Source organism: Solwaraspora sp. WMMA2101, from assembly GCF_049179175.1.
GTDB lineage: Bacteria > Actinomycetota > Actinomycetes > Mycobacteriales > Micromonosporaceae > Micromonospora_E.
The window spans coordinates 1,091,670-1,147,883 of sequence record NZ_JBMHMA010000006.1; the positions used below are offsets into that span (position 1 = coordinate 1,091,670).

Below are 56,214 nucleotides of genomic sequence, written 5' to 3' on the forward strand. Positions count from 1 at the left end.
GGCACACCGCACGGTTCCTGCGCTGGCGCCCGGACCGCGATCCCGCCTCGTGCCGCTACGACCAGCTCGTCCGGCCGGTACGCTTCGACGTCGACCGGGTGCTCGCCGGCGACCCCACCGGTCGACGGTGACCAGGCGCGGCGGCCTCCTGCGCCCGCGACCGCCCTCGCCCCGGCGCGGCCGCCGGCTGACCGTCGCCGCCGCCGTACTGGCCGTGGTCATGGCCGGGCTCACCGGCTGCACCACGAGCGACGGCCCCGGCGCGGCACCGCCGGAGGGGTCGGGCCACCCGGATGCCGGCGCCACGACCGGGCTGCCCTGGCGGCCCTGCCCCGAGGTTGCCGGCCAGTGGTCCGGCGAGGTCGGCGACGACCTGCGCTACGACTGCGCCACGCTCGACGTACCGGTCGACTGGGCCCTCGGCCCGGCCGCCGGAACCCTGCCACTCGCGCTGCTGCGGGTGCGTTCCGCCGCGCAGCGGGACCGGATCGGCACGCTCGTGGTCAACCCCGGTGGCCCGGGCGTCTCCGGGGTCGACGCCGCCGCGCGGCTGGCCCTGGGCGAACGGTCCGGCGGCCTGCCGGACGCGGTGCTGCGCCGCTTCGACGTGGTCGGTTTCGACCCGCGCGGGGTGGCCCGCTCCGCCGGTGTGGACTGTGGGGCCGACGCGGACTGGGACGCTGTCTTCGGTGCCGACCCGGACCCCGACGACGACGCCGCCTTCGCCGCCGCCGCCGAGGTGAACCGGCGGATCGCGGCCGACTGCGCGGCCCGCCACGGCGACCGGCTCGCCGCCTTCTCCACCCATCAGACCGCCCGGGACCTCGATGCGGTCCGGGCCGCTGTCGGCGACGAACGACTCACCTACCTCGGCTACTCGTACGGCAGCCTGCTGGGAGCCACCTACGCCCACCTGTTCCCCGAGCGGGTCCGTGCCCTGGTCCTCGACGGCGCGATCGATCCGCAGCAGGATCCGGTGGCCGGCTCGCTGGGCCAGGCCGCCGGTTTCGAACGTGCCTTCGACGCGTTCGTCCGGTGGTGCGCCGCCACCCCGGCATCCTGCCCGATCAGCACCGACCCCGCCGGCACGCTCGACGACGCCGTCGACCGGGCCAGTACGAAACCGGTGGCGTCGGCCGACGGACGGACGGCGACCCCCGGATGGATCTTCTACGCCGTGGTCGCCTCGCTCTACGACGACAGCGGCTGGCCACGGCTGGCCCGTGCCGTGGCCGCGCTGCGCGACGGCGACCCGGCACCGGTGTTCGCCCTGGCCGACGCCTACACCGGCCGGGACGCCGACGGCGGCTACGACAACCTGTTCGCCGCCAACCTGGCGATCAACTGCGCCGACGCCGAGATGCCGCTGCGCCCGGCGCAGATCCGCGCGCTGCAGCAGCAGTGGCGCCAGGAACACCCCAGGTTCGGCCCGGCGCTGGCGGTCGGCCTGCTGGCCTGCGCGCAGTGGCCGACCGCCGCCGACCCGTATCCGGTCGGCGCGGCGGCCGGTGCCCCACCGATCCTGGTGGTCGGCACCACCGGCGATCCGGCCACCCCGTACGAGCAGGCCCCCCGCCTCGCCGAGCTACTGGGCACCGGAGTGCTGGTGACCTGGGAGGGCGACGGGCACACCGCGTACCCGCACGCACCGTGTGTGGCCGCGGCGGTCGACGCGTACCTGATCGATCTGACCGTGCCCGCCGACGACCTGCGCTGCCCGGCCTGAGCCGGCACCCTGACCGGTTCCGGCACGCCGGACCGGTTTGGGGCCGGGCGGTTCCGCAGGTCAGCCAGGCGTGTCCGGACGGGCCCGCGAGGGCTGCACCCGCCTCGGTTCGCCGGGCATCTTCGGATGATCCGGCGGGTACGGCAGGTCCCCGCCCCGGCCGTCCCGCTCGTCGCGGTCGGCCCACTCCAGCAGCGGGCCGATGTCCCACGGCGTGTCGTCGATGCCGGCGTGTGGGTCGCCCCGCCCGGCCAGCCGGGGCGGCACCGTCCGCAGGTCGAAGTCGTCCGGTTCCACCTCGGTCAACTCGTCCCAGCTCACCGGGGTGGAGACGGTGGCGCGGGCGTTGGCGCGCAGCGAATAGGCGCAGGCGATGGTGCGGTCCCGGGCCATCTGGTTGTAGTCGACGAAGACCTTCTCGCCGCGCTCCTCCTTCCACCACGAGGTGGTGACCAGGTCGGGGCGGCGACGCTGCACCTCGCGGGCGAACGCGATCACCGCCCGGCGTACCTCGGCGAACGACCAGCGGGGCACGATCCGCAGGTAGACGTGCACCCCCCGGCCGCCGGAAGTTTTCGGGTAGCCGACCGCGCCGAGTTCGTCGAGCAGCGCACGCACCTCGCCGGCAGCGGCGACCGCATCGGCGAAGTCGGTGCCCGGCTGCGGGTCCAGGTCGATCCGCAACTCGTCCGGCCGGTCGACGTCGGCGGCGCGCACCGGCCAGGGGTGGAACACCACCGTGCCCATCTGCGCCGCCCAGGCCACATGGGCCAGGTCGGCGGGGCAGAGTTCGTCGGCGGTCCGGCCGCTGGGAAAGGCGATCCGGGCGGTACGCAGCCACGGCGGCACGCCCCGGGCCGGCACCCGCTTCTGGTAGAACATCTCCCCGTCGACGCCGTCCGGGAAGCGTTGCAGCGTCGTCGGGCGGTCCCGCAGCGCCCGCAGGATCCCGTCGCCGACGGCCAGGTAGTAGTCGAACACGTCCTGCTTCGTGTAGCCCGGACCGGGGAAACAGACCCGGTCCGGGCTGCTCAGCCGCACCTGATGGCCCGCCACCTCGACGGTGGTCGCCGACGTCCGGATACTGCGGCTCGTGCCAGCCATACGCCGACAATAGGTCAGCGGACCCGGGTTCGCCGCCCCGACGCGTCGGGGCGGCGTCCGCCGTACCGTTGAGGCATGACCGACGACAAGGTTGACCTGCCCCGCACCGGCGACCGGCCGCGGACCGCCGACCTGCCCCACACCGACGAGCAGTGGCGGGCGAGGTTGAACCCCGAGCAGTTCCGGGTGCTGCGCCAGGCCGGCACCGAACGGCCCTGGTCGGGCGAGTACGTCGAGACCACCACGGTCGGTACGTACCACTGCCGGGCCTGCGACGCGCCGCTGTTCACCAGCGACACCAAGTTCGACTCGCACTGTGGCTGGCCGAGCTTCGACGAGGCACTGCCCGGCGCAGTGCGTTACATCGAGGACCGGTCGCACGGCATGGTGCGCACCGAGGTGCGCTGCGCGACCTGCGATTCGCATCTGGGCCACCGCTTCGACGGCGAGCGGTACACCTCGAAGAACGCCCGGTACTGCATGAACTCGGTGGCGCTACGGCTCGAGCCGGCCTGACCACGGACCCCACGGTCGCCCGGTCACCGACGTACCGCTGGTCGGTCGGTGGTTTTTTTCCGGATTGCACCGCCCCGTTACGGCCGATGACGCACGCTGCGAGGAGGCCGACGTTTGGGGGACATGATGGCGACCTGTGAGGTCTGCGGCAACGACTACTGGATGGCGTTCGACATCCGGACGGTGAGCGGGGACACCTACACCTTCGACTCGTTCGAGTGCGCGATCCAGCTCCTCGCACCGATCTGCGAGCACTGCCAGTGCAAGATCGTCGGGCACGGCGTCGAGGTGTCGGGCCGGTTCTTCTGCTGTGCGCACTGCGCCCGCACCGTGGACCAGGAGACCGGCGCGCAGGTACGCGACGCGGTCGGTAGCCGACCGGGCTGATCGGCGTATCATCGCTCGGCGTGCCCGCCGAACCCGCCCTCACCTCACATGTCGCACATACCGTCGAGCTCGATCCGATCACCCTCTACCAACTGCTGAAACTCCGGGTCGACGTCTTCGTCGTGGAGCAGGAGTGCGCGTACCCGGAGCTGGACGGGCGCGACCTTGAGCCGCAGACCCGGCAGCTGTGGCTGGCCCGGGCCGGAGCGCTGGTCGCCTGCCTGCGCCTGCTGACCGAACCGGACACGGACCAGGCCGGACCAGACACGGACCAGGCCGGACCAGACACGGACCAGGCCGGACCAGACACGGACCAGGCCGGACCAGACACGGACCCGGCCGGCGGTGGCCGGGTTCGTCGGATCGGCCGGGTGGCGGTGGCCGCGCACGAACGCGGCCGAGGCCATGCCGACCGGCTGCTCGACGCCGCCCTGGCGATCGCCGGTGACCAGCCGTGTGTCCTCGACGCCCAGGCCCACCTGACGGCCCTCTACGCCCGGCACGGATTCGTCGTCGCCGGCCCGGAGTACGTCGAGGACGGAATTCCGCACGTGCCGATGCGTCGGCCACCCGGGGTCCACGGCGGGACGCGGCACGCGAAGTGACGCCCGCCCCGCGGTACGCCGAGTGGCCGGCGGCCGAGTGGACGATACCGTCCACCGCGGCCGCCGGCCCCCTGCTCGGCAGCACCGGACCCGAGGGTCAGTGGTGCCGCTCGCCGGAGTTGCGCCACGCGCTACCGGCCTTGGCCAGACCACGGCTCACGATGTAACCGATGGTCAGCAGGGCCACATACCACCAGGCGGTGCTGGCGGGGAAGGGGTCCCCGACGCCGGCCGTGCCCTGCACGCCGTCGATGTCGGCGTTGACGACCTGGGAAGCCAGCAGTACGCCGACCACGGCGATCAGGTAGACGTAGAACTCCGTACTCCTGAATGCCGACTTGGTCTCGGTGCCCGGTGCCATCGCCGGCCGCATCCCGGCATTCATGTCGCCCATCCGGGTGGCGGTGGCGGACTGCTGGTCCATCATCGGCCGGTTCATAGCGGTGTCGCGGGTCGGAGCTTGCGTACTCATCGTGCCCTCCTCCGGATCAGATGAGTGGTTCTCCGGTCCGGTCGGTACGGCCCGGTCGGCCGAACCAACCTCGGGGGGCACGTTCCTGGTACCCACCGTCGCCCGGCCACCAACCCGATCAGGGCAGGTTGTTCACCAGATCGGCGACCGGGCGCCGCCGGCCGGTGAAGAACGGCACCTCCTCGCGGACGTGCCGGCGGGCCGACGAGGCGCGCAGGTCCCGCATCAGGTCGACGATCCGGTGCAGTTCGTCGGCTTCGAAGGCGAGCAGCCACTCGTAGTCCCCAAGCGCGAAGGACGCAACCGTGTTGGCCCGTACGTCCGGATAAGGGCGGGCCATCTGGCCGTGTTCGGCCAGCATCGCCCGACGCTCGGCGTCCGGCAGCAGGTACCACTCGTACGACCGGACGAACGGGTAGACGCAGATGTACGGCCGGGGCTCCTCGCCGGCCAGGAACGCCGGCACATGGCTCTTGTTGAACTCGGCCGGCCGGTGCAGCGCCATCTGGGACCAGACCGGGACGAGATGGCGACCCAGCGCGGTGCGGCGCAGGCGCCCGTACGCGTCCTGCAGGTCGTCGCTGTCGGCGGCGTGCCACCAGATCATGATGTCGGCGTCGGCGCGCAGCCCGGCGACGTCGTAGGTACCGCGTACCGTGACGCCCTTGGCAGTCAGCTCGTCGATCAGCGACTCGACCTCACCGATCAGCCCGTCGCGCAACGCCGGCAACCGCTCGGCGACCCGGAACACCGACCACATCGTGTACTGGATCGTCGCGTTCAGCTCCCGCAGCCGCGCCGCGTTGCTCTGCTCGCCGCTCATCGGCGTACTCCCTCCAGGGTGGTGACAATCTCGTCGGCGGCGTTCTCGCCGGACCGTACGCACACCGGGATGCCGATCCCGTCGAAGGCCGCACCGGCCAGCGCAAGCCCCCGCTGGGTGCCGCGCAGCGACCGCCGGGCCGCCGCGACCCGGCCCAGGTGCCCCGGCGGGTACTGCGGCAACGCGCCGCCCCAGCGCTGCACGTGCGACTGCGCGACGGCCGGCAGCCGCGCCCCGGTCAACCGGCCCAGCTCGGCGTGCGCGGTGGCGACCAGTTCGTCGTCGTCGCGCTGCAGCAACTGCTCGTCGCCGTGGCGGCCGACGGAGGCCCGCACCACGGCGAGCCCGTCCGTACGACGCAGGTGGGCCCATTTGGTGCTGAAGAACGTGGCCGCCTTCGTCGTGGTGCCTTCGGTCGCCGGCACCAGGAAACCGGACAACTCCGGCAGGTCAGGGGCGGGCAGCGCCAGGGTGACCAGGGCGATGCTGGCGTAGTCCAGGGCGCCGACACCGACGGCCGCGGCCGCGTCGACCGCCGCGAGCAACCGGGCGGCCGGCCGGGCCGGCACGGCGAGCACGACGGCGTCGGCGTCGATCCGCTCGGCACCCCGGGTCGGTCCGACCACCAGCCGCCACCCCGTCGACGTAGCCGCCAGCTCCCGCACCGTGGCACCGGTGCGCAGCGTGACGTCGACCGGGCCGCCGCCGGCGGTCGCCGCCTGCGCCACGGCGGTCACCAGCCGGCTCAGTCCACCGTCGATGCTGGCGAAGACCGGTGCACCGGCGGCGGGCGGTCGGGCCGCCAGGGCCGCCCGGACCGCCGCGCGCAGGGTGTGCTCCCGGCGGGCGGCGGCGGCCAGCCCGGGGATCGTGGTGGCCAGCGACAACGTGTCGGCGCGGCCGGCGTACACCCCGCCGAGCATCGGATCGACGAGCCGTTCGACGACGTCGTCACCGAGCCGACGACGGACCAGTTCCCCTACCGCGACGTCGGCGTCGGGGCCGAGCAACGGCCGGCCGTCGTCGGGGTCGAGGTTCTCGTCGGCGCGGGCCACCGCCGCGATGGCGGCAAGATCTCCGGGTACGCCGATCAGCGTCCCGCCCGGCAGCGGCCGCAGCTGCCCACCGATGGCCAGGGCGGCCTGGCCGACCGCCGGATGCACCAACTGGTCACCGAGGCCGACCCGGCGGGCCAGGGCCAGTGCCGCAGAGTCCCCACCGGCGGGATCGCGCATCAGGAACGCCTCAGCCCCGCGCTCCACCGGCAGCCCGGCGAACTGCCCGGTACGCAGCTTGCCGCCCAGCTCACCGGACTGTTCGAAGAGCGTGATCCTGGTGCCGGCCGGGCAGCGCTCGCGCAGCCGCACCACTGCGGCCAGCCCGGCGATCCCGCCACCCACCACGGCTATCCGCCACGGTTGCTGCATACCGCCACCTTGCCACCCCGGGCCGGCGGGGTCGCCGGCCGCCTTGCCGTGTTGTGACCTGTCGCGCCGCGCTCAGCGGGCCGACACGGTGTGGACCAGCTCGACCACCCGGGTCAGCACCTCGGGGTCGGTTTCCGGCAGTACGCCGTGGCCGAGGTTGAACACGTGGCCGGGCGCGGCGAGGCCTTCGGCCAGCACCCGCCGGACCTCGGTCTCGATCACCTGCCACGGTGCCAGCAGCAGGCACGGGTCGAGGTTGCCCTGGACCGACTTTCCTGGGCCGACGCGTACCGTCGCGGCGTCCAGTGGGGTACGCCAGTCGACGCCGACGACGTCGGCACCGGCCTCGGCCATGGCACCGAGCAGTTCGGCGGTGCCGACCCCGAAGTGGATCCGGGGTACCCCGGCGTCGGCGAGGGAGTGCAGCACGGTCACCGAGTGCGGCAGGACGTAGCGGCGGTAGTCGGCCTCGGACAGCGCGCCGGCCCACGAGTCGAACAGTTGCACCGCCGACGCTCCGGCGGCGACCTGCACCCGCAGGAACTCGACGGTGATCTCGGCGAGCCGCGCGCAGAGCGCGTGCCAGGTCTCCGGGTCTGCGTACATCAGCGCCTTGGTGCGGGCGTGGGTCCGCGACGGTCCGCCCTCGACGAGGTAGCTCGCCAGGGTGAACGGCGCACCGGCGAAGCCGATCAGGGGGGTGGCGCCGAGTTCGGCGACGAGCAGCCGGACGGCCTCGTCGACGAAGCCGACGTCGTCGAGGCTGATCCGACGCAGCCGGCCCACGTCGCCGGCGCTGCGGACCGGGTGGGCGATGACCGGTCCGGTGCCGGCCACGATGTCCAGCTCGACGCCGGCCGCCGCCACCGGTACGACGATGTCGCTGAACAGGATCGCGGCATCCACGCCGTGCCGGCGTACCGGCTGCAGGGTGATCTCGGCGACCATGTCCGGTTGCCGGCAGGCCTGCAGCATGCCGGTCCCGCTGCGCAGTTCGCGGTACTCCGGCAGCGACCGGCCGGCCTGGCGCATGAACCACACCGGTGTGTGCGGTACGGGTTCGCCCCGGCAGGCCCGGACGAAGGCGGAGTCGGCCGGGGTGGCGGACGCGGCGTGTGGGGCGGTGTCGCCCGGTGTCGTCGTGGTCATCGGAGTCCTTCCGTGGATACTTCGGCCTTCAGGCCGGAGAGGAAACGGAACCCCTGCGGAGCAGGGCAGGGATAGCAGGTCCGCCGCCGGGGCGGATCGGCGTCCGCCCACACGCCACCGGAAGGCTCACCGGTCGGATTGTTAGACTGTGGACTGTGTCCAGGACCGTGAAGCGGGCGTTCAGGTACCGCTTCTACCCGACCTCCGAGCAGGCGGGCGAGCTTGCCCGGACGTTTGGTTGTGTCCGGCTGGTCTACAACATGGCACTGGCCGCCCGCACGCAGGCGTGGACCCGACGCCGGGAACGGGTCACCTACCACGCCACGTCGGCGATGCTGACCGGGTGGAAGAAGACCGACGAGTTCGCGTTCCTCACCGACGTCTCCTGCGTCCCTCTGCAGCAGGCGCTGCGGCACCTGCAGACTGCGTTCGCTAACTTCTGGGCGAAACGGGCCCGGTACCCGACCTTCAAGTCGAGGAAGAAGTCGCGGCGGTCGGCAGAGTACACCGCCAGCGCGTTCCGCTGGCGCGACGGCCGGCTCACCCTGGCGAAGATGTCCGAACCGTTGGACATCGTTTGGTCGCGTCCGCTGCCGGAGGGTGTGGCGCCGTCGACGGTGACGGTGTCGCAGGACGCGGCGGGCCGCTGGTTCGTGTCCCTGCTCTGCGACGACCGGATCGAGCCGGCCCCGGCCTCCACTGCTGTGGTGGGGGTCGACGCCGGGCTCGACAGCCTGTTCACCCTGTCGACCGGGGAGAAGATTCCCAACCCGAGGCACGAACGCCGCGACCGGGCCGCCCTGGCCCGCGCCCAGCGCAACCTGGCGCGTAAGACCCGAGGTTCGGCGAACCGGGCCAAGGCCCGACTCGTGGTGGCCCGGGTTCATGCCCGGATCGCCGACCGCCGACACGACCACCTGCACAAACTCACTACTCGGCTCGTTCGTGACACCCAAACGATCGTGATCGAGGACCTGACCGTCCGCAACATGATGGCCAACCACAGCCTGGCCCGCGCCATCTCGGACGCGGGCTGGCGGCAGTTCCGCACCATGTTGGGGTACAAGGCGGACTGGTTCGGCCGGGACCTGGTGGTCGTGGACCGCTGGTTCCCGTCGACCCGGCTGTGCTCCGCCTGTGGTGCTCTGGCTGACCGGATGCCGTTGCAGGTGCGGTCGTGGACCTGCCGGTGCGGGCAGGCCCACGACCGGGACGTGAACGCGGCCCGCAACATTCTCGCGGAGGGGCTCTCCGTGACTGCCTGTGGAGGCGGTGTAAGACCTCACCGGGAGTCCTCCTCTCGGACGGGGCGGTCGTCGGTGAAACAGGAAACCCCGAGGGTGACCAAGGGAATCCCCGTCCGTTAGCTTCAGGGCGGGGAGGAAGTCAACGGCGCCATCGTGCCACGACTGCCTGGGCGATCAGCGGCGACGCCGACGATCGGGCGTGGCACCGGCCCGGTACCGGCGCGCCGGGCCCCATCCGGCGTGGGATTCGGCCTAGGCTGCGGTCATGGCCCCCCTTACCGCGTTGCCCGAGGCGTTCGGCCGCGCCGTCGCCGGACTGCGCGCGGCCGCTCCGCGTCAGGAGATCCAGGTCGAGGAGGTCGGTGCGCCGCAACGGCTGGCACCGTACGCGTTCGCGATGAGCGCCACGGTGCTGCGATCGGCGGAGGAGGTCGCCACCGGTCGGCTGGTCCTGCTGCACGATCCGGCCGGGCACGACGCCTGGCAGGGGACGCTGCGCCTGGTGACCTACGTCACCGCCGACCTGGAGGTGGACCTGGTCGCCGATCCGCTGTTGCCGACGGTCGGATGGACCTGGCTGACCGACGGTCTGGACGCGCACGGGGCGACGTACACCGCGCTGGGCGGCACCGTGACCCAGACCTGCTCGACCCGTTTCGGTGAGCTCGCCGGTCAACCGGCCGGCGGCGACATCGAGATCCGGGCCTCCTGGACCCCGCTCACCACCGCCCTCGACGCGCATCTGCTGGCCTGGTGCGACCTGCTGGCGTCCACCGCCGGGCTGCCGCCGCCGGGGGTGACGGTGCTGCCGGGCCGGTGGCCGGCCGGCGCTACCTGACCGGCCCGGCCGCACCACGTACCGGACCGACTGGGCGGGCCCGGTCAGCACAGGTCGAACGCCTCGCAGGCTGTCTGGATCGGCACCGCCAGTCCGATCCCTTCAGCGTCCCGGGCCTTCGCGGTGGCGATGCCAACGACCTGCTTGCTGCTGTTGATCACCGGGCCACCCGAGTTGCCGGGGTTGATCGGCGCGTCGAACTGGATGACCGGCCCCGAGCCGTCGTCGACCTCCCGGTAGGCGCTGACCACTCCGATGGTGACGCTGTCGGCGAGCCCGAGCGGGGCACCCACCACGACGATCTGCTGACCGGAGCGGACCGGCTCGACCGCCGCTTCGAGCCCGGCGTACGACTCGGTGGTGCGCAGCTGGGCGACGTCGATCTCGTCGTCCACGGCGACGATCGCCGCCTCGATCCGCTGCCCGTCGCGTTCCAGGAAGACCCGGCGGTTGCCGGCCAGGTAGCTCGACTCGACGACGTGGTAGTTGGTCAGCAGGTCGGTGCCGTCCGGCCCGCCCGGACCCACCGCGAAGGCGGTTCCGGTGAACCGACCGGCGGCGACCCGGAACACGCTGGGCAGCGCCGACTCGGCGATCGCCTCGGGGTTGAAGGCCGCACCGACCGCGCGCTCCAACTCGGCGGTACGGGACTCCACCAGGTCGAACCGCTCGGCGTCGGCGCCCTGGGCCTGGGCCAGCCGCTGGTCGGCGTCGGCGAGCCGACCGGTCAGCTGGTGGATCTGGTAGCCCTGGAATCCGACGGCCCCGGCCAGCGCCAGCGTCAGCAGCAGCGCGGTGCCGCCCAGCCAGTTGCGTCGGGGTGGTGCGACCCGGCGCAGCTGGTCCGCCGGCGGGGCCCACGAACCGGGTTTGTCGCTGCCCGCCGAGGTGAACTCGCTCGGGGCCGGGGCGGCGAAGGTGACCGGTGCGGTCGACGGGGCTGCTGCGGTGGACGGGGCTGCTGCGGTGGACGGATCCGGGGCGACGGGGGGCGGGCCGGTGTGCCACGGCAGCGGACCGGCCCGTGACGGCAGCGGGGTGCTGCCTGACCGACCCGTCAGCGGCTCCCCCGGCGCGAACGCCGGCGGCGTGGCAGGTGCGGCGTGCCGCGGGCCGGGCAGCGGCGCGTTCGTCGACTCCGGTCGGGGCAGTTGCGAGGTTGTCGGCTCCGGATTCGTCGACTCCGGACCAGGCGCGAAGGGCGCGTCGTACCCACTGGTCATCCTTGGCAGCCTCTCCTCCACTGCGGCAGCCGGCCCACCTGCCGCCCGAAGCGGCGATACGACCGTACCGGGCAGTACGGTGTTTGTCGTCACCTCGCACGCCGAGATCACTGATTGCCCGGTCCGGCCGACGGGGATGGCGCTGCCGGTGACGTGCACGGGTGGTGGGCCGACGCGCCGGGCGGACCTGGCGACGTCGGCGGCAGGCCGGGCACTAGGGTTGTCAGGTGACCGACGAATCCCCCCTGCGCCGTCGGACCGCGCAACGCCCAGCAGGGAGCGAGCCGCACCACCCGCTGGAGCGACCGGCGGCGTCCGAGGTCGCAGGGGCTCCTACCGCCCCGGCCGACGGGCCCGTACCGCTGACCGCTCCCCGCGACGGCACTCCCGCACCGGTGGCCACCGTCGACGCCCTCGCCGAGGTCGTGGACCGCTTCGCCGCCGGCACCGGGCCGGTCGCCGTCGACGCCGAACGCGCGTCCGGATACCGCTACAGCCAACGGGCCTACCTGGTGCAGCTGCGCCGGGCCGGGGCCGGTACGGCGCTGATCGACCCGCTGCCGTTACCGGACCTGGCCGCCCTGGACGCGGCCATCGCCGACACCGAGTGGGTGCTGCACGCCGCCAGCCAGGACCTGCCCTGCCTGGCCGACCTCGGGCTACGGCCGCGCCGGTTGTTCGACACCGAGCTGGCCGCCCGGCTCGCCGGCTTCGAACGGGTCGGTCTGGCGGCGTTGACCGAAGCCCTCCTCGGGTTCTCGCTGGAGAAGCACCATTCCGCCGCCGACTGGTCGACCCGGCCGCTGCCGGAGTCCTGGCTGACCTACGCGGCGCTGGACGTCGAACTGCTCACCGACCTGCGCGACGTCCTCGCGACGGAGCTGCGGCGACAGGGCAAGTGGGACTGGGCCGCCGAGGAGTTCGCGGCACTGGTCACCTGGGGCAGCCAGCCGCCGAAGGTGCGGGCCGAACCGTGGCGGCGGACTTCCGGTATCCACCGGGTCCGCGGTGCGCGGGCCCAGGCACGGGTACGGGCCCTGTGGTACGCCCGGGACGAGATCGCCGCCCGCCGTGACTCGGCGCCGGGCCGGGTGCTGCCGGACGCGGCGATCGTCGCGGCCGCCGAACTGGATCCCAGGGACGAACGGGCGCTGCTGGCGCTGTCCGGTTTCAACGGCCGGTCGGTCCGCCGCCTGGCCCGCATCTGGCTGGACGCGTTGGCCACCGCCCGGGAGCTACCCGACGACGCGCTGCCGGTGACCCCGGTGCTGGACGGGCCGCCGCCCCCGCACCGCTGGGCAGAGCGCGACCCGGTGGCGGCGGCCCGGCTGGCGCGCTGCCGGGAGGTCGTGGTGCGGACGGCGACGGCGCACACGCTGCCGCCGGAGAACCTGATCGCCCCGGATTCGATCCGCCGGCTGGCCTGGACCCCGCCGGAGGATCTCGACGAGGAGTCGGTGGCTGCGACGTTGCGGGGGTTCGGTGCCCGCGCCTGGCAGGTGTCACTGATCGTGGCCGAGCTGACCACGGCGCTGCGTGCACCACAGGGGTGATCCGACGGTAACGGACGACCCGGTTGGTAGGTGACCGGCACCCCGTCGGGTGCCGGTCACCCCGGTCGGCCGGCACCGTGCAGGTCGGCCGGGCGCCGGCACCGTGCAGGTCAGCTACCGAGCACCTCGTCGCGCTTGGCCGACCAGGCAAGCGAGTGTCGGATTCCGTCGGCGATCGACAGCTCCGGCTTCCAGTCCAGCAGCTGCCGGGCACGCACGCTGCGGGTGTAGGAGCCGGCGGCGTCTCCCGGCCGAGGGCCGGTGACGTCGACCCGCAACGGCCGGTCCACCACCGAGCGGAACGCCTCGACGAATTCGCGGACCGTGGTGCCGTCGCCGGTGCCGAGGTTGAGCACGTCGTAGCGCTGGTCGGCACCGGGCGGCAGGATCTCGTCGAACCGGTTCAGCGCCTGGACGTGGGCCCGGGCGAGGTCCCAGACGTGGATGTAGTCGCGGATGCCCGAGCCGTCGCGGGTGGGCCAGTCCACGCCGGTGATGCTGAACTCGGCGCCGGTCTCGACCGCGGTGATCAGCCGTCCCAACACGTGCGTGGGCTGCCGGATCTGCAGCCCGGTCCGCAGCTGCGGGTCCGCGCCGATCGGGTTGAAGTAGCGCAGCGACAGTGCCCGCAGCGGCAGCGCGGCGGCGCAGTCGGCCAGCAACATCTCCATCACGGCCTTGGTCCGGGCGTACGGGCTGGTGGGCTCCAGCGCGGAGGACTCGTCGACGGAGAAGTCCTCGCCGGGCCGGTAGATCGACGCCGACGAGCTGAACAGGTACCGCTGGGCACCGTTGCGGACCACGTGCTCGATGAAGTCGATCGACTTGGCGACGTTCTCGCGGTAGTAGCGCAGCGGCTCGGCGACCGACTCGGGGACCACGATGAGCGCGGCGGCGTGCACGACGGCGTCGATGTCCGGGTGGTCGGCGAAGATCCGGTCGACCAGCGCCCCGTCGGCGATGTCGCCCTGGTAGAAGATCCGGTCGCGGGTGAACTCGATGCGCCCGGTGACCAGGTTGTCCAGCAGTACGGGCACGTGGCCCTCGTCCAGGCAGGCGGAAGCGATCGTGGAGCCGATGAAGCCCGCGCCCCCCGCGATCAGAACCTTCACCGCGCGTCTCCTCCGTGTCGATCGGGCCGGTCGGCGGTCCGCCCCGGCAACCGGTTCGCGCCGATCGGGGCGCGCTGTCCGGTTGGGCCCGTGCGAGTGGCAACAGGCTACCCGAGCCGGTTCGGGCCACACCTGGAGCACCCGGTGTGGCCCGGACCACACCGGGCCGCCCCACGTGCGATAGTTACCGACAAGTAGCATTGGGGTCTGCCCCGCGTACCCGGCCCGCCAAGGAGGCCCATCGTGCCGCGTGAAGTCCGGGATGTCGTCTTCGTCGACGGCGTCCGCACCCCGTTCGGCAAGGCCGGCGGGATGTACGCCCACACCCGCGCCGACGACCTCGTCATCCGCTGCATCCGCGAGCTGCTGCGGCGCAATCCGCAACTTCCCCCCGACCGGGTCGAGGAGGTCGCGATCGCCGCCACCACCCAGACCGGCGACCAGGGACTGACCATCGGCCGCACCGCCGCTCTGCTCGCCGGGCTGCCCAAGACCGTGCCCGGCTTCGCCATCGACCGGATGTGCGCCGGCGCGATGACCGCGGTCACCTCGGTGGCCGGCGGCATCGCCATAGGTGCCTACGACATCGCCGTCGCCGGTGGGGTCGAACACATGGGCCGCCACCCGATGGGTGAAGGGGTCGACCCGAACCCGCGCATCCTCGCCGAGAAGCTGGTCGACCCGTCCGCCCTGGTGATGGGGGCCACCGCAGAGAACCTGCACGACCGCCTGCCCGGCATCACCAGGGCCCGCACCGACGCGTACGCGCTGGCCTCACAGATAAAGACCGCCAAGGCGTACGCCAACGGCAAGCTGCAGCCCGACCTGGTCCCGGTCGCGATCCGCGACCCGGAGACCGGCTGGGGCCTGGCCACCGTCGACGAGGCCCCCCGGGAGACCTCGCTGGAGAAGCTGGCCACCCTCAAGACGCCGTTCCGGCCGCACGGTCGGGTCACCGCGGGCAACGCCGCCGGGCTCAACGACGGGGCCACCGCCAGCGTGATCGCCGCCGAGGACGTCGCCCGCGAGCTGGGTCTGCCGATCGCGATGCGGCTGGTTTCGTACGGCTTCGTCGGCGTCGAGCCGGAGGTGATGGGCGTCGGGCCGATCCCGTCGACGGAGAAGGCGCTGCGACTGGCCGGGCTGAGCATCGACGACATCGGCCTGTTCGAGCTCAACGAGGCCTTCGCCATCCAGGTGCTGGCCCTCCTCGACCACTTCGGCATCGCCGACGACGACCCCCGGGTCAACCCGTGGGGCGGCGCCATCGCGATCGGGCACCCGCTGGCGTCGTCCGGCGTACGGCTGATGATCCAGCTGGCCCGGCAGTTCGCCGAGCACCCCGAGGTGCGCTACGGCATCACCGCGATGTGCATCGGCATCGGCATGGGCGGCACGGTCATCTGGGAGAACCCGGCCTGGACCGGTTCGGCGCAGCAACAGGAGGGCGGCAACTGATGACGGCGTTGGAGAACCCCCAGGAGCTGGTCACCAAGGCCCTGGTACGCCAGGTGAACGTGCCCGGCCTGGACCGACCGGCCGCGCTGATCACCCTGGACAACGGCCTGGACCACCGCAAGCCCAACACCTTCGGGCCGGCCGGACTGGCCAGCCTGGACGCGGCGATCACCGAGGCGCTGGCCGGCGAACCCGCCTTCGTCGCGGTCACCGGCAAGCCGTACATCTTCTGTGTCGGTGCCGACCTGACCGCCATGCCGATGGTCACCAGCCGCGACCAGGGCCTGCAGATCGGCCGCCTCGGCCACCAGGTCTTCGCCCGGCTGCGCGACAGCGCGGTGCCGACCTTCGCCTTCGTCAACGGCGCCGCCATGGGCGGCGGCCTGGAGCTGGCCCTGCACTGCCACTACCGGACGCTGTCCGGCGGCGCCGCCGCGCTGGCGCTGCCGGAGGTCTCCCTCGGGCTGATCCCCGGCTGGGGCGGCACCCAGCTGCTGCCGAACCTGATCGGCATCCCGGCCGCCGCGCAGGTGATCATCCAGAACCCGCTGATGCAGAACAAGATGCTCAAGCCGAAGCAGGCCGCCGACATGGGCATCGCCGACATTCTGCTGGAACCGGCGGACTTTCTGGAGCGCTCGTTGGAGTGGGCGGCCGCCGTGGTCCGCGACGAGGTCACCGTCACCCGCCCGGAGATCGACCGGGAGATGTGGGACGGCGTGCTCTACTTCGCCCGCCACCAACTGGACCAACGACTGCACGGTGCCGTGCCGGCCGCGTACCGGGCCCTTGACCTGCTCGCCCTGGCCAAGGAGACCCCGTTCGCCGAGGGCACCGCCGCCGAGGACGAGGCCCTGGCCGACCTGATCGTCTCCCCGGAGCTGCGCAGCGGGCTGTACGCCTTCGACCTGGTACAGCGACGCGCGAAGCGCCCGGCCGGGGCGCCGTCGGCGGAGCTGGCCCGACCGGTGACCAAGGTCGGCATCGTCGGTGCCGGCCTGATGGCCTCCCAACTGGCGCTGCTGTTCGCCCGGCGGCTGCAGGTGCCGGTCGTCCTCACCGACCTCGACCAGTCCCGGGTCGACGCCGGCGTGGGCTACGTGCACGCCGAGATCGAAAAGCAGGTCGGCAAGGGGCGGATGGACACCGGCACCGCCGCCAAGCTGCTGGCACTGGTCAGTGGCTCGGTCGACAAGGCCGCCTTCGCCGACGCCGACTTCGTCATCGAGGCGGTCTTCGAGGACCTCAAGGTCAAGAAGCAGGTGTGGGCCGAGGTGGAGGCGATCGTCTCGCCGGAGACGATCCTGGCGACCAACACCTCGTCGCTGTCGGTCTCCGAGATGGCCGCCGAGCTGACCCACCCCGAGCGGGTCGTCGGCTTCCACTTCTTCAACCCGGTCGCTGTCCTGCCGCTGCTGGAGATCGTCCGGGGCGAGCGGACCGACGACGCCACCCTCGCCACCGCGTTCGCCGTCGGCAAGCAGCTGCGCAAGTCCTGCGTGCTGGTCAGCGACGCGCCCGCGTTCGTGGTCAACCGGTTGCTCACCCGCTTCCTCGGGGAGATCTTCGCCGCCGTCGACGCCGGCACCCCGCCGGACGTCGCCGACAGCGCGCTGGACCCGCTCGGGCTGCCGATGCGGCCGCTGGCCCTGCTGCAACTGGTCGGCCCGCCGGTCGCCCACCACGTCGCCGGTACGCTGCACGCCGCGTACCCGGACCGGTTCGCGGTCAGCGACAACCTGCGGCGGATCGCCGAGTCCGGGCTGCCACTGATGGTCGACGACGAGATCAACCCGGCGATCGCCGAGCTGTTGGTGATCGGGTCGCAGCCGCTGGACGCCGAGGCCGTCCGGCAACGGGCGCTGGACGCGCTGGCGCAGGAGGTCCGGCTGATGCTCGACGAGGGCGTCGTCGCCGCACCACACGACATCGACCTGTGCCTGCTGCTCGGCGCGGGATGGCCGTTCCACCTCGGCGGCATCACCCCGTACCTGGACCGCACCGGCACCGCCGAACGGGTCACCGGCCGCCGGTTCCTGCCGGCCGGAGTGGCCAGCCTGCCGGCCTGAGCCCAACCGCCGTACGGCGCGGGCCACACCCGGCCCGCCGCCGTGCCGCCGCACCGTCGGCGCGACCACCCGTCGCGCCGGCGGTGCGACGATCAGTACGGGGCACCGGTCAGCCGGCGCGTACCGCCCGTGGACCGGCGGCGTCACCCGGCACGCCCGTGCCGCCCGACATTTCGTCGGCGGCCGGCAGGGTCACCGTGACCTCCAGGCCGCCGCCGGGCTGGGCCACCGCCGACACCGTGCCGCCGTGTGCGGCGGCCACCGCCCGGACGATCGACAGCCCGAGCCCGGAGCCGCGGGCACCGGTCCGCTCCCGACCACCGCGCCGGAACGGCTCGAACAGGCCCGGCACGTCAGTCTGGTCCACCTCGAACCCGGTGTTGCCGACCAGTAGGTACACGTGCGGTCCGTGGCTGCCGGTGCGGGCCCACAGCCGCCCGTGCAGGTGGTTGTAGCGGACCGCGTTCTCGATGAGGTTGCCGGCCAGCCGCTCCAGCAGGCTCGGGTCCCCGACGACCACCGCCGGGTCCAGCGCCGTCCGCACGTCCAGCTTGAGCCGGCGGGTCTCCACCTGCATGGCCGACAACGCCGCGCAGACCCCGTCTGACAGGTCCGCCGGCACCTTACGGACCAGCCGCCCGCCGGACTGCGCCTCGCTGCTGGCCAGCACCAGCAACGCGTCGACCAGTCCGTTGGCCCGTTCGGAGGCGTCGCGCACCACCGTGGCCATCCGCCGGTACTCGGCCACGTCCGCGGTGTCGTCGGCCATCGTCACGTCCACCTCGGTACGCATCACGGCCAACGGTGTCCGCAGCTCGTGGGAGGCGTTGGCGACGAACCGCTTCTGCGCCTCGAACGCCGCGCTGAGCCGGTCCAGCATGTCGTCGAAGGTCGCCGCCAGCTCCGCCACCTCGTCACCGGCACCGGCGTAGCGGATCCGCTGGTCCAGCGTCTGCTCACCGAGCCGGCGGGCCGTCGAGGTCACCTGTTGCAGCGGACGCAACGCCCGGCCGACCACGGCGTACGCGCCGAGCACCCCGACCGCGCTGATCGCGACGAGGGCGACCAGTGCCTTGGCCAGCAGTTCCCGGGACGCCTGGTCGGCGATCTGGTCCTGCCAGGCGGCGGCGTCGAGCTCCCGTCCGTCGGTGAGCACCACCACCGTGCCCGGGGCGAGGTGCTCGGCCGGACGCAGGGCGTCGGTCACCAGCAGCCAGGAGAGCAGCACGAAGGCCGACAGCGCGCCGACCAGCAGCACCCCGTTGAACAGGGTGAGCCGCAGCCGCAGCGTCGGCCGGGGCGAACGCAGCCCGACGCGCAACTGCCGCCACCGGGGATGCTCCACGCCCGCCCGGTCGGGCGGGCTCACCGGTGCACCTCCGCACCGGCCGGGGCGTCCACGCCGGTGACCCGGTAGCCGGCGCCGACCACCGTTTCGATCAGCGGCGGATCACCGAGCTTGCGGCGCAGCGTCATCACCGTCACCCGTACGGTCGTGGTGAACGGGTCGGTGTTGGCGTCCCAGACCCGCTCCAGCAGTTCCTCGCTGGAGACCACCGCGCCGCGTGCCTTGACCAGCTCCTCCAGGACACCGAACTCCTTGCGGGTCAGGTCGACCGGCGTACCGTCACGGGTGGCGACCCGCCGGGCCGGGTCCACCGTCAGGTTGCCGACGGCCAGCACCGGCGGAGCCGGCGGGGTGGCCCGCCGGCCGAGGGCCTGCACCCGGGCGACGAGTTCGGTGAAGGCGAACGGCTTCGGCAGGTAGTCGTCGGCGCCAAGTTGCAGCCCTTCGACCCGGTCGGCGACGGCGCCACTGGCGGTCAGCATCAGCACCCGGGTGAGCGCCCCGGAACTGACCAGGTCGGCGCAGATCTGGTCACCGTGTACGCCGGGCAGGTCCCGGTCGAGCACCACCACGTCGTATCGGGTCACGAAGGCCATCTCGTGGCCGACGGTGCCGTCGTAGGCGACGTCGACAGCCATCCCCTGCCGCCGCAACCCACGCACGATCGCGTCGGCGAGGTGCCGTTCGTCCTCGACCACCAGCACCCGCACGACCGCCTCCTGTCACCGTCGGTTCCCACCCTGCGTGCCAGGGTGTTAAGCCTGCGTGAAACCGCAGGGTCGACGCTGAAACTAGTCGGGTAGTGCCGAGACGCCGAGCCCGCCACCGACCCGTCGGCAGATCACGACGTCGGCACCGGCCTGGCAGTTGTCGACCGCGTCGGCCATTCGCAGCAGCACCCGGGGCGGCGAGCCGTCCGGGGTGATCCTGGCCACCCACACCGTCGTCTGGTAGGGGTCGTACCGCAGCCCGAGCCAGCCGTCGGCGGTGACGGCGAACGGCGTCCAGTACGGATCGGCCGCGACCGGTTCGCCGGTGGCCGGGTCGACCACCATCCGCGTCGACGGGCGGTCCGCCTGCCGGGGAGTGGTGACCAGCAGGTGACGGCCGAACTCGGAGTGGAGCATCCAGTCGTCGTCGGACCATCGGACGGTGCCGTCGGCCGGGTCCAGCGCGCGGATTCCGCCAGCGGGCTGGGTCAGGCACAGCAGCGGCGCGCACGGGGTGAGTCCGCCGACCAGCGGCACCGGCACCGACCAGCGCGGGGTCAGCGTGTCCAGGTCGACGCCCCACAGGACGTCGTCGGTCATCGACACGAGCAGGTCGGCCACCACCCAGGTCGGGCCCGGTTCCATCGGCCGCCCGGTCGTCCCGTCGGTGCGCAGCTGGCCGGTCCGGGCGTCGCGGACCCGGACCCGGACCCGACCACTGAGCTCGACCTCCACCACGTCGGTGACCAGGTCGCCGTCGAGCCGGTAGTGGAGCTCCGCCTGCGCCGGGGTCGTCGTGGTCCAGCGGGTACGCCCGGAGCCTGCCTCGACGACCCGCAGGGTGACCCCGACCGACACCCACTCCCGCGTCCGCGGGTCGATCGCACTGCGTGGCAGCCACAGCGCCATCGCGTCGTCCGCGACGGCGCCCACGAAGAATCCGTCGGCCGACCAGCGCACCGATCCGTCGGCGATGTCGACGGCGGTGGTACCCGGTGCACCTCCCCTGTCGAACGAGTTGATCAACAGCAGGTCGTCGACGCGTTGGAGACCGGTGAGCCGCCGGCCCAGCCAGCCGTCGCCGTGCTGCGGGACCGGGACGCGCCAGCGCAGCTCGCCCCGGGGCAGCGTGTACGCGGCGATCGTCCGAGCACCGGCGTCGCCGCTACCGGCGGCGGCAGTCCCCTCCTCGATGTCACCGCCGCTGTCCTCGGCGACGAACAGCAGGTCGCCGTCGACGAGTGACTGGCTGTCGAAGCCGGACCCGATGTGGACCGGCTCCGGCAGGCCGGGCGGTGCGGCGGCGGCGACGGTGGCCAGGACGACGACGACCAGCAGCGCTGCCAGCCACGGCCGGACCGGCCGGCGGCCCCACCGCCGGCCGGCGGGCTGCCCGGGTTCCGGTGGCCGCCGACCGACCTCGCCGAGGTCGATGACGGCGGTCACCGGCGGCCCCTGTCCGTACCCGGCGGGCAAGACCCGGTCAGCTACGGCCGGCGCCGCGCCGGGTGGCCCGCCGGCCCGGCTCGTCGGCACCGCTGACGTCACCGATCAGACCCGCGCCGGCGCCGGTCGCCGGGGTGCCGTCCGGGTCGTCCAGCCCGGAGATCCAGCCGGTCACGTCCCGCGCCACGTCCTGAGCGGTCAGCCGCAGGTCGGTGAGGATCTGCGCCCGGCTGCCGTGCGGATGCCAGTCGGCCGGTACGCCGAGGTCACGCAGCGGCACCCGGACGTCGGCGTCGCGCATCGCCTTGGCCAGGGCGTCGCCGACCCCGCCGGTGCGTACCCCGTCCTCGACGGTGACCACCAGCCGGTGCCCGGCGGCGAGGGTGACCAGCTCGTCGGCGACCGGACGCACCCAGCGTGGGTCGACCACGGTCACCCCGTAGCCCTGCTCGGCGACCCGGGCGGCGACGTCGACACCCAGCTTGCCGAACGCGCCGACCGCGACCAGCAGCACGTCGGAACGGTCGGACTCGGCCAGTACGTCGACCGGGCCGACCCGGCGGACCGCCGGCAGGTCGGCGGCGACCGAGCCGGTCGGGAACCGCACCACGGTGGGGCCGTCGTCGACGGCGACCGCCTCGCGCAGCTCCTCCCGCAGGGTGGCGGCGTCGCGGGGCGCGGCGATCCGCAGCCCCGGCACCACCCCGAACACCGACATGTCCCAGATGCCGTAGTGGCTGGGCCCGTCCGGCCCGGTCACCCCGGCCCGGTCCAGCACGAAGGTCACCGGCAGCCTGTGCATCGCCACGTCCAGCAACACCTGGTCGAAGGCCCGGTTCAGGAAGGTCGCGTAGACCGCCACCACCGGGTGCAGCCCGCCCATCGCCAGCCCGGCGGCCGAGGTGGCGGCGTGCTGCTCGGCAATGCCGACGTCGTAGACCCGCTGCGGGTACTTACGGGCCAGCGCGGCGATCCCGGTCGGCTCGGCCATCGCGGCGGTGATCCCGACCACGTCGGGCCGATCGTCGGCGATCGCCACCAGCTCGTCGGCGAAGACGTGGGTCCACTTCACCGCCGGCGCGGCCAGCAGCTTGCCGGTCTCCACGTCGAAGGCGCTGCTCGGCCCGTGCAGGCAGTCGGCCTCGTCCTCCTCGGCCGGCCGGTAGCCGTAGCCCTTGCGGGTGACGACGTGCACGATCACCGGCGCGCCGAAGCCCTTGGCGTGCTGCAACGCCGACTCGACGGCGGGCAGGTCGTGCCCGTCGATCGGGCCGACGTACTTGATGCCGAGATCCTCGAACATGGTCTGCGGGGCGACCGCGTCCTTGATGCCCTTCTTGACCGCGTGCAGCACCTCGTACATCGGCCGGCCCACCAGCGGCGTCGCCCCCAGCGACTCCTTGACCAGGTCGAGGACCTTCTCGTAGCCCGGGTTGAGGCGCAACGCGGCCAAGTGGTCGGCCAGCCCGCCGATCGTCGGCGCGTACGACCGGCCGTTGTCGTTGACGACGACGACCAGCGGATTACGGGCCCCGGCGATGTTGTTCAACGCCTCCCAGCACATGCCACCGGTCAACGCGCCGTCGCCGACCACGGCGACGACGCTGCGTGCCTCGCCCCGCAGCGCGTACGCCTTGGCCAGACCGTCGGCGTAGGACAGCGCGGTGGAGGCGTGCGAGTTCTCGATCAGGTCGTGTTCGCTCTCGGCCTGGCTCGGGTAGCCGGACAGGCCGTCACGCTGGCGGAGCTGGTCGAAACCGGCCTGCCGGCCGGTGAGGATCTTGTGTACGTACGCCTGGTGACCGGTGTCGAACAGGAACCGGTCCCGGGGCGAGTCGAACACCCGGTGCATCGCGATGGTCAACTCGACCACACCGAGGTTCGGCCCCAGGTGCCCGCCGGTGCGGGAGACCTTGGCGACCAGGAAGTCGCGGATCTCGGCGGCCAGCAGCGTCAGCTCCTCGGCGGAGAGCCGTTTGACGTCCTGCGGTGTGCGTACGGTGGCCAGCAAGCGGCCGTCGGATCCTGCCTCTGCCCGGCTCAATTTCGCTCCCAACTGCCCTGCGTGCCCTCGTCGGCACGCGGGACGTCATCCGGCGGCGATGCGCGCTTCGGCCCGCGCGGCGTCCGCCCATGACCGCCGAGTCTATCGGGACGGCGCCGGGGTCAGCAGGGCCACGCACTCGACGTGCCCGGTCATCGGAAAGCAGTCGTAGGCCTGCAGGCGGGTCAACCGCCAGCCGAGTTCGCGGAAGGTCCGCAGGTCACGGGCGAGTGCAGCCGGATCGCAGGCGACGTAGCAGACCGCCCGGCGGGCAGCGGCCGCGATCGGGCCGACCACCTGTGCCCCGGCGCCCGCACGGGGCGGGTCGAGCACCACCAGGTCGACCGGTCCGGTGATCCTGCGTCGGGCCAGCGCCTGCTCGACCCGGGCCGCCACGACCTCCACCTGCGCCAGGTCGGCCAGGTTGCGCCGGGCCGCGGCGACGCCGGGACCGGCCGATTCGACCAGGGTGACCCGGCCGGTCGGCCCGGTCCGGGTCGCCAGGGCCGCGGCGAACAGTCCGGTGCCGCCGTACAGGTCCCAGGCCGACTCCCCCGCCGCCGGCTCCAGCAGCTCCAGCACCGCTTCGGACAGCGTGTCGGCGGCCGCCGGATGCACCTGCCAGAACGCCCCGGCCGGCAGGTCGAAGCGCCGGCCGACGGCGGTCTGGGTCACCGGTACGTCACTGCCGCCCCCGGGGGTCGGGATGACGACGACGTCACCAGCGCCGGCGGCGACGGCCTCGACCGCGTCGACCCCGGGCCAGCGCGGTCCGTCGGCCGATGCCACCAGCGCGGACGACGGCAGCGCCGCCGGCGTCTGGATGGCCGGGTGCGCGATCAGGCAGCGGTCCACGGCCACCACCTCGTGTGAGCGGTGCTTGAGCAGACCGGCGCGGTCGGCGGCGTCGACCGCGTACCGGACCCGGGTCCGCCAGCCCAGCGGACCGCCGGGCAACGCCCGGACCCGTACGTCGAGCGCGTCGACCTCGGCGGTGGTCAGCCCGGCGAGCCGCAGCAGCTGCTCGCGGACCACCGCCGCCTTCCAGTCCAGCTGCCCGGCGACGCTGACGTGCTGCAGATCACATCCGCCACAGCGGCCGGGGCCGGCGTACCGGCAGGGTGGCTCGACCCGCTCCGGTGCCGGCTCGGGCACCGCCACCGCGTCGGCGCGCAGATAGCCGCGGTGGACCTCGGTGACGTCGACGGTGACCAACTCGCCGGGCAGGGCATGCCGAACGAAGATCACCTGGCCGTCCAGCCTGGCCACGCAGTGGCCGCCGTGGGCCGGGGCGCCCACCCGGACCGTGACCCGGTCGCCCTCGGTCAACGGTTCCCGGTCGCCCGCCGTCACTGGTCCGCCCGCCCGGAGTCCACGTCGACCGGACCACCGTCGGCCGGACCGGCGTCGTCGTCGACCGACGGGCGCGGGCCGCGCGCCGGGGTCCGGCTCAGCGTCTCGTCGTAACGGTCGAGGTCACGGCTGGCGCTCGACGCCAACTGCCACGGCACGCTGGTCACCATCACTCCGGGCTCGAACAGCAGGCGGCCCTTGAGCCGCAACGCGCTCTGGTTGTGCAACAGGTTCTCCCACCAGTGGCCGACCACGTACTCCGGAATGAAGACTGTCACCACGTCGCGCGGCGCGTCCCGGCGGACCGACTTGACGTAGTCGATGATCGGCCGGGTGATCTCCCGATACGGCGAGTCGACCACGGTCAGCGGCACCGGTAGCCCCCGCCGGTCCCACTCGGCCCGCACCGCGCGGGTGTCGGCGTCGTCGACCCGCACGGTCAACGCGACCAGCGTGTCCGGTCGGGTGGCCTGGGCGTAGGCGACCGCCCGCAGCGTCGGCAGGTGCACCTTGCTGACCAGAACGATCGCGTGGTTGCGGGCGGGCAGCACCGGCCGGCCCTCGGCCGGGGTCAGTTCCCGGGCGACCGTGTCGTAGTGCCGCCGGATCGCCAGCATCAACGCGTAGACGATCGCCATCGCGGCGATGGCGATCCACGCGCCGAGCGCGAACTTGGTGACCAGAACGACGACCAGCACCGCGCCGGTCAGGGTCATACCGAACCCGTTGATCGCCCGGGACCGGTGCATCCGTCGCCGCCGCGCCGGGTCCCGCTCGGTGCGCAGCCGCCGGTTCCAGTGCCGCAGCATGCCGGCCTGGGACAGGGTGAACGAGACGAAGACCCCGACGATGTAGAGCTGGATCAGTCGGGTCAGCTCGGCCTGCAACACCACCAGCAGCACGATCGCGAAGCCGGCCAGGAACAGGATGCCGTTGCTGAAGGCCAGCCGGTCGCCCCTGGTGTGCAACTGGCGGGGCAGGTAGCGGTCCTGGGCGAGGATCGACCCGAGCACCGGGAAACCGCTGAACGCGGTGTTCGCGGCGAGGAACAGGATCAACGCGGTCACCCCGGCGACCAGGAACAGCAGCAGCCCCGACCCGAAGACGGTCTCGCCCAGCTGGGCGACCACGGTCTTCTGCACGTACCCGGGCGGGCCTGCCTCGATCTGCCGGGCCGGGTTCTCCACGAACTGCAGGCCGGTCAGCTGGGCGAGCCAGATGATCCCGCCGATCATGGCCACCGACAGGGTGCCGAGCAGCAGCAGGGTGGTGGCGGCGTTGCGGCTCTTCGGCGGCCGGAACGCCGGTACGCCGTTGGAGATCGCCTCCACCCCGGTCAGCGCGGCGCAGCCCGACGAGAAGGCCCGCAGCAGCAGGAACACCATCGCGAAAGCGCTCAGGTCGACCCACTCGGCGCTGATCACCAGGTCGGCGCTGGGTGCCCGCAGGTCGTGGCCGAGGACGAAGATCCGGATCAGGCCGGTGGCGATCACCGCACCGATGACGATGACGAACCCGTACGTCGGGACGGCGAACATCCGCCCGGACTCGCGGACCCCGCGCAGGTTCAACGCGGTGAGCACCACCACCGCACCGACCGCCACCGCCACCTTGTGTTCGGCGACGAAGGGCAGGACCGACCCGAGGTTGGCCACCCCGGAGGCGACCGAGACCGCGACGGTGAGCACGTAGTCGATGAGCAGCGCGCTGGCCACTCCGACCCCGAACCGGGGCCCCAGGTTGACCTTGGCCACCTCGTAGTCGCCGCCACCGGACGGGTACGCGTGCACGTTCTGCCGGTAGCTGGCGACCACGGTCACCATCACCACGACGACGGCGAGGGTCACCCATGGCGAGTAGACGAACGCCGCCGCACCGGCGATCGACAGGGTCAGCAGGATCTCGTCCGGTGCGTACGCCACCGACGACAGCGCGTCGGAGGAGAACACCGGCAGCGCCACCCGCTTGGGCAGCAGGGTGTGCTGCAACCGGTCGGATCGGAACGGCCGGCCCAGCAGCAGGCGCTTGATCAAGGAGGTGGGACTGGCCACAACCGCTAAGGGTACGGCGGCCCGCCACCTGGCGAATCCGGGTGGCTGATCACCGCCGCCGGGCACCGGCACGGTACGGTCGGCGGCGTCACCGGCCACGTCGTGGCAGGCTGGCAGACGGGCGCGGGTCCGCCCCGGTACGCGCCCGACCTTCGCCTGCGGGAGGACTCAGGTGCACGTCGTGATCATGGGTTGTGGTCGGGTCGGCGCGACCCTGGCCCACAATCTGCAGGACCGTGGTCATTCGGTCGCCGTGATCGACCAGGATCCGACCGCGTTCCGTCGGCTGCCGGGCGACTTCGCCGGCCGCACCGTCACCGGCACCGGGTTCGACCGGGAGGTGCTGACGGCGGCCGGGATCGAGCAGGCGGACGCCTTCGCCGCCGTCTCCAGCGGCGACAACTCCAACATCATCTCGGCGCGGCTGGCCCGGGAGACGTTCGGCGTGTCCCGGGTCGCGGCGCGCATCTACGACCAGCGCCGGGCGGAGGTCTACGAGCGGCTCGGTATCCCCACCGTGGCGACGGTGCGCTGGGCGGCGGACCGCATGCTGCGCCATCTCGTCCCCGAGGGTCACGTGGAGATCTTCCGGGACCCGACGAGCACCGTGTCGATCATCGAGGTCCCGGTGCACCGGGAGTGGATCGGCCGCCCGTTGGCGGCGCTGGAGACCGCCACCGGGACCCGCGCGGCGTACCTGATGCGGTTCGGCATCGGCACCCTGCCCGGCCCGACGACCGTGCTGCAGGAGGGCGACCAGGTGTTCATGCTCGTCACCGACGACATCGCGGACGCGGTCACGTTGACCGCCAGCAGTCTGCCGGAAGGAGCGCGGTGACATGCGGATCGCCATCGCCGGGGCCGGCAACGTCGGCCGGTCCATCGCCCAGGAACTGATCGACAACGGACATCAGGTGACGCTCTTCGAGCGCAACCCGGCGATGGTCCGCCGCGAACGGGTGCCAGACGCCGAGTGGGTCCTCGCGGACGCCTGCGAGGTGGCCAGCCTGGAGGACGCCGAACTGGCCGCCTACGACGTCGTCGTCGCCGCCACCGGCGACGACAAGGTCAACCTGGTGGTGTCGTTGCTGGCCAAGACCGAGTTCAGCGTGCCCCGGGTGGTGGCACGGGTGAACCGGGCCGAGAACGAGTGGCTGTTCACCGAGCAGTGGGGCGTGGATGTCGCGGTCAGCAAGCCACGGGTGATGGCGGCACTGGTCGAGGAGGCGGTGACCGTCGGCGACCTGGTCCGGCTGATGACCTTCCGGCAGGGTGAGGCGAACCTGGTGGAGATCACCCTGCCGACCGACGCCCCGCACGTCGGGCACGCGGTGCACACGGTGCCGCTGCCACGCGACTGCGCGCTGGTCGCGATCGTCCGGGGCAAGCGGGTCCTGACACCCGGTCCGGACGACCCGCTGGAGCCGGGTGACGAGTTGGTCTTCGTCTGCACCGCCGACGTGGAGGACGAGGTACGGGCGGTGGTCCTCGGGGCCGACAGCGTGGAACGCACCCGCCGGGGCGAGTAACCGTCGTCGTCCTCGCCCGGAGCCTGTGGGTCGGTCAGGTCGCCGGCAGCGGGTCGGCAGCCTCACGCTGCCGGTTCACCCGTCGGACCACCCAGACGGTGATCGCCAGCAGCACCGCGTACGGCGGATAACCCAGCAGCAGCCGGGACACCCCGAGCGCGGTCTCCATCGACGCGAGGTAGAAGCCGGCCTGTACGCCGACCTTGAGCAGCCAGACCACGCCCCAGAGCACGGTGAGGCGGTTGAAGGTGCGGATCAGCACCGGGTCGGTACGCCACTCGGAACGACCGCCGGCGGCGAGCACCGACCAGATCCAGCCGACCAGCGGTTGGCGGATCACCACCGAGCCGAGCAGTGCCAGGCCGTAGCCGATGCCGTAGAGGATGCCCGGCAGGTAGAAGTCGCGTTCCTCGCCGGTGCGCCAGGCCAGCAGCGCGCCGATGCCGATACCGAACAGCCCGTTGACCGCGTGCCGGATCGGGCGCCGCTGCGCCAACCGGACCACGGCGATGCCGACCGCGACGCCGACCGCAGCGATCAGGGCGACCGACAGGTCCCAGATGACGTTGCAGATCACGAAGACCGCGATCGGCACGCTGGACTCGACGAGGCCGCGCCAGCCGCCCAACTGCTCGGCCATCTGCTCGGTGATGCTCGGCAGCCGTTCGTCGGCCTCGTCGGGGTCGGTCGCCGTCGGCGCCTGCGCCGTGGTGGACCGCTCGGTCGGCGGTACGTCGTCACGCCGCGCCGTCGGACCGGCACCCTGCTGCCCGAACGTCATCGCCCACCGTCTCCTGTCCTCGCCGACCGTCCTGCGTCGTCGACCGGGCCGACTGTCGCCGGCCGGCTCACCTGGGGGATTCCAGATCGTAGTGCGGGTTGTAGATCACCTTGCGGTCGTCGCGGACCGCGACCCGGCCACGGGCGGTGAGCTGGCGTCCGGGTTCGATGCCGGCGATCCGCCGCCGACCCAGCCAGACGAGCGTGACGACGTCGCTGCCGTCGTAGAGGTCGGCCTCCAGGGTCGGCAGGTTCGTCCGCGGACAGTAGACGACGGTACGCAGCCGGCCGGAGACCGAGACCAGCTCGCCACGGTGACACTGGCCGGCGGGCACCGACCCGCACTCGGCGCTGGACCGCTGCAGCTGCTCGGCGTCCAGCTCATCCTCGGTGGCGGCCAGCCGACGCAGGAACCGACGCAACGAGGGACGGCGCTCGTCGATCGCCATGGCCGCGCGCCCCCTCCTGCCCGTCGCCGGTGTCGGCGGGGCCGCACCCCGCCGTGTCCAACCCGTCCAGGGTACGCCGTGCCCCGCCATGCTGGCCGACCCCGTCGACCGGGCCGAACGGGCCGAACGGCACCGGCTACGGCGTCGGGGAGCCGGGGATCCGGACAGCCGGGGCAGCGGGCGGCGACGCCGGGGCGGCCGGCGCCTGGCCGGCCTGGTCGGCGATCTCCCGGGGCAGTCGCAGCGGCAACGGCTCCCGTACCGGTTTCGCTTCCTGACCACGGTCGACCACCAGACCCTGGAGCGCCTCGGCGAGCGGCCCGGCGGCGGCCGGATCCGCCGCTGCCCCCTGGTAGAGGGCCCGTACCATCCAACGCGGCCCGTCGACCCCGACGAACCGTAGGTGGGTGTGGCCCTCCGGGGTGCGTACCTGGGCGACGAGCTCGGGACCGTAGTCGCCGGCGGTCTCCCGCACGGTGGCACCGTCGCGACGCAGCGACTCGGCGATCTCGGCACGTACCTCGTCCCAGATGCCCTCGCTGCGGGGCGCGGCGAAGACGCCCAGCTGCAGGGCACTGCCCCGGTTCGCGAGCACCACCTGCTGGATCACCCCGTCGGGGTTGGCCTGCACCCGCACCTCGACGCCCTCGATCGCGGGGATCTGCAGGCTGCCCAGGTCCAGCCGGCGGACCCCGGTCGGGGCCTCGGACACGTCGTACGGCCCGGTCGACGGCTCGGCCGCCGACTGCGCCTCGACCGAGTCGGGCTGCGCCTGCTCGTCCTTGGCGTGCCGGCCGCGCCCACGGCCGCGGGAGAAGACCACGATGCCAACCCTCCGTTGTGCGAGTCGCTGTCCCGGCCGCGACGGGCCGCGTACAGCGGAGTATGGGCTGTCGACGGACCGCCGCGACGGTCGGGGTCCGTCCCGGGGGGCGCTAGCCGACCGGGACGTCGGCGGTCGGTGCGGACAGCCCGGCGTGACCACCGGTCGATCCGTGCCCGGCCGCGCCACGGACGGAGTCCGGCAGCTCGTCGACAGCCTGAAAATCTGCAGTTTCCACGCGTTGTATCACAAGTTGCGCGATCCGGTCACCACGCGAGATCGTGGCGGCCCGCGTCGGATCGTGGTTGATCAGGTTCACCAGGATCTCGCCACGGTAACCGGCGTCGACCGTACCGGGGGCGTTGAGCACGGTGACGCCCAACCGCGCGGCGAGCCCGGACCGGGGGTGCACCAGGCCGACGTACCCGTTCGGCAGGGCCACCGCCACCCCGGTGCGCACCAGGGTCCGGGCCCCCGGCGCCAGCTCGACGTCCTCGGCCGCGAACAGGTCGGCACCGGCGTCACCAGGATGGGCGTACCGTGGCAGCGGCAGTCCCGGATCGAGCCGCCGCACCGGCACCGGCACCCGCTCGGACATGGCTCCTCCTTGATCGTCGCACCCTCGTCGCCATCGTCGCGCCCGTGACCGGTGACGCCCGGTCGGCTCGCCGCACCGGTCGGCCGGCACCCGGCCCTGGCGACGGCGTAGTCTCGGACGGCGTGGCTGCCGTTTCCGCTGACCGCGACACACCGTACCGGGCCGTGGCGTCCTACCGGGAACGGCTGCGACTGCCGTGGTGGCTCTGGGCATGCGCCCTCGGCCTGGCCGCCCTCCTCGCCGCCGAGGTGTGGATGGGCACCTCCGGGGTCCGTGCCTGGCTGCCGTTCAGCGTGCTGTTGCCGGTGACCGCCGTCGGACTGTGGTGGCTCGGCCGGATTCCGGTCCGGGTCACGACGGACGAGTTCCAGGTCGACGACGCCCGGTTGCCGCTGCGCCACGTCGCCGACGTCGTCGCGTTGGACGCCGACGGCCGCCGGGAACTGCTGGGGGTGGGCGCCGACCCGCTGGCGTTCGTGATCCAGCGTCCCTGGGTCTCCGGCGCGGTGCAGATCGTTCTCGACGACCCGGCCGATCCCACACCGTACTGGGTGGTGAGCAGCCGGGAGCCGGTCCGGCTGGCGGCCGAGATCCTGGCCGCGCGCGACCGGGCACCCGGTACGTCCGCCGCTACGGCGGACACCGTGGGCCCGACCGGCTGATCAGGGGCCGATCGCCGGCGGCGGCGGTGGATGCATCAGGCCGAGCGCCCGGCGCTGGGTCCGTAGGTCGGCCCGGACCCGATCGGCGAGTGCGCGGGTGGCCCGCCGGTTCAGGTAGCTGGCGACCGCCGCACCGGTGAGGAACGGCCCGAGGGTGGTCATGTTGCGGCCGAACCGACGCAACAGCAGTTCGCCGAGTTCCCGACGGGCGGCGGTGCCGAGGACCGCGCCGACGCCGACTCCCGGGACCACCGGGTTGACGCCCCGCTGGTTCGCCCACGAGTGGATCATGTTGATCGCCCGCTCCGTGCCGCTGCCGGGCACCGGTACGCCGTACACCTGGTGCAGCTCCCCGACCAGTTTCAGCTCGACCGCCACGACCGCGACGGTCTCGGCCGCCAGCAGCACCGGGGCGGAGAGCAACGTCGGCGTGGCGGCCCACTGGATCGCGGAGATACCGCCACCGGCGGCGCCGATGCCGGCGCTGACCCGGCTGGCGTTGCGGATCAACCGCTCGGCCAGCTCCTCGTCGGTCAGGCCGGGGTGGTGGGAGCGCAGGGTGTCCCGGTCACGGATCGGGATGTACGGGGCGACGTCGGCAACCGCCGCGACCAACCAGCGCATCGCCGCCGAGGGTCGGAACAACTCGGTCACACCCCGCCGCCGCAGCTGCTCCACGAGGCGCCGCAGCAGGTGACGGCGGCGACCGGGGTCGACACCGTCGCCGGTGAGCTCGGCGACGGTCGCGGCGAAGCGGTCGGTACCGGGCGACCGGGCGAGGTCGCCCGACGGCGCCACCGACTCGTCGGGCCGGTCCGGCTCCGACGCGTCAGAGCTGGCCGGCACCGTCCCGTCCGGGCGGTTCGCGTCGTCGGGTTCAGTCATGTGTGCCTCCACGGCGGGTCGACCGGCACAAATGGTGACTGCGGCGACCTCGTCTCCAAGGTCGCCGCACGCCTCCTGCTCCCCCGGTACGCCGTCAGGTGCACTCGCGACAGATCAGCTCGTTGTTGCGCTCGACGGCGAGTTGGCTGCGGTGGTGGACCAGGAAGCAGCGCGCGCAGCGGAACTCGTCCGACTGCATCGGCAGCACCTTCACCGTCAGTTCCTCGTCCGCCAGGTCGGCTCCGGGCAGCTCGAAGCTCTCGGCCACCTCGGCCTCGTCAACGTCGACGGCGCCCGACTGTGAGTCGACGCGCCGTGCCTTGAGCTCCTCCAGGCTGTCCTCGCCGAGGTCGACCTCGTCTCGACGCGGAGCGTCGTAGTCGGTGGCCATCGGTTCACTCTCCCGTATCGTTCAGTCGCTTCCGGTGATAACGCCGGACGACGGTAATTCGGTTCCCTTGCGGGTCCCCTCGTTGGGACCGCAGACCAACGTTCGTGCCGGTTTGTGCCGGTTTGCGGTTTCCGCAGGAAACTCCCCCCGCGAGCGCGGTACCTTACCCCCCTCTGGCCGACGCATGTATACCGCCCTTGTGGGATTGATGTACGCCCAGACGCCGGAACTTGTTCCCAATGTGACTCAGGCGACACGAAGATAGGGGTACCTGGCCACCGATCATCGTCGGCACGCCGGAGGGCGGCGCCGTTTCCCCCGCCGGACGGACAACCGCTAACCTCGGCGGCATACTCGGTTGTCACCGGTGCGGCGCGCCGACTCCGGCACCGTCACACCTGCAGGGGGCCATCTCATGAGCTTTGCGCGCGTGCGAGCGCTGGTCGTCGTCGGCGTCCTGGTCGTGTTCGCCCTGATCTTCGTCGTCGTCGCGATGGTCCGCGACAGCCAGAGCGGCGACGCCGCCACAGCGTCCTGCCCGGCGGGCTGGGCGGTTGCCGACGTCACGCTGCGCGAGGCGAAGGACGTCCGGCTCAACGTCTTCAACGCCACCGACACCAGCGGACTGGCCACGAACGTCGCCGACGACCTGGGCAACCGCAAGTTCCAGATCGAGGAGGCGGCCAACGACCCGGAGGGCCGGCGCATCGACGGCGTGGCCGTGCTGCGGTACGGCCCCAAGGCGGTCGGCTCGGCGCACCTGATGCGGGCCTACTTCCTCGACCAGGCGACGACCGAGTACGACCCGGCGCGGGAGGACGACATCGTCGACGTGGTGATCGGCAACGCGTTCCGCCAGTTGGCCACCACCACCGAGGTCAACCAGTCCCTGGCCGCCCTCGGCAAACCGGTCCTGCCGCCGGAGACCTGCGCCGCCCCGCAGTAGCCGGCAGCACGGCCGGGCCGTCACGGCCAACGACCGCAGCGGACCCGACCCGCATGGGCCGATCAGCAGGTCACGGCCCGCCAGCGGCGTCGAGCCGGACCAGGTGCTCGGTCAACGCGGGAAACAGCGCCGGCGGCGCGGCCACCAGCATTTGCGGGCCGGCCGACGCACCGGCCAACCCGCCCACGGTCAGCCCGGCCTCCGCCGCGATCAACCCACCCGCCGCGTGATCCCAGATGTTGAGACCCTTTTCGTAGTAGGCGTCGACCCCGCCCTCCGCTGCCGCACACAGGTCCAGCGCCGCCGCCCCGAACCGACGGATGTCGCGGACCTCGGCCAGCAGGCCGACCAGCACCCGGGCCTGGTGCACCCGCCGGGCGGCGTCGTAGCCGAAGCCGGTGGCCACCAACGCCTGGGACAGCTCGGTCCGCCGGGAGCCGGACAACCGCTGGCCCTCGCGGTAGGCCCCGCCGCCGATCGTCGCGGTCCACTCCGCCCCGGTGGCCGCGTTGTGCACCACCCCGGCGACGACCTGCCCCTCCACCTCGGCGGCGAGCGAGACCGCGTAGTTCGGCAGGCCGTACAGATAGTTCACCGTGCCGTCGATCGGGTCGAGAATCCAGCGCACCCGGGCGGAGCCGGCCACCGCGGCGTCGCCGTACTCCTCGCCCAGCACCGCGTCGGCGGGCCGCAGCTCGCGCAACGCCGCCCCGACCTGCCGCTCGACGGCGCGGTCGGCCGCGGTGACCACATCCGTCGCGGTGCTCTTGGTCGCCAGCCCGGAGACGCCCTCGCGGCGCATCTCGCGGGCGGTCCGCGCGGCGTGCCGCGCGACCTCGACGGCGATCTTGAGTAGATCCTGCGGGTCCGGTGTCGGTTCCGTCATGGTCCCCCCTCGTTGCCGGTGTCCGTCCCGGTGCGTCCGGTCCTGATGCACAGGCGTCCCTTCCCGGACCCGCGCATCACCCGGGCGGTCAGCGACAATGACCCGTACGGCAGGGGTAACATCCTGTCAAAGTCCACGTTCGTCCCATGTCGGTGGCCCCCGACCGGCGGCCGGCTCGCGCGTGGCGGGATGATCCCCACAAACGGCGTTACAATTCACGCCTGCCCTCGTGCCACGGTTCACCGGCCCGGCCGGTGCACCGTCGCGGGGGTCACACAATCACAACCGGCACGTCGCTCCGCGCTGCGGTGGCCGGTCCGGCCGTGCTCGTTCATCGCTCCGGAAGGTCATTCGTGACAGAACTCCGCCACACCGGCGCCGACGTACGCTCGCTAACCGACACGCTGATCGCCCATGCCGAACGGGCCGGCGGTCAGCTCACGTCGGCCGAGGTCGCACGGACGGTCGAGTCCGCCGAAGTGACCCCGGCCCAGGCCAAGAAGATCCTGCGGGCGCTCGCCGACGCCGGGATCACCGTCGTGGTCGACGGCTCGGCCAGCACCCGTCGCCGGGTGGCCGCCGCGCGTGCCGCCACCCCCGCGTCCAAGGCCACCACCGCCAAGACCACCCGGCGTACCCCGGCGCCGCCGCCGGCCCCGCCGAAGCAGGCGCCCGCACCGGACGAGGCGGCGCCGGCCGCGGTGACCGCCGCCGTACCGGCGAAGAAGGCCACCACCCGCAAGGCCACGACGGCGGCCGTGCCGGCCGCCTCGCGCAACGGCGCGACGCCGGACGACGCCGCCGCGCCGCCGGCCAAGGCGACCCGTGGCCGGGCCGCGAAGGCTGCGGGCGGCACCACGGCGGCCAAGGCGGCCGGGGCAGCGGCCAAGGCCGCACCGGGCAAGGCCGCACCGGCCAAGGCCGGCAAGGCCACCGCCAAGGACGGCGAGGCACCGGCCACCGGCGACGACGAGATCGATCCCGAGACGCTGGCCGCCGAGATCGAGGACGTCGTGGTCGAGGAGCCGGCCGAGCTGGCCCAGGCCGCCGAGGCGGACGCCACCCGGGACAACGACTTCGAGTGGGACGACGAGGAGTCCGAGGCGCTCAAGCAGGCCCGGCGTGACGCCGAGCTGACCGCCTCCGCCGACTCGGTCCGGGCCTACCTCAAGCAGATCGGCAAGGTGCCGCTGCTCAACGCCGAGCAGGAAGTCGAGCTGGCGAAACGCATCGAGGCCGGCCTGTACGCCGCCGAGCGGCTGCGGGCCGCCGAGGAGGGCGAGCAGAGCCTGCCGATCCAGCTGAGCCGGGACCTGGGCTGGATCTCCCGTGACGGGGAGCGGGCCAAGAACCACCTGCTGGAGGCGAACCTGCGGCTGGTGGTGTCGCTGGCCAAGCGCTACACCGGGCGCGGCATGGCCTTCCTCGACCTCATCCAGGAAGGCAACCTGGGTCTGATCCGCGCCGTCGAGAAGTTCGACTACACCAAGGGCTACAAGTTCTCCACCTACGCCACCTGGTGGATCCGCCAGGCCATCACCCGGGCCATGGCCGACCAGGCCCGCACCATCCGCATCCCGGTGCACATGGTGGAAGTGATCAACAAGCTCGGCCGCATACAGCGTGAGCTGCTGCAGGATCTGGGTCGGGAGCCCACTCCGGAAGAGCTGGCCAAGGAGATGGACATTACCCCGGAGAAGGTGCTGGAGATCCAGCAGTACGCCCGGGAGCCCATCTCACTGGACCAGACCATCGGTGACGAGGGTGACAGCCAGCTCGGCGACTTCATCGAGGACTCCGAGGCCGTGGTGGCCGTGGACGCGGTCTCCTTCTCGCTGCTGCAGGACCAGTTGCAGCAGGTGCTGCAGACCCTGTCCGAGCGGGAGGCGGGTGTCGTCAGGTTGCGATTCGGTCTCACTGACGGCCAACCTCGGACGCTGGACGAGATCGGACAGGTCTACGGCGTCACCCGGGAACGCATCCGACAGATCGAATCCAAGACCATGTCCAAGTTGCGTCACCCGTCCCGTTCTCAGGTGCTTCGGGACTATCTGGACTGACCCTGGACACTCCACCGAATGTGTAACCTTCGTCACTTGGCGTCTATCAAGCGCAGGTCATCAGGGCGTTACCCGGCGGTGATCGTTGACGTGGCACCCTTGGTTCACGGCACACTGTGCCTACCAGGTGTGAGCCCGGTCCCCCGGGGGCACATCGGGAAGGCGGGGACCCCCGCCGGTGTTGGACGATGGGTGACAGACCGAAGAGTGTGTTCATCGGTGACGACCAGAGGAGGAAGGCGATGACCCCGACTCTCACGCCTCCGGAGACGGTGGATGCCCTAGGCGCCGATGAACGGTGCGACCGGTGCAACGCGGCCGGCAAACTACGGGTGACCCTGGCGGGCGGCAGTGAGCTGGTGTTCTGCGGACACCACGCTAACAAGTACGCCGACGATCTCGTCAAGATCGCGGTGCAGTTCAAGGCCGACCCCGAGTTCACCTGGCGTGGCGCCGATCTGATGGCCAACTGACGACGCGTACCACCCGATAGCGACGGCCGGGACCCCCACCACTGGGGGTCCCGGCCGTCGCTGTGCGCGCTCCCCCCTTTCCCGGTCCCGGCCGTCGCTGTGCGCGCCACCTTTCCCGCTCACACGGGCTACGAACTGGCTATTCAACCGATAGGTTGCGCACGGCTCGGTCAGGCTCTAGGCTCATGCTCAACCGACAGGTTGATTAAGAGGTTCCCTTGATGAACGACGACCAGCTCTCCCGGGTGTTCGCCGCGTTGGCCGATCCCACCCGCCGCGACATCGTGGCCCGGCTGGCCGATGGTGACGCCACGGTCAACGAGTTGGCCGCACCGTACGACGTCTCGGTGCAGGCGGTGTCCAAGCACATCAAGGTGCTCCAGGAGGCCGGGCTGGTCAGCCAGGCCCGGGACGCCCAACGGCGCCCGTGCCACCTGGAGGCGGACGTCCTCGACCTGACGACGCGGTGGATCGAACGGTACCGCCGGCAGGCGGAGCAGCGGTTCCGCCGGCTCGACGCCGTACTGGCCGGCCTGGACCGGGCCGACCCGGGCACCAGCGGCCCTGCCGACCTGGGCCGGGCCGACCCCGCCGCACCCGAGCAACGGAACCGACAAGGAGCAGCGTGATGACCAGTACCACCCGCGACGAGACCCGCGTAGAAGCCGACCCGAACCTGCCGACGATCCGGATCATCCGCGACTTCGCCGCAAGCCGGGAACGGGTGTTCCGCGCCTGGATCGACCCGGACCTGGCGATCCGGTGGGTCGGACCGACGAGCGTGCAGATGACCATCGAGCACTGGCAGGGGCACACCAGCGGAAGCTACCGCTACACCCACTGGCGCGACGGCGAACGGCTCGCCAGCTTCTACGGCTCGTTCCACGAGGTCCGCCCGGACGAGCGCCTGGTCCAGACGTTCACCTACGACGGCGTACCGGACGGGGTCAGTCTGGAGACCGCCACCTTCGAGGACCTGCCCGACGGCGGCACCCGGGTGACCGTACTCGCGGTGGTGGAGAACATGATCGCCCGGGACCAGATGCTCGCCAGCGGCATGGAGTACGGCATCCGCGAGGGCTACGCCAAGCTCGACGACCTGCTCTCGGCCGACTGAGCCGACCGGACACGCGGCCGACCGAGCCGACCGGCACCGCACCGGTGCCTGCACCGGCTCAGAGCGTCTGCACCATCGCGATGCGTTCTTCCAGCTGCTCGATGGTGGCCTGCGCACTCGGGGGACCGCCGCACCGGCGCCGCAACTCGGCATGGATCTTGCCGTGCGGCAGTCCGGTCCGGTGGTGATGCGCGGCGACCAGGGCGTTGAGCTGGCGGCGCAGGGCGATCCGCCGCTCCCCTGCGGTCGGCGCACGCTCGGGCTGGCGGGCGGCGGGCACCGGTTGCTGCTCGGACCGGGCCCGCCGCGCGGCGGCGACCTGCTCGGCCTGTCGCCGGTTCAGCAGCACCGCCACCTGGTCCGCGGTGAGCAGGCCCGGCAGCCCGAGGTACTCCTCCTCCTCCGGGGTGCCGGCCTGCGCTCCGGTGCCGAACGACGCGCCGTCGAAGATCACCTGGTCCAGCTCGGCGGTGGCGGACAACGCCTCGAACCGCTTTTCCAGCTCACCACTGGCCTGCTCGTTGCGCTGGGCGCGCTCGAGCAGGTCGTCGTCGAAGCCCTCCCGCTTCTTCGCCGCGCCCAGCACGTGGTCCCGCTCGGCTTCCATCTCGCTGGCCAGCTCCAGCAGGTGCGGAACGCTGGGCAGGAAGACCGTCGCCGTCTCGCCCGGCCGGCGGGCCCGGACGAACCGGCCGATCGCCTGGGCGAAGTACAGCGGTGTGGAGGCGCTGGTCGCATAGACGCCGACGGCCAGCCTGGGAATGTCGACCCCTTCGGAGACCATCCGGACCGCGACCATCCACCGCTGCTCGGAGGCGGCGAACGAGGCGATCCGGGCCGAGGCGCCGACGTCGTCGGAGAGCACCACGGCGGCCTTCTCCCCGGTGACCCGCTCCAACAGCCGCGCGTACGAGCGGGCCGCCGCCTGGTCGCTGGCGATGACCAGGCCGCCGGCGTCGGTCATCCCGCCCGAGCGCAGTACGCCGAGTCGGGCGTCGGCCGCGCGCAGCACCGCCGGCATCCAGTCGCCGGCCGGGTCGAGTGCGGTCCGCCAGGCCTGCGCGACGAGATCCTGGGTCATCGGTTCGCCGAGCCGGGCGGCCAGTTCGTCGCCGGCGCTGGTGCGCCACCGGGTCTCCCCCGAGTAGGCCAGGAACAGCACCGGGCGCACCACGCCGTCGCGCAGCGCGTCGGAGTAGCCGTACACGCTGTCCGCCCGGGACCGGGCCAGCCCGTCGCCGCCGGCCTCGTACCGTACGAACGGGATCGGGTTGTCGTCGGAGCGGAACGGCGTACCGGTGAGCATCAGCCGTCGGACGGCCGGCTCGAAGGCCGACTTCACTCCGTCGCCCCACGACCGGGAGTCGCCGGCGTGGTGGATCTCGTCGAGGACGACCAGGGTGCGGCGGGTCATCGTGCGGCGCCGGTGCACCTGGGGTGCCATGCCGACCTGGGCATAGGTCACCACCGCGCCGTGGAAGTCCGCCGACGAGTGCAGGTCGGCGTTGCGGAACGCGGCGTCGAGCTGGATGCCGACCCGGCCGGCGGCCAGCGCCCACTGGGTCTTCAGGTGCTCGGTCGGGGCGACGACGGTGACCGCCTCGACGGTGCCGTCGGCGAGCAGTTCGGCGGCGATCCGCAGCGCGAACGTCGTCTTGCCGGCGCCGGGGGTCGCGACCGCGAGGAAGTCCTCGCTGCGTCGGCGCAGGTACTCCACCAGTGCCCGACGCTGCCAACCACGGAGCGCCGGGAACGTGTCGACCGTCGGCATGCTGGCCGGCACGCGCACCCCTTTCCGCTGTCCGCTTCCCTCAGCCCACGACAAGCTACCTCAGCCCACGAAAAGGCCCTCGCGGCCGCTGGTCGCGAAGGCCGATCGGGTGCCGGCTCAGCCGGCCATCGACTCGTAGATCTCCTTGCACCGGGGGCAGACCGGCGCCCCGGGCTTGGGGCTGCGGGTGACCGGGAAACGTTCGCCGCAGAGTGCGATCACGAAGGTGCCCATCACGGCACTTTCCGCAATCTTGTCCTTTCGGACGTAATGGAACATCTCCGGACCGGTGTCCGCGTCCTTGACCTCAGGACGCTCCAGAACCTCGGTGCTCACGTCGTCTCCCACCTCCGGCTGAGAGTCTGGCAGTTCACGGCGTACGGGTCCAACCTCCGGCCCGGTCCACCGCCCCGTACCGTTGCGATCATGGCAGATTCCGCAGGCCGCACCGGGCCGTTGCACCACGACATCCAGTACGGCGCCGAGGTGGCCGACGCCCGCCGGGACGGACGGGCCATCGTCGCCCTGGAGAGCACCATCATCGCACATGGGCTGCCCCGGCCCGACAACCTGCGGGTGGCCCGGGACATCGAGTCGACGGTACGCGCCACCGGCGCGGTGCCGGCCACCATCGGCATGCTCGGTGGGCGCCTGGTGGTCGGCCTCGACGACGACCAGCTGACCTACCTGGCCAACTCCGAGGCGGTGGCGAAGCTCTCCGCCCGGGACCTCGCCCTGGCTGCGGCGAACGGCGTCGACGGTGCCACCACGGTCGCCGCGACCAGCGCGGTCGCCGCGGTCGCGGGGATCGGCGTCTTCGCCACCGGCGGCCTCGGCGGCGTACACCGCGAGGCGGAGCGGACCTTCGACGAATCGGCCGACCTGGTGACGTTGGCCCGCACGCCGATCACCGTGGTCTGCGCCGGCGTCAAGTCGATCCTGGACGTGGCGGCCACCCTGGAGCGGCTGGAGACGCTCGGTGTCGCGGTGGCCGGCTACCGGTCCCGCCGGTTCCCCGGCTTCTTCGTCACCGACAGCGGGCACGAGGTGGACTGGTCGCTGGACTCCCCCGAGCAGGTCGCCGACGCCATCCGGGCCCGCCGCCGGCACGGCGTCGGTGGTGGTGCGCTGGTGGTGGCGAACCCCCTGCCGACCGAGGAGCAGCTGGACCCGCAACTGCACGACGCGACGCTGGCCGACGGGTTGGCCGCGATGGCGGCGCAGGGTGTCACCGGCAAGGGCGTCACCCCTTTCCTGCTGGCCCACTTCCACTCCGCGACCGCCGGCGCGAGCCTGGCGGTGAACATCCGGATCATCCTGCGAAACGCCGACCTCGCCGGCCGTATCGCGGTCGCCGCCGCCGGGTGAACCCGCCCGCCGCACCGGTGCCGCGCCCCCGACCGGGGCGGATCCTCGTGGTCGGCGACCTGGTCACCGACGTGGTGGCGGTGCTCGCCGGGCCGGTGGCCGCCGGCTCGGACACCCCGGCCGCCATCCGGTTCACCGGCGGCGGTCAGGCGGCCAACACGGCGGCGTGGCTCGCGTGGCACGGCGTACCGGTCACTCTGGTCGCGACGGTGGGTGACGACGACGTGGGCGCGCTGCGCCTGGCCGAACTCGCCGCGGCCGGGGTCGACCTGGCGGTACGGCGGTGCCGGTCGACGCCGACCGGCACGGTGATCGTGCTGGCCCACGCCGGCGAACGGTCGATGGTGGCCGACCGGGGTGCCAACCTGTCGCTGCGGGCGGCCGACGTCGACGCGGCGCTGGCCGGCTTCCCGGACGCGACGCATCTGCACCTGTCGGGCTATCCGCTGCTGCACGCGCAGACCCGGCCGGCCGCCCGGCACGCGTTGGCCGTTGCCCGGGCGAACGGGCTGTCCACCAGCGTCGACGCGGCGTCGGCGGCGCCGCTGCGCGCGACCGGTCCGGCCCGGTTCCTGGACTGGCTGCACGGCACCGATCTGCTGCTGGCCAACGCCGACGAGGCCGTCGTGCTCGGCGTGACGCACGGGCCGGTGCCGCGGCGGGCGACCCGGCATCTGGTGGTGAAACGGGGGGCGGCCGGTGCCAGCTGGCATGATCCGCAGGGCACGGTGACGGCACCGGCCCCGGTGGTGCCGGTGGTCGACCCGACGGGCGCCGGTGACGCGTTCGCGGCCGGGTTGCTCGCCGCGTGGGTGTCCGGCGCCGCCCCGGCGGACGCTCTGAAGGCCGCCGTACGGGCGGGTGCCGCCGCTGTAGGTGTCGTCGGTGCCCGGCCGGTCAGCGGCACCGGCACCGGCACCGGTGCCGGCTGATCACGGCTCCGCGTCGATGACCGGGCCGGCCGGTGACGCCACCGGGTTCGCGCCGAGGGCCGTCGGGGTCCGCGCTGGCGGTTGCCGTCGGCGGGCCAGCAGGTGTCTGTCCTTCGGTGGCCGGTCGTTGGCGAGCAGCACCGCCAGCCAGGGCACCAGGATCATGCCGATCGCGCAGAGCGGCAGCCAGACCCAGAGCAGGGGTGCCTCCAGCGTCACCAGGACCGCGCCGACGATCAGGCAGCCGCCACGGACGGACATCATGGCGACGTACCGGCGCTGCCGGCGGCGCAGCTGTTCCGCCGGGCTGGTCTCGGCGTTGGTGATCACGGTCGGGCGGTCAGCGGTTCGTCTCACCGGTTCCTCCTCGTCGCCGTCCCCCATCGTCGCACCTGGTCGGGCCCGTCGGTCGGCCGGCGTCGACAGCTGATCCGACGTACCACGTGCGTGTTACGCTGCGAGGGTGGGTAACCGGTTCAGCTTCGCCGACGAGGCCCTCGACAACCTGGCGATCTACGGGGTCACGCCGGGTGAGGTCTGGGAGGCGTTGCACAGCCGGCACCGGATCATCCGCCACCTCGGTGACGACGTGATGGTCGTCTACGCGGCCCTGCGCACCGGCCGGCGGCTGGCGGTCCTGCTGGCCGAGTCCCGACACAGCGACAACGACTGGGACGTGCTCTCCGCGCGCGATCTCAGCGACGCCGAGTCGAAACGCTACGACGCGGCGCTGCACCACCGGCGACGATAGGAGTCCGTGTCATGCACCGTGACGACGCGATCAAGCAGTTCCACGACAGCGGCGACCGGATCGCCGAGTTGATCGACGATCACCCACCGGCCGAGATAGCCACGCCGGACACCGACGAGCCGATGGTCAGCCGGTCGATCCGGCTGCCGCTGGCCACCTACGACCGGGTCCGCGCCGCCGCCGAGGCGCGCGGCATCGGCGTCACCACGTTGATGCGCCAGTGGATCGAGGCCGGGCTCGCCGACCTGGACGACTCCGCGACGGTCTCGCTGGCCGACGTACGGCGGGCCCTGGCCGCGCTGGCCACCCAGCCCGACGCCGCCTGACCCGGCTGCCCCACTTCTCGGCGGTCGGGGTCAGCCCTTCGCCGCCTTGGCCGCCGCTTTCATCTGCTGCTTGTGCTCCCGGACCCGGAGCAACGAGTTCTCGTCGACGATGTCGGCCACCGAGACGTACACCCCGTCGGCGCCGTACTGGCCGGCGGCCTCGCGCCAACCGGGCGGGGTGACCCCGAACCGCTTGCCGAGCAGCGCCAGGAAGATCTGCGCCTTCTGCCGGCCGAACCCGGGCAGGTCACCGATCCTCGCCAACGCGGTCGTCCCGTCCGGCGCCTCCGTCCAGATCCGGGCGGGGTCGCCGCCGTAGCGGTCCACCACCACCTGGCACACCTGCTGCACCCGGGCGGCCATCGCCTTCGGGAACCGATGCAACGCCGGTCGCTCGGCGAAGACCGCCACCAGCTCCGCCGGGTCGAACTCGGCCAGCTCGCGGGCGTCCGGCTCGTGCCCCAACCGTCGGCTCAGGTCGTACGGGGCGGAGAACGCCCGCTCCAGCGGCACCTGCTGATCCAGGACCATCCCGACGAGCAGCGCCACCGGACTGCGTTCCAGCAGCTCGTTGGCGTGCGCCTCGATCGGCAACGACAGTGTCATGGCACTTATCTTGCCGGACCGACCGGCAGCGTTGCCGGACCGACCGGCGCCACGCCGTCGGCAACGCCCCCGCCGTACGAAGGTCGCGGGTCCACCGGGACCGCGTCGGGGCGACCGGGCAGGATGACGGGGTGACCGACGACACCGCCTTTCCCGCACTGCTCGACGCGACCGGCGTCGACCAGCTCCGTACCGCGTTGACCTCGGCCGGCTTCACCTCGACCGGGATCGCGCAACGGCTCGGGCCCTCGGCGACCGCCGCCGTGTCCCGCAACGACTACCGCGCCGCGCTGCGGGCCACCACCGACGGCGACCCGCTCGCCACCCTGATCCGGTTGTTCGTCTGCGCGCAGACGGAGCCGGTCGACGCGGTCACCGCCGCGCTGGCGCCGCTGCCCCTGGCCGAGGCGCTCACCGCCGGCCTGGTGGAACCGGCACCGGACGGCCCGGGGCTGCGGCAGGGCGTCGACCTGGAGCCGTACGGCGACACCTGGTGGGTGGTCTCCGACGTGCCGGCGCATCTGCGGGCCGGGCGGCCCCTCGCCGCCGACCACGTCCTCGGGGTCGGCGGTTCCTCGACGACGCTGGCCGGCGCGGTCCCCCGCCGTCCGGTCGGCGCCGCCCTCGACCTGGGCACCGGTTGCGGTGTGCAGTCGTTGCACCTGGCACAGCACGCGGCCCGGGTCACCGCGACCGATCTGTCCGTGCGGGCACTGCGGTTCGCGGCGACGACCGCCGCGCTCAACGGCCAGCAGTGGGAGCTGCGCCACGGCGATCTGACCGCTCCGGTCACCGACCGACGGTTCGACCTGGTGGTGAGCAACCCGCCGTTCGTGGTCGGGCCGGGCACCGCCACCCACGTCTACCGGGACTCCGGCCGTATCGGTGACGGGGTCTGCGCCGAGTTGGCTGCGGCCGCCGACGGGCTGCTCACCGACGGCGGCACCATGCTCTACCTGGCCAACTGGATGCACGTCGCTGGCGAGGACTGGACCGAACGGGTCGCGGGCTGGATCGCCGGCACCGGCCTGGACGGATGGGTGATCCAGCGGGAAGTGGCCGACCCGTTGTCCTACGTCAACCTGTGGCTCGCCGACGCCAGCGAAGGCCCCGACGCGCACCGGGCCGCGGCCTGGCTCGACTGGTTCGACGCCCAGAAGGTCGAGGCGATCGGGTTCGGGCTGGTCACGCTGCGCCGGGCCGGACACGACGACCCGGTGGTACGGGTCGAGGAGCTGCGCCAGCAGGTGACGCCGCCGCTCGGTGAGCGGATCGACGAGTGGTTCACCCGGCAGGACTGGCTGCGCGACCGGGACTGCGACGGACTGCTCGCGGCCCGGTACCGGGCGGCCGCCGGGTTGCGGCTGCAGCAGGAGGCCAGCATCGACGACGACGGTTGGGCGGTGGACCGGCAGACTGTCACGATGACCGACGGCCTGCGCTGGTCCGAGGAGGTCGACCCGCTGGTCCTGGCGTTGATCGGCGGCTGCGACGGTCAGGTCGCCATGCGCGGTCAGCTCGCCCTGCTGGCGGCCGCACACGACGTACCGGAGGCGGAGCTGACCGAGGCGGCCCTGCCGATCCTGACCCGGCTGGTCGAGCGGGGCATCCTGCAGCCGGTGTGACAGGCTTGCCGGCATGCGAGCGGTGGTGCAGACGGTCAGCCGGGCATCGGTCACGGTCGACGGCGAGGTCGTCGCCGCTATCGACGACGGGCTGTTGGTGCTTGTCGGAGTGACCGGCTCCGACACCGCCGCCGTCGCGGCCCAGATGGCCCGCAAGGTGCACGAGCTGCGGATCTTCCCGCCGGACCCGGCGGCCGGTGGCACCGCTGAACGGTCCGCCGAGCAGCTGGGGGCACCGATCCTGGTGGTCAGCCAGTTCACCCTCTACGGGGACGCCCGGCGCGGGCGGCGGCCGAGCTGGTCGGCGGCCGCCCCGGCGGAGATCGCGGAGCCGCTGGTCGACGCGGTCGTCGCAGCGCTCACCGAGCGGGGCGCGCCGGTGCAGACCGGCCGGTTCCGGGCGCACATGCTGGTGGAGAGCGTCAACGTGGGCCCGCAGACCATCCTGCTGGAGTTGTGAACCGGGCACTTCACGTCGCCCAATGACTACCGAGCGACACCGCAAGGCCCCGGCCGGGCGTTGTCAGGTCCCGGATTCATGCCACCTCACCTTCGCCTCACCGTGACTTCACGCCCCAACCGGCAAGCTGGTCTTCACCAGCGGCACTCCGCTGCTGGCCTACCACTTGTCGACGCGGGGAGGCGACTGAGAGTGGTCACACGCACCATCGAAGACGGCACCGACACCACCGCCGGAGTCACCACCGACGGTCAGCACGACCTTGACGCCACCGACGACCGCGGCGCCTCCGCCGATCTGGTCCGCGCATATCTGAACGGAATCGGGCGAACCAAGCTGCTCACCGCCGCGCAGGAGGTCGAGCTGGCCAAGCGGATCGAAGCCGGCCTGTTCGCCGAGGAGAAGCTCACCACCGGCGGGCGGCTCACCGCGCGGCTGCGCGCCGATCTGGGTGTCGTCGTCGTCGAGGGCCGGGCCGCCAAGGACCACCTGCTGGAGGCGAACCTGCGGCTGGTGGTGAGCATCGCCAAGCGCTACACCGGGCGTGGCATGGCCTTCCTCGACCTCATCCAGGAAGGCAACCTGGGTCTGATCCGCGCCGTCGAGAAGTTCGACTACACCAAGGGCTACAAGTTCTCCACCTACGCCACCTGGTGGATCCGCCAGGCCATCACCCGGGCCATGGCCGACCAGGCCCGCACCATCCGCATCCCGGTGCACATGGTCGAGCAGGTCAACCGGATGGTCCGTACCCGTCGGGAGCTGGCCGTGTCGATCGGCCGCGAGCCGACGATCGCCGAGATCGCCGCAGCCATGTCGGTGCCGGAGTTCCAGGTGATCGAGCTGATCTCCTACGACCGGGAGCCGGTCAGCCTGGACCAGGCGGTCGGTGAGGACGGCGAGAGCGCCCTCGGCGACTTCGTGGCCGCAGTGGATCCCCGCGAGCAGGCCGGCGCGTCGGCCTCCGACGGCAAGCTGCGCAACGAGGTGGAGATCGTCCTGTCCACCCTGTCCCAGCGGGAGCAGGACGTCATCCGGCTGCGGTTCGGGCTCGACGACGGGCGTCAACGCACCCTCGACGAGGTCGGCCGTGAGTTCGGGCTGTCCCGCGAGCGGATCCGGCAGATCGAGAAGGTCACCCTGTCCAAGCTGCGTGACCCGGCGCGGGCGCAGCGGCTGGAGGCGTACGCGGGCTGACCGTGGGGGGCGGTGGCCGGTCGGGTGTCCACATCCGACCGGCCTCCGGCGTTTCAGCCGGCTCCCGGCGGTGCGCGACAGACGGGTCAGAGCCGACGCGGGCCGGTGTCGGGCCGGGTGTCGGCCGGGCCGACGTCGACGCTGACGTGCAGCACCGCCAGCCCGTCCGGCCGGGCCAGCACCGGGTTGAGGCGCAGCCGGTGGACCCCGGGCTGCTCGTCACCGAGCCGACCGACCCGCACCAGGAGGTCGACCAGGGCGTCGCGGTCGACCGCGCCGGCCCCCCGGTAGCCGCGCAGCAGCGGTGCCGCGCGCGGCTCGTCGATCAGCTCGGCCGCGTCCCGGTCGGTCAGCGGTGCCGCCCGCCACGCCCGGTCACCCAGCAGGTCCGTCGCCACCCCGCCCAACCCGAAGCCGACCACCGGGCCGAACGTCGGGTCGGTCACCAGCTCCACCACGCAGGCCACCCCGGGCGGCACCATCGGCTGGACCAGCACCTGGGTGCCGAACTGCGCCGCCACCTCGCGGTATGCCTGGTCGACGGCGGCCGGCGACGCCAGGTCGAGACGGACCGCACCCAGGTCCAGCCGGTGCCGCAGTCCGTCGGCCGCCGCCTTGAGCACCACCGGGAACCCGAGGTCGCCGGCGGCGGCGACGGCCTGTTCGGCGGAGGCTGCCGGCACCGCGCCGACCACCTCGATCCCGTACGCGGTGAGCAGTCCGACCGCGTCGGGCGGTCGCGCCGACAGCGCCGTCAGCCCGGCGGCGGCAGCGTCGACCCCGGCCATCGTCGGCAGCACGCCGGGTGGTTGGCGCAGCCAGTCCGCGTAGTCGGCGACCCGGGCCAGCGCCCGCACCGACTCCTCCACCGACGGGTACGTCGGCACGCCGGCCGGCGGCTGCCCGGCCAGCAGGGTCGCCACGGTCGGTTTGTCCCCGGCGAGGGCCACACTGGCCAACGCCGAGGTGAAGTCGGCGTCCTCGTCGGCCAACTGGCCCGGCAGCGGCGGGGCGAAGACCACCACCAGGGCGTCCACCTCGGTGTCGACCGCGGCGTCGGCGAGCGAGTCGGCGAAGTCGTGTGCGCCGGCCTCCGGCGCGACCGTCCGCGGGTAGCCGGCGGCGACGGTCAGCCGGTGGGTCCGGCAGGCCGCCGCAGCCAGCATCGCCAACGCCGACGAGTTGCCGACCACGCCGACCCGTCGGCCCACCGGCAGCGGCTGGTTGGCCAGCAGGGTGCCGACGTCGAACAGCTCCGCGACGGTGTCGACCCGGATCACCCCGGACCGGGCGAACAGCCGGGTCACCGCCGCAGCGTCCGGCCCACCGCCGTCCGGCCCACCGACGTCCGCTCCACCGACGTCGGGTTCCCGGCCGTCGGGCCGGCTGCCGGGGGCGAGCGCCACCACCGGCTTGGTCCGCCCGATACGTCGGGTCAGCCGGGCGAACTTGCGGGGGTTGCCGAAGCTCTCCAGATAGAGCAGGACCACGTCGGTGCCCGGGTCGTCCTGCCAGTACTGCAGCAGGTCGTTGCCGGAGACGTCGGCCCGGTTTCCGGCCGACACGAAGGTGGACAACCCCAGACCGCGCCGGTCGGCTTCGGCGAGCAGCGCCACCCCGAGCGCCCCGGACTGGCTGAAGAAGCCGACCCGGCCGGCCGGTGGCAACTGCGGTGCGAGGGTGGCGTTGAGCCGTACCCGGGGGTCGGTGTTGGCCACCCCGAGGCAGTTCGGGCCGACCACCCGCAGACCCGCGACGTGCGCGGTGCGGATCAGTTCCCGTTGCGCGGCGGCACCGGCGGGGCCGGTCTCGGCGAACCCGGCGGAGATGACCACCACGCCGTGTGCCCCGGCGGCGGCCGCGTCCGCCACCACCGCCGGCACCGCGTCCGGGGCGACCGCGACGACCGCCAGGTCGACCGGGACGTCGGCGTCGGCGGCCCGCCGGTACGCGGTCAGCCCGCCGATACGGTCCGCCGTCGGATGCACCCCGACGATGTCACCGGTGAAGCCGCCGTCGCGCAGATGCCCGAGGACGGCGGCGCCGACGCCCTGCCCGGTCGCGCTGGCCCCGTACACCGCGACGCCGCGCGGGGTCAGCAGCCGGGCGATCGACCGGGCCTCGGCGCTGTGTTCCCGGCTCCACTGCACCTGCAGCGACGCCTCGGTGGGGGCGATCGGGAAACTCAGGTGGACGACGCCGTCGGCGTAGCGGCGACGCACCGGGTAGCCGGCGTCGGAGAAGACCCGCAGCATCGGGGCGTTCGCCGGCAGCACCTCCGCCACGAAGGATTCGATGCCGTCGGCGCGGGCGGCCGCGGCCAGGTGCTCCAGCAGCACCGAGCCGACGCCGCGGCCCTGGTGGGCGTCCTCGACGACGAAGGCGACCTCGGCCTCGGTGGAACCTGCGCCGAGCCGGTCGTACCGGCCGACGGCGAAGATCCGGTCACCGGAGACCACCACGAACGCCTCCCGGTCGTGGTGGTCGACGTTGACGAACCGGTGCAGGTCGCGTTCGGGGATGCGCGGGTACGGGGAGAAGTAACGCAGGTAGCGGGTGCGTTCGGAGAAGCGGGCGTGCATGGCGACGATCGCGTCGGCGTCGTCGGGTCGGATCTGCCGCAGGTGGACGGTGGTGCCGTCGCGCAGCAGCACGTCAGCGGAGCGGTCCAGCGCCGAGCGATCTGCTGCCGACGGGTCCAGCGCCGAGCGACCCGACACCGAGGGGTCCACGGTCGACGGATCCACGGTCAGTCCCGGGGGTCGTGCGGGTCGAGTCCGTGCAGCGGGAACACCGCCTTGCGGGTCGCCATGATCGCCCGGTCGACCGGGTCCGGGTCGCCGCCGGGCTGCCAGGTGGTGAAGTCGAGGTCGACGTCGTCGGTCATCCGCAGCGGCACCGGCCGGCCGGGGCAGCGGGCGGCGGCCAACGCCCGCCAGGCCGGCGGGGTCAGTGTCGCCGGGTGCAGCGGGGCACCGGTGGCGACCGCCAGCAGGTGGGTCCAGGCCCGGGGCACCACCTCGACCAGGGCGTACCCGCCGCCGCCGGTGGCCACCCAGCGTCCGTCGCAGAGCTCGTCGGCCAGCGACCGCAGCGCCAGGTACGCCGCCCGCTGGCAGTCCACGCTCAGGCCCAGGTCGGCCAGCGGGTCGAGCCGGTGGGCGTCGGCCCCGCACTGGGTGACCAGCAGCTGTGGCCCGAAGGCCCGCAGCAGCGACGGCACGACCGCGTGGAACGCCCGGAGCCATCCGGCGTCGGCCGTACCGGAGGGCAGCGCCACGTTGACGGCGCTGCCCTGCGCCGTCGGGCCGCCGACCTCGTCGGGGAAGCCGGTGCCCGGGAACAGCGCCAGCGGGGTCTCGTGCAGGCTGATGGTGAGCACCCGGGGGTCGTCGTAGAAGATCTCCTGCACCCCGTCGCCGTGGTGCACGTCGATGTCGACGTAGGCGATCCGCTCGGCACCGAGGTCGAGCAGCCGGGCGATGGCCACCGCCGGATCGTTGTAGACGCAGAACCCGGCGGCCCGGCCCGGCATCGCGTGGTGCAGCCCGCCGGAGACGTTGACCGCCCGGCGGGCCGTGCCCCGCCAGACCGCCTCGGCGGCGGCCAGCGTGGCGCCGGCGACCAGCGCGCTGGCCTCGTGCATCCCGTCGAACGTCGGGTTGTCCGGGGTGCCCAGGCCGTACCCGGAGAAGAACGGGTCGTCGTGGGCGACCCGGACCGCGTCGAGGTAGTCGGGTCGGTGCACCCGGGTCAACGCGGCGTCGTCGGCCGGCTCGGGGGCGATCAGCCGTACCCCGGGCCGGTCGAGCAGGCCGTACTCGCGGGCAAGCGCGATGGTCAGCTCCACGCGTACCGGGTCCAGCGGGTGGTCACCCAGGTCGTAGGTGAGCAGCCGGTCGTCCCAGACGACCACCGTCGTGTCCGGTTGCTGGCCCGTCCCGCCTGTCATCTCGCCCGTCGCGTCCGGCATCTGGTCATCGTTGCACGGGCCGGTCCGGATCGGTGATCCACTCGCTCCAGGATCCGACGTAGAGGGCCGCGTCGGTGCGCCCGGCGCGGTGCAGCGCGAGCACCGTGTGCGCGGCGGTCACCCCGGAGCCGCAGTACGCGGCGACCGGGGTGTCCGGGTGCAGTCCGGCGGCGGTGAACCGGTCCCGCAGCGCGGCGGCGTCGCGCAGCGCGCCGGTGGCGTCGGCGTGCCCGGTGGTCGGCAGGTTGACCGCGCCGGGGATGTGCCCGGCCACCGGGTCGACCGGTTCCCGCTCGCCCCGGTACCGCTCCGGGGCGCGCACGTCGATCAGCAGGCCGCCGTCGTGGGGCAGCCGACCGGCGCCGACGGCGTCGAGCACCGGCAGGCCACCCGGCCGTACGGTGATGTCGCCGGCCGGCGGGGACGGCACCTGGGTGACCACCGGGTAACCTGCGGCGACCCAGGTCCGGTAGCCGCCGTCGAGCACCCAGGTCTGCCGGTGCCCGGCCCAGCGCAGCGTCCACCAGGCGCGGGCGGCGGCCATCGCGTCACCGTCGTCGTAGACGACGACCGGCTGCCCGGCCCGTACCCCGGCGGCGCGCAGCACGGTCTGCAGCGCGACGGGGTCGGGCAGCGGGTGCCGGCCGTCGGCGCCGGGTGGGCCGCAGAGCTGGGTGTCCAGGTCGACGAAGACCGCGCCGGGCAGGTGCCCGGCGGTGTAGTCGTCGCGCCCCGGTGGGCCGGTGAGCCGCCACCGTACGTCGAGCAGCGTCGGCGGCGTGTCGGTGGTGAGCGCGTCGGCCAACGCGGCGACGGCAACGGTAGGGTCGTCGGCAGCGAACACGGCCCCATTCAACACCAGGTCGGCCGATGCCTGCCCGCAGCCACGTGTCCGTTACGGCTGGTTGTCGGCGTCGCAGGGTAGCATTGAGCACTGGAGGGCAGCAGACCGTGAACGATCTTGTCGATACCACCGAAATGTATCTGCGCACCATCCTCGAGCTCGAAGAGGAGTCGGTGCCGCCGTTGCGCGCCCGGATCGCCGAGCGGCTGCACCAGAGCGGTCCCACGGTCAGCCAGACGGTTGCCCGGATGGAGCGCGACGGGCTGCTCACCATCGAGGACGACCGGAACCTGCGGCTGACCGACCTCGGGCGCGCGCAGGCGGTGTCCGTGATGCGCAAGCACCGGCTGGCCGAGTTGCTGCTGGTCAACGTCATCGGGATGCCCTACGAGGAGGCCCACGAGGAGGCCTGTCGCTGGGAGCACGTGATGAGCGACGCGGTGGAGCAGAAGGTCTACGACCTGCTGAACCGGCCGACGCGGTCGCCGTACGGCAACCCGATCCCCGGCCTGGAGGCGCTCTCCGGTGGCAAGCCGGCCCAGGCCAGCCCCGACATCGCCGCCGAAACCGAGCGCAACCTCGCGTTCCCTGGCCTGACCGGTACGGTCGTGGTCCGGCGGATCTGCGAGAGCGTGCAGACCAACGCCGACGTGCTGCGGCAACTGCACACCGCTGGGGTGGATCCGGGTGCCACGGTCACGGTCGCCCAAGAGCGTGACGGGGTGACCATCGATCGCTCCGGGGAGAAGATCCATCTGCCCCGGGAGGTCGCCTCGCGGGTGTTCGTCGCGGTCGGCGACCACGGCAGGTCACTGGCCGGTGCCTCCGCCTGACCGAGGCGACCGCCTGACCGACGGCGCCTGCAGTTGCTTTGTCGAGAGCCGGGCCCGGGGACGATCCCGGGGCCGGCTCACTTCTTCCGGTTGTCGTGTACCAGCCGGGCCAGTTCCACCATCTTCGGCGCCAGCTCGACCGCGGACTGCTCGTCGTCGCCCGGAGCGAACGTCCAGCGCAAACTGAGCTGCGTCGGGTCGGCGGTGATCCAGTTGACCTCCAGCCCCGCCCCGTACCCGGTGTCCGGATCCGGCTTGATCGGGATCCAGTAGGCGGCCTTCGCGAAGTCCGGGATCTCCTTGGCACCGACCGGTGCGACGTCGTCGGCGAACACCGACGCGCTGGCCTTGGTGTCCGAGATCGACAGCATCAGATCCGGCAGCGGTTCCTGCGCCGGGCGCAGCAGGCAGGACCGCGTCTTTTCGTGGGTGCTGGCCGCCGCCACCTCGAACCGGAACCCGACGATCTGCTCGACGACGTCGTAGTCGAACACCGTGCACACGCCGCCAGCTTCGGCGGCCGGCGGCCGGGGCACCTCCGGGTACGGCTCGACCGGGCTCGGCGACGGGCTGACCTGCGGCGCGTCGGACGGCTCGGTGCCGGCGGTGGCCGCCGCCTCGGTGGAGCAGCCCGTGGCGAGCAGCAGCAGGATCGCAGCGGCGCCGGACAGGGACACACGAACGCCCACAGTGGCCTCCCACGGGTCAGGCCGGTCGAAAAAGGCGGATTGTTCGTGGCACACCGTACGGCTTCCCGGCGCTGCGCGAAAGTCCGCCACCCGGGCAACTCCCGATGGTGCCTCACGGCAGGTACGGGCAGTGCCGGCAACCCTGGTCGCAGCAGGTGCCCCGGCGGGCCAGGAATCCCGCAGTCAGCACGAACAGCCCGGTCCCCGGGTCGAGGTAGCCGGCGTCTGCGGCGTCGAGGGCGGCCGTGTGCGCGGCCAGGATCGCCGCCCGGTGCGGGTGCTCCGGTGCCAGCCGGGCCGGATGCGGCTCGGTGAGCGGCCGGTCCGCCAGCGGCAACCGTCGCCCCCGCGCCCCCGCCATACCGGTGACCCTACGCAGGCCGCCGATGTGGTACCACTCGTGGGTCCACCACGCACCGACCCGAACGGACCCCGTTGACAATCCTCCCCGCCCTAACCGACGGGGATTCCCTGGGTCGCCCCAGGGGTTTCCTGTTTCACCGACGACCGCCCCGTCCGAGAGGAGGACTCCCGGTGAGGTCTTACACCGCCTCCACAGGCAGTCACGGAGAGCCCCTCCGCGAGGATGTTGCGGGCCGCGTTGACGTCCCGGTCGTGGGTCTGCCCGCATCGGCAGGTCCACGACCGGACGGTCAACGGCATCCGCTCGGCCAGTTCGCCGCAGGCGGAGCACAGCCGGGTCGACGGGAACCAGCGGTCGACTACCACCAGGTCCCGGCCGTACCAGTCGGCCTTGTAGGCCAGCATGGTGCGGAACTGCCGCCAGGCCGCGTCGGAGATGGCGCGGGCCAGACGGTGATTGGCGACCATGTTGCGGACGGTCAGGTCCTCGATCACGATCGTTTGGGTGTCACGAACGAGTCGAGTGGTGAGTTTGTGCAGGTGGTCGTGTCGGCGGTCGGCGATCCGGGCATGGATGCGGGCGACCTTCAGCCGTGCTCTGGCCCGGTTCGCCGAGCCTTTGGCCTTGCGGGCGAGGTTGCGTTGGGCGCGGGCCAGCCGATGCCGGTCGCGGCGTTCGTGCCTCGGGTTGGGAATCTTCTCCCCGGTGGAGAGGGTGAACAGGCTGTCGAGCCCGGCGTCGACCCCCACCACGGCGGTGGAGGCCGGGGCCGGTTCGATCCGGTCGTCGCAGAGCAGGGAGACGAACCAGCGGCCCGCCGGGTCCTGCGACACGGTCACCGTCGACGGCGCCGCACCGTCGGGCAGTGGCCGGGACCAGACGATGTCCAACGGTTCGGACATCTTCGCGAGGGTGAGCCGGCCGTCGCGCCAGCGGAACGCGCTGGCGGTGTACTCCGCCGACCGCCGCGACCGCTTCTTCGACTTGAACGTCGGATACCGGGCCCGTTTCGCCCAGAAGTTGGTGAACGCGGTCTGCAGGTGCCGCAGCGCCTGCTGCAACGGCACCGACGACACCTCGGTGAGAAACGCCAACTCGTCGGTCTTCTTCCACCCGGTGAGCATCGCCGACGTCTGGTTGTAGGTGATCCGTTCCTGGCGTTGGGTCCACGCCTGCGTGCGGGCGGCCAGGGCCTTGTTGTAGACCAGGCGGACACAGCCGAACGTCCGGGCGAGCTCGGTGGCCTGCCCGGGGGTCGGGTAGAAGCGGTACCTGAACGCCCGCTTCACGGTCCTGGACACAGTCCACAGTCTAGCGATCCGGTCGTGAGTCGTGGGGCAGCGTGTGTAATGGGCGCCGATCCGCCTCGGCGGCGGGCCGGCTTTCCCTGTCCCGCTCCGCAGGAGTTCCGTTTCCTCCCCGGCCTGAAGACCGGAGTATCCACGGAAGGACCCCGATGACCGCGTACGCCCTGCTGATCCACCCGTCCGCGAACCGGGTGTACGCCGAGTCAGCCGTCGCACTGGCCGCCGCCGAGCTGGCCGTCTTCGGCGACCGGGCGCTCGGCGGGCGGCTGGCCGACATCGCGGTCACCGCGATCGGCGGGCTGCCGTACGTCACGTTCACCGGGGTCGACCTGACCGACCGGGACCTGTCGGTGCTGGCCAACCTCTCCGCCCGGTACGCGTTCTTCGCCCGCGAGGGCGACCTGCTGCGGCCGGTCGCGGTGACCGGTCGGGACCGCTTCGACAGCGACCTGATCACCATCCCGAAGTACGCCGGGAAAACCAACGAGCAGTTCACCAAACTGCTGGTGAACGTGACCGCGCTGGCGTCGACCGACCGGTCGGGTGCGGCGGCCGACCCGCTCTCCCCGGACGCCCCGCCGCTGCGGGTCCTCGATCCGATGTGCGGCCGGGGCACCACCCTCAATCAGGCGATGATGTACGGCTGGCACGCCGCCGGGGTGGAGATCGACGGCAAGGACTTCGAGGTGTACGCCAACTTCATCCGTACCTGGTTGAAGCACAAGCGACTCAAGCACTCGTCCGACATCGCCCAGGTGCGCCGCAACCGGACCCAGTTGGGCCGGCGGCTGGCGATCACCCTGGCCGCCAGCCGGGAGGACCACAAGGCAGGGCGCACCCTGGATCTGACGATGGTGCACGCCGACACCCGTCGGGGTCGGGACTTCTTCCGGGCCGGCAGCTTCGAC

The 56,214-nt window shown here is 72.7% G+C and carries 57 protein-coding genes (2 of these 57 running past the window's edge); 27 read left to right on the forward strand and 30 right to left on the reverse strand.

Going from position 1 to position 56,214, the window contains the following annotated elements; genetic code table 11:
* Together ACN28F_RS05475 and ACN28F_RS05480 are read left to right on the forward strand one after the other, a co-directional pair.
* Positions 1-131, forward strand: the end of a protein-coding gene (locus tag ACN28F_RS05475) for an ATP-dependent DNA ligase (protein ID WP_421357148.1). 955 nt of this gene lie to the left of the window's left edge; only the last 131 of its 1,086 coding nucleotides appear in the window; the start codon falls outside the window, past its left edge; it ends in the stop codon at positions 129-131.
* Positions 132-220: 89 nt separating this feature from the next.
* On the forward strand, positions 221-1,726 hold the full coding sequence (locus ACN28F_RS05480) for an alpha/beta hydrolase (protein ID WP_289211025.1): 1,506 nt from the start codon (positions 221-223) through the stop codon (positions 1,724-1,726).
* A gap of 60 nt (positions 1,727-1,786) precedes the next feature.
* Here ACN28F_RS05480 and ligD read toward each other — a convergent pair whose 3' ends face one another.
* Positions 1,787-2,830, reverse strand: coding sequence for a non-homologous end-joining DNA ligase (gene ligD, locus ACN28F_RS05485; RefSeq protein WP_289207003.1), 1,044 nt, complete (start codon positions 2,828-2,830; stop codon positions 1,787-1,789).
* Between the two features lie 75 nt (positions 2,831-2,905).
* Between ligD and msrB the strand changes: the two genes are divergently transcribed.
* The 3 genes from msrB to ACN28F_RS05500 all read left to right on the forward strand — a co-directional run bounded on the left by msrB (position 2,906) and on the right by ACN28F_RS05500 (position 4,338).
* A complete protein-coding gene (msrB, locus tag ACN28F_RS05490) occupies positions 2,906-3,346 on the forward strand; it encodes a peptide-methionine (R)-S-oxide reductase MsrB (protein WP_289207004.1) in 441 nt (146 codons plus the stop codon).
* A 126-nt stretch (positions 3,347-3,472) separates the two neighbouring features.
* Positions 3,473-3,733: a Prokaryotic metallothionein gene (locus tag ACN28F_RS05495; protein WP_289211026.1), complete on the forward strand. Its 261-nt coding sequence runs from the start codon at positions 3,473-3,475 to the stop codon at positions 3,731-3,733.
* A gap of 77 nt (positions 3,734-3,810) precedes the next feature.
* Positions 3,811-4,338, forward strand: coding sequence for a GNAT family N-acetyltransferase (locus ACN28F_RS05500; protein WP_421361273.1), 528 nt, complete (start codon positions 3,811-3,813; stop codon positions 4,336-4,338).
* Between the two features lie 97 nt (positions 4,339-4,435).
* Here the strand turns inward: ACN28F_RS05500 and ACN28F_RS05505 are convergent, their stop codons facing one another.
* The 4 genes from ACN28F_RS05505 to hemE form a co-directional block, all read right to left on the reverse strand.
* On the reverse strand, positions 4,436-4,810 hold the full coding sequence (locus ACN28F_RS05505) for a hypothetical protein (protein WP_289207005.1): 375 nt from the start codon (positions 4,808-4,810) through the stop codon (positions 4,436-4,438).
* 118 nt (positions 4,811-4,928) lie between these two features.
* On the reverse strand, positions 4,929-5,633 hold the full coding sequence (gene hemQ, locus ACN28F_RS05510; RefSeq protein ID WP_282226433.1) for a hydrogen peroxide-dependent heme synthase: 705 nt from the start codon (positions 5,631-5,633) through the stop codon (positions 4,929-4,931).
* Positions 5,630-7,060: a protoporphyrinogen oxidase gene (gene hemG / locus ACN28F_RS05515; RefSeq protein ID WP_289207006.1), complete on the reverse strand. Its 1,431-nt coding sequence runs from the start codon at positions 7,058-7,060 to the stop codon at positions 5,630-5,632. Before hemG ends, hemQ begins: the two co-directional genes overlap by 4 nt.
* A 72-nt stretch (positions 7,061-7,132) precedes the next feature.
* Positions 7,133-8,209 (reverse strand): uroporphyrinogen decarboxylase, encoded by a 1,077-nt coding sequence (gene hemE / locus ACN28F_RS05520; protein ID WP_289207007.1) that lies wholly within the window; start codon positions 8,207-8,209, stop codon positions 7,133-7,135.
* Positions 8,210-8,364: 155 nt separating this feature from the next.
* Between hemE and ACN28F_RS05525 the strand changes: the two genes are divergently transcribed.
* Positions 8,365-9,576: an RNA-guided endonuclease InsQ/TnpB family protein gene (locus tag ACN28F_RS05525; RefSeq protein ID WP_421357149.1), complete on the forward strand. Its 1,212-nt coding sequence runs from the start codon at positions 8,365-8,367 to the stop codon at positions 9,574-9,576.
* A gap of 145 nt (positions 9,577-9,721) precedes the next feature.
* A complete protein-coding gene (locus tag ACN28F_RS05530) occupies positions 9,722-10,294 on the forward strand; it encodes a DUF3000 domain-containing protein (RefSeq protein WP_289207009.1) in 573 nt (190 codons plus the stop codon).
* A 44-nt stretch (positions 10,295-10,338) separates the two neighbouring features.
* Here ACN28F_RS05530 and ACN28F_RS05535 read toward each other — a convergent pair whose 3' ends face one another.
* Positions 10,339-11,517, reverse strand: a complete 1,179-nt coding sequence (locus ACN28F_RS05535) for a S1C family serine protease (RefSeq protein ID WP_289207010.1) — start codon at positions 11,515-11,517, stop codon at positions 10,339-10,341.
* 227 nt (positions 11,518-11,744) lie between these two features.
* Between ACN28F_RS05535 and ACN28F_RS05540 the strand changes: the two genes are divergently transcribed.
* The gene (locus ACN28F_RS05540; protein ID WP_421357150.1) at positions 11,745-13,070 is read left to right on the forward strand and encodes an HRDC domain-containing protein; all 1,326 of its coding nucleotides are present in this window, start codon (positions 11,745-11,747) and stop codon (positions 13,068-13,070) included.
* 110 nt (positions 13,071-13,180) lie between these two features.
* Here ACN28F_RS05540 and galE read toward each other — a convergent pair whose 3' ends face one another.
* Positions 13,181-14,182: a UDP-glucose 4-epimerase GalE gene (gene galE, locus ACN28F_RS05545; protein ID WP_289207011.1), complete on the reverse strand. Its 1,002-nt coding sequence runs from the start codon at positions 14,180-14,182 to the stop codon at positions 13,181-13,183.
* A gap of 243 nt (positions 14,183-14,425) precedes the next feature.
* Here galE and ACN28F_RS05550 point away from each other — a divergent pair, with 243 nt between their 5' ends.
* Both ACN28F_RS05550 and ACN28F_RS05555 read left to right on the forward strand, forming a co-directional pair.
* On the forward strand, positions 14,426-15,640 hold the full coding sequence (locus tag ACN28F_RS05550) for a thiolase family protein (RefSeq protein WP_421357151.1): 1,215 nt from the start codon (positions 14,426-14,428) through the stop codon (positions 15,638-15,640).
* Positions 15,640-17,709 (forward strand): 3-hydroxyacyl-CoA dehydrogenase NAD-binding domain-containing protein, encoded by a 2,070-nt coding sequence (locus ACN28F_RS05555; protein WP_289207013.1) that lies wholly within the window; start codon positions 15,640-15,642, stop codon positions 17,707-17,709. Before ACN28F_RS05550 ends, ACN28F_RS05555 begins: the two co-directional genes overlap by 1 nt.
* 109 nt (positions 17,710-17,818) lie before the next feature.
* On the opposite strand, the gene ACN28F_RS05560 is transcribed toward ACN28F_RS05555, so the two are convergent.
* The 6 genes from ACN28F_RS05560 to ACN28F_RS05585 all read right to left on the reverse strand — a co-directional run bounded on the left by ACN28F_RS05560 (position 17,819) and on the right by ACN28F_RS05585 (position 26,661).
* A complete protein-coding gene (locus tag ACN28F_RS05560; RefSeq protein ID WP_289211029.1) occupies positions 17,819-19,018 on the reverse strand; it encodes a sensor histidine kinase in 1,200 nt (399 codons plus the stop codon).
* 56 nt (positions 19,019-19,074) lie between these two features.
* A complete protein-coding gene (locus ACN28F_RS05565) occupies positions 19,075-19,767 on the reverse strand; it encodes a response regulator transcription factor (RefSeq protein WP_289207014.1) in 693 nt (230 codons plus the stop codon).
* Positions 19,768-19,848: 81 nt separating this feature from the next.
* Positions 19,849-21,213 (reverse strand): PQQ-binding-like beta-propeller repeat protein, encoded by a 1,365-nt coding sequence (locus tag ACN28F_RS05570; RefSeq protein WP_289207015.1) that lies wholly within the window; start codon positions 21,211-21,213, stop codon positions 19,849-19,851.
* A 37-nt stretch (positions 21,214-21,250) separates the two neighbouring features.
* Positions 21,251-23,257 (reverse strand): 1-deoxy-D-xylulose-5-phosphate synthase, encoded by a 2,007-nt coding sequence (gene dxs, locus ACN28F_RS05575; RefSeq protein ID WP_289207016.1) that lies wholly within the window; start codon positions 23,255-23,257, stop codon positions 21,251-21,253.
* Positions 23,258-23,359: 102 nt separating this feature from the next.
* Complete coding sequence (locus ACN28F_RS05580) at positions 23,360-24,610, reverse strand: class I SAM-dependent RNA methyltransferase (protein WP_289207017.1); 1,251 nt, start codon at positions 24,608-24,610, stop codon at positions 23,360-23,362.
* Entirely contained in the window at positions 24,607-26,661 is a 2,055-nt protein-coding gene (locus tag ACN28F_RS05585) for an APC family permease (RefSeq protein ID WP_289207018.1), read from the reverse strand. Before ACN28F_RS05585 ends, ACN28F_RS05580 begins: the two co-directional genes overlap by 4 nt.
* 172 nt (positions 26,662-26,833) lie before the next feature.
* On the opposite strand from ACN28F_RS05585, the gene ACN28F_RS05590 reads away from it, so the two are divergent.
* Entirely contained in the window at positions 26,834-27,499 is a 666-nt protein-coding gene (locus ACN28F_RS05590; RefSeq protein ID WP_289207019.1) for a potassium channel family protein, read from the forward strand.
* A gap of 1 nt (position 27,500) precedes the next feature.
* Positions 27,501-28,190: a potassium channel family protein gene (locus ACN28F_RS05595; RefSeq protein WP_289207020.1), complete on the forward strand. Its 690-nt coding sequence runs from the start codon at positions 27,501-27,503 to the stop codon at positions 28,188-28,190.
* A gap of 34 nt (positions 28,191-28,224) precedes the next feature.
* Here ACN28F_RS05595 and ACN28F_RS05600 read toward each other — a convergent pair whose 3' ends face one another.
* From ACN28F_RS05600 to dut, 4 genes are all read right to left on the reverse strand, one after another.
* Positions 28,225-28,971 carry a DUF3159 domain-containing protein gene (locus ACN28F_RS05600; protein ID WP_289207021.1) on the reverse strand — a complete coding sequence of 249 codons (747 nt, stop codon included), beginning with the start codon at positions 28,969-28,971 and terminating at the stop codon, positions 28,225-28,227.
* Positions 28,972-29,038: 67 nt separating this feature from the next.
* The gene (locus ACN28F_RS05605) at positions 29,039-29,419 is read right to left on the reverse strand and encodes an OB-fold nucleic acid binding domain-containing protein (RefSeq protein WP_282226417.1); all 381 of its coding nucleotides are present in this window, start codon (positions 29,417-29,419) and stop codon (positions 29,039-29,041) included.
* A gap of 136 nt (positions 29,420-29,555) precedes the next feature.
* A complete protein-coding gene (locus ACN28F_RS05610) occupies positions 29,556-30,242 on the reverse strand; it encodes a DUF3710 domain-containing protein (RefSeq protein ID WP_289207022.1) in 687 nt (228 codons plus the stop codon).
* A 112-nt stretch (positions 30,243-30,354) separates the two neighbouring features.
* Positions 30,355-30,840: a dUTP diphosphatase gene (dut, locus tag ACN28F_RS05615; protein WP_289207023.1), complete on the reverse strand. Its 486-nt coding sequence runs from the start codon at positions 30,838-30,840 to the stop codon at positions 30,355-30,357.
* Positions 30,841-30,962: 122 nt separating this feature from the next.
* Between dut and ACN28F_RS05620 the strand changes: the two genes are divergently transcribed.
* Complete coding sequence (locus ACN28F_RS05620) at positions 30,963-31,502, forward strand: DUF3093 domain-containing protein (protein ID WP_289207024.1); 540 nt, start codon at positions 30,963-30,965, stop codon at positions 31,500-31,502.
* Here the strand turns inward: ACN28F_RS05620 and ACN28F_RS05625 are convergent, their stop codons facing one another.
* Positions 31,503-32,387, reverse strand: coding sequence for a hypothetical protein (locus tag ACN28F_RS05625; RefSeq protein WP_421357152.1), 885 nt, complete (start codon positions 32,385-32,387; stop codon positions 31,503-31,505). It abuts the gene before it with no gap.
* 94 nt (positions 32,388-32,481) lie between these two features.
* The gene (locus ACN28F_RS05630) at positions 32,482-32,778 is read right to left on the reverse strand and encodes a DUF4193 domain-containing protein (RefSeq protein WP_123600728.1); all 297 of its coding nucleotides are present in this window, start codon (positions 32,776-32,778) and stop codon (positions 32,482-32,484) included.
* Positions 32,779-33,208: 430 nt separating this feature from the next.
* Between ACN28F_RS05630 and ACN28F_RS05635 the strand changes: the two genes are divergently transcribed.
* Positions 33,209-33,724, forward strand: coding sequence for a LytR C-terminal domain-containing protein (locus ACN28F_RS05635; protein WP_289211030.1), 516 nt, complete (start codon positions 33,209-33,211; stop codon positions 33,722-33,724).
* Between the two features lie 70 nt (positions 33,725-33,794).
* Here the strand turns inward: ACN28F_RS05635 and ACN28F_RS05640 are convergent, their stop codons facing one another.
* The gene (locus tag ACN28F_RS05640; RefSeq protein ID WP_289207026.1) at positions 33,795-34,610 is read right to left on the reverse strand and encodes an inositol monophosphatase family protein; all 816 of its coding nucleotides are present in this window, start codon (positions 34,608-34,610) and stop codon (positions 33,795-33,797) included.
* Positions 34,611-34,963: 353 nt separating this feature from the next.
* Here ACN28F_RS05640 and ACN28F_RS05645 point away from each other — a divergent pair, with 353 nt between their 5' ends.
* The 4 genes from ACN28F_RS05645 to ACN28F_RS05660 all read left to right on the forward strand — a co-directional run bounded on the left by ACN28F_RS05645 (position 34,964) and on the right by ACN28F_RS05660 (position 38,260).
* Entirely contained in the window at positions 34,964-36,670 is a 1,707-nt protein-coding gene (locus ACN28F_RS05645) for an RNA polymerase sigma factor (protein WP_289207027.1), read from the forward strand.
* Between the two features lie 242 nt (positions 36,671-36,912).
* Positions 36,913-37,143: a DUF7455 domain-containing protein gene (locus tag ACN28F_RS05650; RefSeq protein ID WP_123604458.1), complete on the forward strand. Its 231-nt coding sequence runs from the start codon at positions 36,913-36,915 to the stop codon at positions 37,141-37,143.
* 221 nt (positions 37,144-37,364) lie between these two features.
* Positions 37,365-37,772, forward strand: coding sequence for an ArsR/SmtB family transcription factor (locus tag ACN28F_RS05655; RefSeq protein ID WP_289207028.1), 408 nt, complete (start codon positions 37,365-37,367; stop codon positions 37,770-37,772).
* Entirely contained in the window at positions 37,772-38,260 is a 489-nt protein-coding gene (locus ACN28F_RS05660) for an SRPBCC family protein (RefSeq protein ID WP_289207029.1), read from the forward strand. The genes ACN28F_RS05655 and ACN28F_RS05660 overlap by 1 nt, the downstream gene beginning before the upstream one ends.
* A gap of 58 nt (positions 38,261-38,318) precedes the next feature.
* On the opposite strand, the gene ACN28F_RS05665 is transcribed toward ACN28F_RS05660, so the two are convergent.
* Both ACN28F_RS05665 and ACN28F_RS05670 read right to left on the reverse strand, forming a co-directional pair.
* Positions 38,319-40,043: a DEAD/DEAH box helicase gene (locus ACN28F_RS05665; RefSeq protein ID WP_289207030.1), complete on the reverse strand. Its 1,725-nt coding sequence runs from the start codon at positions 40,041-40,043 to the stop codon at positions 38,319-38,321.
* 105 nt (positions 40,044-40,148) lie between these two features.
* Positions 40,149-40,367 carry a DUF3039 domain-containing protein gene (locus ACN28F_RS05670; RefSeq protein WP_282226406.1) on the reverse strand — a complete coding sequence of 73 codons (219 nt, stop codon included), beginning with the start codon at positions 40,365-40,367 and terminating at the stop codon, positions 40,149-40,151.
* A 90-nt stretch (positions 40,368-40,457) separates the two neighbouring features.
* Here ACN28F_RS05670 and ACN28F_RS05675 point away from each other — a divergent pair, with 90 nt between their 5' ends.
* Together ACN28F_RS05675 and ACN28F_RS05680 are read left to right on the forward strand one after the other, a co-directional pair.
* Positions 40,458-41,399, forward strand: a complete 942-nt coding sequence (locus ACN28F_RS05675; protein WP_421357153.1) for a pseudouridine-5'-phosphate glycosidase — start codon at positions 40,458-40,460, stop codon at positions 41,397-41,399.
* Positions 41,396-42,331: a carbohydrate kinase family protein gene (locus ACN28F_RS05680; RefSeq protein ID WP_421357154.1), complete on the forward strand. Its 936-nt coding sequence runs from the start codon at positions 41,396-41,398 to the stop codon at positions 42,329-42,331. Before ACN28F_RS05675 ends, ACN28F_RS05680 begins: the two co-directional genes overlap by 4 nt.
* Here ACN28F_RS05680 and ACN28F_RS05685 read toward each other — a convergent pair whose 3' ends face one another.
* Positions 42,332-42,688, reverse strand: a complete 357-nt coding sequence (locus ACN28F_RS05685; RefSeq protein ID WP_289207033.1) for a DUF3099 domain-containing protein — start codon at positions 42,686-42,688, stop codon at positions 42,332-42,334.
* A gap of 106 nt (positions 42,689-42,794) precedes the next feature.
* Here ACN28F_RS05685 and ACN28F_RS05690 point away from each other — a divergent pair, with 106 nt between their 5' ends.
* Entirely contained in the window at positions 42,795-43,082 is a 288-nt protein-coding gene (locus tag ACN28F_RS05690; RefSeq protein WP_282226402.1) for a hypothetical protein, read from the forward strand.
* Positions 43,083-43,093: 11 nt separating this feature from the next.
* Positions 43,094-43,408, forward strand: a complete 315-nt coding sequence (locus ACN28F_RS05695; protein WP_289207034.1) for a hypothetical protein — start codon at positions 43,094-43,096, stop codon at positions 43,406-43,408.
* A 30-nt stretch (positions 43,409-43,438) separates the two neighbouring features.
* On the opposite strand, the gene ACN28F_RS05700 is transcribed toward ACN28F_RS05695, so the two are convergent.
* On the reverse strand, positions 43,439-44,014 hold the full coding sequence (locus ACN28F_RS05700; protein ID WP_289207035.1) for an HhH-GPD-type base excision DNA repair protein: 576 nt from the start codon (positions 44,012-44,014) through the stop codon (positions 43,439-43,441).
* Positions 44,015-44,172: 158 nt separating this feature from the next.
* Between ACN28F_RS05700 and ACN28F_RS05705 the strand changes: the two genes are divergently transcribed.
* The 3 genes from ACN28F_RS05705 (at position 44,173) to sigB (ending at position 47,296) form a co-directional block, all read left to right on the forward strand.
* Positions 44,173-45,639, forward strand: a complete 1,467-nt coding sequence (locus ACN28F_RS05705) for a DUF7059 domain-containing protein (RefSeq protein WP_421361275.1) — start codon at positions 44,173-44,175, stop codon at positions 45,637-45,639.
* 13 nt (positions 45,640-45,652) lie between these two features.
* Positions 45,653-46,099, forward strand: coding sequence for a D-aminoacyl-tRNA deacylase (dtd, locus tag ACN28F_RS05710; protein WP_289207037.1), 447 nt, complete (start codon positions 45,653-45,655; stop codon positions 46,097-46,099).
* Between the two features lie 207 nt (positions 46,100-46,306).
* Positions 46,307-47,296: an RNA polymerase sigma factor SigB gene (sigB, locus tag ACN28F_RS05715; protein ID WP_421361277.1), complete on the forward strand. Its 990-nt coding sequence runs from the start codon at positions 46,307-46,309 to the stop codon at positions 47,294-47,296.
* A gap of 86 nt (positions 47,297-47,382) precedes the next feature.
* Here the strand turns inward: sigB and ACN28F_RS05720 are convergent, their stop codons facing one another.
* The 3 genes from ACN28F_RS05720 to ACN28F_RS05730 are packed head-to-tail and all read right to left on the reverse strand — an operon-like array spanning position 47,383 to position 52,113.
* Positions 47,383-50,016 carry a GNAT family N-acetyltransferase gene (locus ACN28F_RS05720; protein WP_421361279.1) on the reverse strand — a complete coding sequence of 878 codons (2,634 nt, stop codon included), beginning with the start codon at positions 50,014-50,016 and terminating at the stop codon, positions 47,383-47,385.
* A 29-nt stretch (positions 50,017-50,045) separates the two neighbouring features.
* Positions 50,046-51,269 (reverse strand): acetoin utilization protein AcuC, encoded by a 1,224-nt coding sequence (locus ACN28F_RS05725; protein ID WP_421357155.1) that lies wholly within the window; start codon positions 51,267-51,269, stop codon positions 50,046-50,048.
* A gap of 4 nt (positions 51,270-51,273) precedes the next feature.
* Positions 51,274-52,113: a sulfurtransferase gene (locus ACN28F_RS05730; RefSeq protein ID WP_421357156.1), complete on the reverse strand. Its 840-nt coding sequence runs from the start codon at positions 52,111-52,113 to the stop codon at positions 51,274-51,276.
* Positions 52,114-52,220: 107 nt separating this feature from the next.
* Between ACN28F_RS05730 and ACN28F_RS05735 the strand changes: the two genes are divergently transcribed.
* Positions 52,221-52,946 carry a metal-dependent transcriptional regulator gene (locus ACN28F_RS05735; RefSeq protein ID WP_421357157.1) on the forward strand — a complete coding sequence of 242 codons (726 nt, stop codon included), beginning with the start codon at positions 52,221-52,223 and terminating at the stop codon, positions 52,944-52,946.
* A 77-nt stretch (positions 52,947-53,023) separates the two neighbouring features.
* Here the strand turns inward: ACN28F_RS05735 and ACN28F_RS05740 are convergent, their stop codons facing one another.
* The 3 genes from ACN28F_RS05740 to ACN28F_RS05750 all read right to left on the reverse strand — a co-directional run bounded on the left by ACN28F_RS05740 (position 53,024) and on the right by ACN28F_RS05750 (position 55,300).
* Positions 53,024-53,635, reverse strand: coding sequence for a hypothetical protein (locus ACN28F_RS05740; protein ID WP_289207040.1), 612 nt, complete (start codon positions 53,633-53,635; stop codon positions 53,024-53,026).
* A gap of 112 nt (positions 53,636-53,747) precedes the next feature.
* Entirely contained in the window at positions 53,748-53,996 is a 249-nt protein-coding gene (locus ACN28F_RS05745) for a DUF5522 domain-containing protein (RefSeq protein ID WP_289207041.1), read from the reverse strand.
* A 92-nt stretch (positions 53,997-54,088) separates the two neighbouring features.
* Entirely contained in the window at positions 54,089-55,300 is a 1,212-nt protein-coding gene (locus tag ACN28F_RS05750; RefSeq protein ID WP_421357158.1) for an RNA-guided endonuclease InsQ/TnpB family protein, read from the reverse strand.
* 155 nt (positions 55,301-55,455) lie between these two features.
* Between ACN28F_RS05750 and ACN28F_RS05755 the strand changes: the two genes are divergently transcribed.
* On the forward strand, positions 55,456-56,214 hold the 5' portion of the coding sequence (locus tag ACN28F_RS05755) for a TRM11 family SAM-dependent methyltransferase (protein ID WP_421357159.1). Its footprint extends 297 nt past the window's final position; the window shows 759 of its 1,056 coding nt (coding positions 1-759); the start codon lies at positions 55,456-55,458; its stop codon lies beyond the right edge, outside the window.

Bases quoted from the DNA above. Each gene is read 5' to 3' on its own strand.
- ACN28F_RS05480 (WP_289211025.1), top strand. From the start codon at position 221: ATGGCCGGGCTCACCGGCTGCACCACGAGCGACGGCCCCGGCGCGGCA.
- ligD (WP_289207003.1), bottom strand. From the start codon at position 2,830: ATGGCTGGCACGAGCCGCAGTATCCGGACGTCGGCGACCACCGTCGAG.
- msrB (WP_289207004.1), top strand. From the start codon at position 2,906: ATGACCGACGACAAGGTTGACCTGCCCCGCACCGGCGACCGGCCGCGG.
- ACN28F_RS05495 (WP_289211026.1), top strand. From the start codon at position 3,473: ATGGCGACCTGTGAGGTCTGCGGCAACGACTACTGGATGGCGTTCGAC.
- ACN28F_RS05505 (WP_289207005.1), bottom strand. From the start codon at position 4,810: ATGAGTACGCAAGCTCCGACCCGCGACACCGCTATGAACCGGCCGATG.
- hemQ (WP_282226433.1), bottom strand. From the start codon at position 5,633: ATGAGCGGCGAGCAGAGCAACGCGGCGCGGCTGCGGGAGCTGAACGCG.
- hemG (WP_289207006.1), bottom strand. From the start codon at position 7,060: ATGCAGCAACCGTGGCGGATAGCCGTGGTGGGTGGCGGGATCGCCGGG.
- hemE (WP_289207007.1), bottom strand. From the start codon at position 8,209: ATGACCACGACGACACCGGGCGACACCGCCCCACACGCCGCGTCCGCC.
- ACN28F_RS05530 (WP_289207009.1), top strand. From the start codon at position 9,722: ATGGCCCCCCTTACCGCGTTGCCCGAGGCGTTCGGCCGCGCCGTCGCC.
- ACN28F_RS05535 (WP_289207010.1), bottom strand. From the start codon at position 11,517: ATGACCAGTGGGTACGACGCGCCCTTCGCGCCTGGTCCGGAGTCGACG.
- ACN28F_RS05555 (WP_289207013.1), top strand. From the start codon at position 15,640: ATGACGGCGTTGGAGAACCCCCAGGAGCTGGTCACCAAGGCCCTGGTA.
- ACN28F_RS05595 (WP_289207020.1), top strand. From the start codon at position 27,501: ATGCGGATCGCCATCGCCGGGGCCGGCAACGTCGGCCGGTCCATCGCC.
- ACN28F_RS05600 (WP_289207021.1), bottom strand. From the start codon at position 28,971: ATGACGTTCGGGCAGCAGGGTGCCGGTCCGACGGCGCGGCGTGACGAC.
- ACN28F_RS05605 (WP_282226417.1), bottom strand. From the start codon at position 29,419: ATGGCGATCGACGAGCGCCGTCCCTCGTTGCGTCGGTTCCTGCGTCGG.
- dut (WP_289207023.1), bottom strand. From the start codon at position 30,840: ATGTCCGAGCGGGTGCCGGTGCCGGTGCGGCGGCTCGATCCGGGACTG.
- ACN28F_RS05625 (WP_421357152.1), bottom strand. From the start codon at position 32,387: ATGACTGAACCCGACGACGCGAACCGCCCGGACGGGACGGTGCCGGCC.
- ACN28F_RS05630 (WP_123600728.1), bottom strand. From the start codon at position 32,778: ATGGCCACCGACTACGACGCTCCGCGTCGAGACGAGGTCGACCTCGGC.
- ACN28F_RS05640 (WP_289207026.1), bottom strand. From the start codon at position 34,610: ATGACGGAACCGACACCGGACCCGCAGGATCTACTCAAGATCGCCGTC.
- ACN28F_RS05650 (WP_123604458.1), top strand. From the start codon at position 36,913: ATGACCCCGACTCTCACGCCTCCGGAGACGGTGGATGCCCTAGGCGCC.
- ACN28F_RS05655 (WP_289207028.1), top strand. From the start codon at position 37,365: ATGAACGACGACCAGCTCTCCCGGGTGTTCGCCGCGTTGGCCGATCCC.
- ACN28F_RS05660 (WP_289207029.1), top strand. From the start codon at position 37,772: ATGACCAGTACCACCCGCGACGAGACCCGCGTAGAAGCCGACCCGAAC.
- ACN28F_RS05675 (WP_421357153.1), top strand. From the start codon at position 40,458: ATGGCAGATTCCGCAGGCCGCACCGGGCCGTTGCACCACGACATCCAG.
- ACN28F_RS05695 (WP_289207034.1), top strand. From the start codon at position 43,094: ATGCACCGTGACGACGCGATCAAGCAGTTCCACGACAGCGGCGACCGG.
- ACN28F_RS05700 (WP_289207035.1), bottom strand. From the start codon at position 44,014: ATGACACTGTCGTTGCCGATCGAGGCGCACGCCAACGAGCTGCTGGAA.
- dtd (WP_289207037.1), top strand. From the start codon at position 45,653: ATGCGAGCGGTGGTGCAGACGGTCAGCCGGGCATCGGTCACGGTCGAC.
- ACN28F_RS05725 (WP_421357155.1), bottom strand. From the start codon at position 51,269: ATGCCGGACGCGACGGGCGAGATGACAGGCGGGACGGGCCAGCAACCG.
- ACN28F_RS05745 (WP_289207041.1), bottom strand. From the start codon at position 53,996: ATGGCGGGGGCGCGGGGGCGACGGTTGCCGCTGGCGGACCGGCCGCTC.